The sequence below is a fragment of the Streptosporangium sp. NPDC023963 genome (assembly GCF_040639135.1).
GTDB lineage: Bacteria > Actinomycetota > Actinomycetes > Streptosporangiales > Streptosporangiaceae > Streptosporangium.
The window spans coordinates 169,747-227,417 of sequence record NZ_JBEZZK010000015.1; the positions used below are offsets into that span (position 1 = coordinate 169,747).

A 57,671-nucleotide genomic window follows, 5' to 3' on the forward strand; every position below is an offset into this window, starting at 1 on the left:
GTCAAGCCCCGGGCCTGCGCGCTCGCGGGAGTTCCGCTCTACCTGGTCATCGACACCTTCGCGAACCGGTTCAGGTTGCTCAGCCGACCGGGTCCGGAGGGTTACGCCGACGAGGTCACCGAGTCGCTGGGCAAGCCTCTTGAGCTCCCCGCGCCCTGGAACCTCACGATCGACACCGGCAAGCTCATCGAGGGATAGATTCGCCCGCCGGGAGGCCGGGCCGGGTGGGAGACCGGGCCTCCCGCGCGGGACCGGCGGACACCTCTGCCGACCGGTCCCCGCGGATCTCCTTCGTACGGGACTAGCAGATCTTGTGGACCCAGCTGTGCGGGTCGGGACGGGATCCGTACTGGATGCCCACGAGCTCCTCGCGGATCTTCGAGGTGACGGGCCCCTGGGTGCCGTCGCCGACCGTCCAGGCGCGGTCGGCGCCCTTGACCGAGCCGACCGGGGTGACCACCGCGGCGGTGCCGCAGGCGAAGACCTCGGTGAGCTCGCCCGTCTCGCAGCCTCGCTGCCACTCCTCGACCGACAGGCGCCCCTCCTCGGCGTGGAGGCCGAGGTCGGAGGCGAAGGAGAGGATCGAGTCGCGGGTGATGCCGGGCAGGAGCGTTCCGGTGAGCGCCGGGGTGAGCAGGCGGTCGCCGTAGACGAAGAACAGGTTCATCCCGCCCATCTCCTCGACGTAGCGGTGCTCGCTCGCGTCGAGCCAGACCACCTGGTCACAGCCCTGCTCGACGGCCTGGCGCTGGGCCACGAAGGCCGCCGCGTAATTGCCGCCGCACTTGGCGAAGCCGGTGCCGCCGGGGGCCGCACGGGTGTACTCGGTGGAGAGCCAGACCGTGACGGCCTTGCCCCCGCCGAAGTAGGCCGCCGCCGGGGAGGCGATGACCATGTACTTGTAGGTCCTGGACGGGTAGTTGACTCCGAGCGCCGGCTGCGTCGCGATCATGAAGGGGCGCAGGTAGAGGCTGTGGCCCGGCGTGGTCGGAACCCACTCGCGGTCGGTCTGGACGAGCAGCTCCAGCGACTCGACGAACGCCTCCTCGGGCAGCTCGGGCATCGCCATCCGCGCCGCGGAGGTGTTGAAGCGCGCGGCGTTGGCCTCGGGCCGGAAGGTCACGATCGAGCCGTTCTCCTGGCGGTAGGCCTTGAGCCCCTCGAAAAGCTCCTGCGCGTAGTGGAAGACCGACGTCGCGGGGTCGAGGCTGAGCGGGCCGTACGGCATGAGCCTGGCGTCGTGCCAGCCCCGCCCCTCGGTGTAGTCGATCGAGATCATGTGGTCGGTGAAGACCTGACCGAACCCCGGGCTCGCCAGTACCTGCTCGCGCTCTGCCGCGGTGCGAGCGTGGTCGGAGAGCTGCACGTCGAAGCTGAGCTTCTGAGCGGTGGTCATCGCACGGATCCTTCTCTTGGTGTCTGGCTTACCCTTGGGTCCATTCTGCGTCGGACCGGGTAACGGGAAACTACTCCATCCATGCCGAAAACCGGCAGTGCTGGAGAAACAAAAACGCACCTGGCGGCTCGGGTGAGCCGCCAGGCGCGTCGGGGTCGAGGAGGGCGGCTTCCTCAGCCGGCTACTCGGGCGGTGATGTCGTCGCCGATCTCGCGGGTGGTCCGGCCCGCCTTGCCGGCCGGCCGCTCGGCCAGGTCGCCGGCGACGGCCTGCTCGACCCTGGCGGCCTCGGCGGCCAGGCCCAGGTGGTCGAGGAGCATGGCGACCGACAGGATCGTGGCGGTCGGGTCGGCCTTGCCCTGGCCCGCGATGTCGGGGGCGCTGCCGTGGACCGGCTCGAACATGCTCGGCGCGGTGCGGTCGGGGTTGACGTTGCCGCTGGCCGCCAGGCCGATGCCACCGGCGATCGCCGCGCCGATGTCGGTGAGGATGTCGCCGAAGAGGTTGTCGGTGACGATCACGTCGAAGCGCTCGGGCTGGCTGACGAAGAACATCGAGGCCGCGTCGACGTGGCAGTAGTCGGTCTGGACGTCGGGATACTCCAGGCCGACGCGGTCGAAGGTGCGGGCCCAGAGGTCGCCGGCGTAGGTGAGCACGTTGGTCTTGTGGACCAGCGTCAGCTTCCTGCGGGGGCGGCCCAGCGCCTTGTCGAAGGCGTAGCGCACGACGCGCTCGACGCCGTGGGCGGTGTTCAGCGACTCCTGGGTGGCGATCTCGTGCGGCGTGCCCCGGCGCATGACGCCGCCCGCCCCGGCGTACGGGCCCTCGGTGCCCTCGCGGACGACGACCATGTCGATGTCCTCGGGGCGGGCCCCGCCCAGCGGCGTCTCGACGCCGGGGAAGAGCTTGACCGGGCGGAGGTTCACGTAGTGGTCGAGCCGGAAGCGGAGCTTGAGCAGCAGGTCGCGCTCCAGGACGCCCGGGGGCACGCTGGGGTCGCCGACCGCGCCGAGCAGGATCGCGTCGTATCCGCGCAGCTCGTCGAGGACCGGGTCGGGCAGGGTCTCGCCGGTCTCGTGGTAGCGCTTGGCGCCGAGGTCGTAGGTGGTGGGCTCCACCTTCGTGCCGACCGCTTCGAGGACCTTCAGCCCCTCGGTGACGACCTCGACTCCGATTCCGTCCCCGGGGATGACCGCCAGGCGAATGTTACGCGAATCCATGCAGGCACCTTACCGGTCCGTCTCGGTGATCGAACACCGGTCTCATTCTCCGGACACATCCGCCCGGCGAGACGTTTGATCGTTTTGTCCGTCTTTGCTTGGTATTGACCGTTTCGTGAGGTTTCGTTATGGTCCTCCCAATCACGTCAATGCCTAATCCGTACGGGCCATCCCCTTACCGGGCCCGCACGGAGCCGGGGAACCACTCTTTACGGGATCTACCGGACACCGGGCGCCCCGCTCCTCCCCCGGAGCGCGTTCCCGGCCGTCATCAGGTGGATTCCTTGGGGCGAATCAGCGCGTTCTCGCGCCGTAGGGCGGCCTCCACGCCCGAGCCCGACAGCTCACCCGGCCGGCCTTATGGAAGGAATCACCCTGTCCGGCACAGTTCTCCCCCGCGTCCTGTCCATCTCCGCCTCCATGATCGTCGCCGGCGCCGCGGTGTGCGCGAGCTCGACCGCCGCCCTGGCCGCGTCCCCGCCCCCCGCCCCCGGGCCCGCCGCGCTCAACACCCCCGCGCTGAAGGACGCGCTGAAGGCCGCGGCCGTCAAGCCCGCCTGGCAGAAAGCCGTGAAGTGGGCCATGTCCAAGCGCGGAACGCCCTACGTCTGGGGCGGCACCGGCAACGGCGGCTTCGACTGCTCCGGCCTGGTGCTCCGCGCCTACGGCGCCGCCGGCATCAAGCTCCCCCGCGTCACCAACGACCAGTACGCCGCCTTCTCCAAGAAGATCGCCTGGAAGAATCTCAAGCCCGGTGACCTGGTCTTCTTCAGCGGTCTCGGCCACGTCGGCATGATCACAAAGCCCGGCTACATGGTTCACGCCCCGCAGACCGGCGACGTGGTCAAGGAGGAGAAACTCGACTCCTGGCGCCGCGACTCCTTCGCCGGCGCGGTGCGCCCCGACCCGCAGGGGGTTCAGCTGACCAAGCGGGTCGAGCTCGCGACCGAAACCGTACCCGGCGGATGAGACACGCCGGCGGATCACCGCCGGGAGGCCGTGGAGACCCCGGCGGCGGCGAGAACGGGTTCAGCGGGTGGGAGCACCGCCGTTGTCCCTGCGGTCCAGAGCGGTCTGGAGCGCGTCGATGGCCTCGTCCTCGGTCTCCTCGGGACGGTTCCAGGGATACATGTCGTACATGGCGAATCTCGTCTCGGTCGCATGCCTGCAAGGAAGGTGGTCGAGACTCCGGTCGGGACTCCGACCAGGCCTGATGTCGCGGGTCCGGATCACGGACCGGCGGCGGGGGGCTGGGAGCCGGCACGCGCCACGACACCGCGGCGAGTCGCCGGCCTGCCCCTGTCAGGCCTCGCCGCGGCAGGTAGGAATTACGAGAACCTGGCGCATTTCACTTCAGGCTACCTGGCCGCGGGAAAGCCGTCTCGCCCGGTGTACACACTTCTCACATGCTGAGACGAGAAGTGGCCGCCGTCCCGGTCTCCGGGGCGGCGGCCACATCGGCGGTACGGCTGGGTACGGCTAGTCGGCCAGGTCGACCGAGCGGCCGCTGTCGGCGCCGATCTCCGAGCCGATCTGGTCGATCACCTCGGCCGGGATGGCGGTGTCGACGGTGAGCGCGATGAGCGCCTTGCCGCCCTTGGCGTCGCGGGCCACCTGCATCGAGGCGATGTTGATCGAGTGGTCGCCGAGGATGCGGCCGACCACGCCGACGATGCCGGGGCGGTCGGTGTAGGTGAAGAACGACAGGTGGTCGGTCGGCTCGATCTCCATCTGGTAGCCGTTGACCTCGACGATCTTCGTGATCTGCCTCGGCCCGGACAGGGTGCCGGAGACCGAGACCGCGCGGCCGTCGGCGAGGACGCCCCGGACCGTCACGACGTTGCGCCAGTCGGGGCTGTCGGAGCTGGTGATCAGCTCGACCGACACGCCGCGGTCCTTGGCCAGCAGCGGGGCGTTGACGTAGGTGACCGAGTCCTCGACCACGTCGGTGAAGACGCCCTTGAGCGCGGCCAGCTCCAGCACGCGGACGTCGTGGGAGGCGATCTCGCCGCGCACCTCGACGTCGAGCTTGGTGGCGACCTCGCCCGCGAGGGCGGTGAACACCCGGCCGAGCTTCTCGGCCAGCGGCAGGCCCGGCTTGACGTCCTCGGCGACGGCGCCGCCCTGGACGTTGACCGCGTCCGGCACGAACTCCCCGGCGAGCGCGAGCTTCACGCTGCGCGCGACCTGGGTGCCGGCCTTCTCCTGGGCCTCGTGGGTGGAGGCGCCCAGGTGCGGGGTGACGACGACCTGGTCGAGCTCGAAGAGCGGGCTGTCGGTGACCGGCTCCTTCGGGAACACGTCGATGCCGGCGCCGGCGACGCGGCCCTCCTTGATCGCGGAGTAGAGGGCGTTCTCGTCGATGATGCCGCCGCGGGCGACGTTGATGAGGCGGACGTTCGGCTTGACCGTGTGGAGCTCCCTGTCGCCGATGAGGCCGATGGTCTCCTTGGACTTGGGCAGGTGCACCGTGATGAAGTCGGCCTCGCTCAGGGCCTCCTCCAGCGAGACCAGCCGGACGCCCATCTGCGCGGCGCGGGCCGGCTGCAGGTAGGGGTCGTAGGCGATCAGCTCGACGCCGAACGGCTGGAGTCGCTGAGCGACCAGCTGGCCGATCTTGCCGAGGCCGAGGATCGCGACGACCTTCTCGTCGAGCTCCACGCCGGTGTACTTCGAGCGCTTCCACTCGCCGCCCTTGAGCGCGGAGTGCGCCTGGGCGACGTTGCGGGCGGAGGCGAGGATCAGGGCGACGGTGTGCTCGGCGGCGCTGGTGATGTTGGAGGTGGGCGCGTTGACGACCATGACACCGGCCTTGGTGGCGGCCTCCACGTCGACGTTGTCCAGACCGACGCCCGCGCGGGCGACGACGCGGAGCCGGGGCGCGTTGGCGATCGCCTCGGCGTCGACCTGCGTGGCGCTGCGCACGATGAGCGCGTCCACGTCGGCGAGGGCGGGCAGGAACTGGGCACGGTCGGCGCCGTCGGTGTGGCGGACTTCGAAGTCCGCGCCCAGAACCGCGAGACCGGCCTCGGAAAGTTCCTCAGCGACCAGTACGACAGGCTTGTTCACAGGCTGGATCCTTACTAGACGGTGAGGGGTGCACGGACCTCACGTAGTCTATCGGCGCTTGTGAACGCGTTCACGAGTGTCCCGCGATCCGAGACGCCCCACGCCGGCCAGGACGCTCCCGGAGACACCGGAGACACCCTCGAGGCGCGAGGGGGCTTCGGGACCCAGGAGGCGGTTACCCGTCCTTGACAGATCTCATGCACCCAAAATTCAAGTTGGTATTGATCCCAGGAAAACTTCGCGATTACCCTGATAAGCCGTGGTCCACTACCTATCGTTCCTCATATGAGCATCGGGAACCCCGCTCTCGGCAACGTGCTCGCGCAGCACGGCGATCCGCACCGGCTGCTTGCGGCGCTGGCCGAATGGGGACTCCTGGTTGCCGTGCGACCCGACCGCTCCGTCGTGCTCGGCACGACCCAGGCCGGTGATCGTGTCCTGCTCGGGTACACCTCGGCGGACACCTACGCGCGGCACCGTGGCAGCCACTCGCTGTCGGCGTGCGACGCCGACACCATCCTCGACATCCAGCGGGTCACCGGCGTGCGGGAGATCGTGATCGACGCGGCGGGCCCGGCGGCCGCGGCCGTGCCGATCGAGGATCTCCAGCGCTACCTGCTCTCGACACGCAGCGGCCCCACGCCCGCGCTGTCGAGCGCGGCGCCGACGGCGTACGCGACCGGGGCGATGGCCACGGTCTCGCGTCCCGCGCCCGCGCGCCCGCCGAGAGCGCCGGTGCCCGCCGCACCCTCCCAGCCGTGGATCCCGGCGCCCCGGCCGCACCTGTCGGGCCCGATGCAGATGGTGGACCCGGGATACCGCCGGTGCGACCATCCGATCCTGCCCGCGCTGCGCGCCGCGATCTCGCAGCTGCTCGTCGACTACCCGCTCGTCCACCACGTGTGGATCTCCGAGGCCAGCACCTCCTCGGGCGCGCCGGGAATCATGCTGCACGTGAAGGTGCACATGTCGGCGGCCGAGGACGTGGTCAGGGACATCCATCGCGGGGTGCGCGCCCGGCTGCCGCAGCTCGCCGCGAGCGAGGCGCCGATCCTGATGGCCAGGGTCGCCGACGCGCGCAGCGAGCAGCGGATGGTCGAGCTGGGTGCCCACGTGGTCTGCGCCGACGTCACCGACTGAGCGCTCCGACCGGCCGGGCAGGGCGAGCCGGGGTTGACCCCCGCGCCGATGCCCGGCCGCCCCCGGAGCTCCGGGGGCGGCCGGGCACGGCCCGGAACGGCGGGTCAGGTCAGGCGGCGGGTGAGCACCACCCTCGTCCGGACGCACAGCCCGGCCAGCAGCGCGGTCAGCAGGGGCAGGCCGACCAGCACGCCCGCCACCAGGAGCCAGGGCACGTCGACCACGAGGGTGACCAGGCCGGACGGCATGTCGTTCACCGTTCCGACCCCGGAGGCCCGGGCGCGGTAGAACCCGCTGAAGACGCTCGCCACCCCGGCGACCAGCCCGACCAACATCCCCGCCCCCACCCCCAGGCCGGAGACGAACGCGGCCTGTCCGGCGACGAGAAGGCGCTGGACGCGGCCCGCCGCCCCCACCGCCGCCAGCGTGGCGCGGTCGGGACGGCCCTCCGCCACGGCCAGGCCGGTCGCCGCGAACGTGCCCCCGAGAACGAGGACCGACGCGCCGGCGGCGAAGGCGAGGAGCGTCGCCATGTCGTCGTCGCGGAAACCCCGCTCGACCCGGGCGAAGGTGGTGGAGTCGACCTCCCGGACGGCGGCGTTCAGCCGCTCCTCCTGCCGCGGCGTCGTGCTCACCGCGGCCGGATCGGCGATGAGGGCGTCGTGGCGGACGGCGAGGCCCAGCTCGGCCGCCGACGAGACGGGTAGTACCGCGGTCACCAGCGGCTCGCCCGGGGGCCGCCGGACGACGGCGGGCACCGAGCGCGTGACGCGTTTCGTGATCTCCGTCGTGAAGACCAGCTTCCCGTCGCGCAACACCCTCGGGTCGAACACCACCGCCTTGCCCGCGGCGAGAGCGGCCTCGGCGGCGGGATCGGGACCACGCAGGAAATAGCGGACCAGGTCGGCGCCGCCTATCGGCGGGGGGCGGAACAGCGCGCGGGAGAGGAACGCCCCGCAATCCCTCGCGCAGCCGGGCTGGACCACGACGTTGACAGGTCGCGAGCCGGGCCCGACGAACTTTCCCACCTCGATCAACGGCACTCCGGGCAGGGCGGAGGCGACGACTTTCCTGATCTCCCGCCAGATCGCGGGGGCGGGCGCGTCGGAGGACACGACGGTGCTTCCCCCCACGTACTGGGGCGTGTAGCGCTCCCGGTCCCGGGCGGTCTGGCTGGAGACCATCACCGCCACGGTGGCGAAGACGGCGGTCGCGACGAGCACCGCGGCCACGGCGGGGGCCGTGCGGCCACGGTTGCGCGCGGCGTCCCTGGCGGCCATCCGGAACGGCAGCGGCAGCCGCGCGGCCAGGCGCGCGGCGACGCCGACCAGCCACGGCGTCAGCAGGATCAGCCCGAGCTGCCCGAGCACCGCGCCCAGCAGCATGCTGATCGGCTGCCACGGCACGCGCTGATCCCACCGTTGCAGGAAGACGGCGCCGAGAAGGATGACCGCCATCGCCACCGCCAGGAGCACCGCTCCCAGCACCGGCAGGCCACGGCGTTCCCTCACCCGGCTCCGGCGACCGGCCAGCACCTCCGCCACGTCGGCCCGTGACGCCTGGACGGCGGGGACGACCGCCGCGAGCAGCGCGCTCACCACCCCCAGAAGCACGGCGAGCGCGACCAGGCCGGCGGGCACCTCCAGGGGGCCGCGGTGGACGAACGGCGCGGCGGCCGCACCGACCCCGATCCCGCCCGCGGCTCCGAGCAGGGAGGCCGCGAGCCCGAGGGTGAGCCCGTCCGCGAGGACGACGCCGCGCAGGTGGCGGGGCGAGCCGCCCTGCGCGGCGATCAGCGCGAGTTCGCGCCGGCGTCGCCGGATGCCGACGGCGAACGCCGGTCCGGCCAGGAAGACGACCTCCAGCACGACGATGACCGCGCCCAGGACGACCATCACGACGTCCGACGTCCGCATCGGCACGTGGGGGACCGGATCCTCCGGGCCGTTCCCCGCGGGAGGCGGATCGTTGACCACCGCTCGCGAGAGGACCTTGACACCGTGCTGGTTGATCTCGCGAACCCGCTGCCAGGAGACCGGGGCGGAGGTGTCGACGAGCCAGCTCGTAGCGGCGTCCCGGGTGTCGTCGGGCGCGGTTCCCGGGGGCGCGACGATCTCGAGGCTTTCGGGCTCGCTCTGGGACTCGACGACGCCGACCACGGTGACGACGGTGCTCGTACCGGTCAGGGTCAGGGTTCTCCCCTCCCGCAGTCCCAGCCCGGCGCTTGCCGCGACCTCCCCCGCCACCCGCGGCAGGCGCCCCGACCGGAGCGTGTACATGCCCGTGGTGATCGGGTCGTGCAGGTCGATCTCCCGGAGTTCGGCCTCCCGGTAGGCGCCGGCCGCCTCGTAGCCGGTCCAGAGGCCGCGCAGAAGGATCGCGCGACTGCCCGGCCCGAAGAGGGTGAGGACCTCCTGTTCGGTGAGGGTCCGCTGCCTGGCGCCGCGGCCCGCCGGGTGGGAGATCTCGGCGCCGACGCTCTGCCGCACCGGACTGTCGAAGGCGATATCCCGCACGTGCGCGTCGGCCCTGCCGATGTTCCAGTCCAGCCCTTCCCTGAGCGTGACGTCCCCGGTGGCCTGCCAGGTCAGGCCCGCCGCGAGCAGCAGGACCGGCAGGCCGATCATGACCATGATGAGCGCGCTGCGCCCCCTGGCCCGGCCGATTTCCCTGCGGGAGAGGCGCAGGGCGGCGATGATCGCGCTCACGCGGCCACCCCCGCCCGCCGCCGGAGATCTACTCGTCGGAGATCCGCTTGCTGGAGATCCGCTTGCTGGAGATCCGCTTGCTGGAGATCCGTGAACGCGCCCCGCGCGTCCGGTCGCCCGCTCATCGGGCGCTCTCCAGAGGCGTGGCGGTGGAGTCGGCGATCTCGCCGTCGCGCAGGAAGACCACCCGGTCGGCCCAGGCGGCGTAGCGGGGTTCGTGGGTGACGAGCAGCACGGCGGCTCCCGCGTCGCAGCGGGTGCGCAGGAGCCGGAGGATGTCGTCGCCGGTCGGGGTGTCGAGCGCGCCGGTGGGCTCGTCGGCCAGGATCAGCCGCCGCTCCCCCACCAGCGCGCGGGCGATGGCGACCCGCTGCCGCTGGCCACCGGAGATCTCGTCGGGGAAGCGGCCGGCGACCTCGCCGAGGCCGACCTCGGCGAGCACCTCCATCGCCTCGCCGCGGGCGTTTTTGAAGGCGATCCCGTCCAGCTCGCGCGGGAGGGTCACGTTCTCCAGCGCGGTGAGCGACGGGATCAGGTTGAGGTCCTGGAAGACGTAGCCCACGCGCCTGCGCCGGAGCCCGGCCAGTTCCCCGGCCGGCAGGCTCGCCAGCGGCGTGCCCTCCACGACCACGGAGCCCGAGGTGGGCAGGTCGAGGCCTCCGGCGAGGTTGAGCAGGGTGGACTTGCCGGACCCCGAGGGGCCCATCACCGCGACGAGCTCTCCGGCGCCGACGTCGAGGCTCACCCCGCGCAGCGCCGCCACGGTCCGTGGCCCGTCACCGTGCGTGCGGGTCACGTCCGCGAGCCGGACGACCGGGTCGAAGGTCATCTGCCCCCCTCCGGTGCGCGGACCCCTGATCTGAGTTTCGGGAAGGATGTCAACTGTCTGCTCTCCTGCGTCTGAGGATCCCGCGCCTGGGGATCTTGTCTTCGGAGGCCCTCTGCCCGGGACTTCCGTCCCCGGGGTCCTCCATCTAGGGATCTTGTCTTCGGAGGCTCTCCGCCCGGGGCTCCCGTCCCTGGGAGCCCTCTGCCCGGGGATCCTGTCCGCGCGGATCCCGAGCCTGGGGATCCCGGATCCGGGGGGAGGCCGTGAGCACCGCCTCGCAGTGGTCGAGCCAGCGTTGCTCGGCCTCGGCCTGGAAGATCATCGAGTCGAGCACCAGCCGCTGGGCGGGGTTCTCGGAGCTCGCGCGCCTGGCCTGGACGAACGCCTGCAGCGTGCGCATGGTCGCGGTGCGCTGGGCCTGGATGATCGGCCGTACGTCCGCGGCGGCGGTGACCGCCAGGGCGAGCTTGATGACCAGCTCGTCCCGGGGCCGGTCCGACTGGGCGACGGGGGTGCCGAACCATCGCCCCATCTCGGCCAGACCGGCCTCGGTGATCGAGTAGACGACCCGGCCCTGCTCGTCCTGCTCGCCGGGGCTCACCAGACCGTCGCGTTCCAGGCGGGAGAGCGTCGTGTAGACCTGGCCGATGTTGAGCGGCCAGGTCGCCCCCGTCGACGCCTCGAACTCGGCACGCAACTGGTAGCCGTAGCGGGGCCCCTGACTCAGCAGGGCCAGGAGCCCCTGTCGGATCGCCATGGATACTGAGTATGCATACGCAGTATCCATGGGGCAAGAGATCTGCATATTCTGGACAGGTTCCGCCCTTGGGGCCGATACTCGGAGGATGAGCTCGACGCATCCCCCGGCCCGCGCCTCCGACGGGGACCGCGATCGCGCGATCAACGAGCTGCGTGACCGTGCCGTCGAGGGGCGCCTGTCGCACGACACCTTCCTCGGCCGTGTCGACATGGCCCTGCGTGCGCGCAACCAGGGCGAGCTCGACAACCTGGTCGCCGACCTGCCGCAACGTGGCCGGTTTCGCCGCATGGTCACCGAGGCCGTCGCCTCCGCCTCCGACTTCACCAAGCGCGTGGAGTCGGCCTGGCGACGCCCCAGGCTGCCCCGGCTCGCGCTGCCGGGCGACGGCAGGACCCGCTACGTGGTGGGCCGGGGCTCCGCCTGTGACCTGGTGCTCGCCGACCTGACCGTCTCCCGGGTGCACGCCGAGCTGCGCCGCGACGAGGAGGGCTGGGTCCTGGTCGATCTCGGCTCGCTGAACGGCACCCGGCTGAACGACTGGCGCCTGGTCGGCCCGGCCAAGGTCCGGCCGGGCGACGTCGTCTCCTTCGGGGACTGCGGCTTCCTGATGATCACGCCTCAGATGCTCTGACCGGCCGCGCCCACGTCATCCCGGACCGCGCCCAGGCCGTTCCGAGCCGCACACCGGTGTTCCCAGGGCCGCGCCACGGTCACCTCGGACCGTGGCGCGGGCTCCGTACGGGAGCGGCCTCAGCCCTCCTTGCCCTCGACGGTGCCGGCCGAGGTCTCGGTGGCGGCGTCCTGGGCCTCCTTGATCTTCGCGGCCGTCAGGGTGTAGCGCGTGGTCAGCAGGATGCCGACCCCCATCAGGATCGCGGGCAGCAGCGTCGAGCCGTACAGGGCCGCCGTGGTCGCCGACTCGGGCTGCGCGACCGGCGTCGAGGGGTCGGACTCGACGAACCCGGTCGCGGCCAGCAGCCAGCCGAGCACGAGCGCGCCGAACGCGAAGACCACGGTCTCCGCGGCCGTCCAGAGCCCGGTGAACACCCCGGCCCGGCGCTTGCCGGTGACCAGGGCGTCATGGACGATCACGTCGGAGAGCATCGAGAACTGCAGCAGCTGGAACCCCGCGTAGCCGATGCCGACGAGGAGCACGCACGCGTGCGCGTACGCCGAACCGAGCGGGCCGGAGACGGCCATCCCGGCGGCGCCCACCATGAACAGCGACGACGACAGGATCATCGCGCCGCGCTTGTCGTAGCGCTTGGACAGCCAGACCCAGAGCGGCATGGTGATCAGCAGCGGGCCGACGATGCCCAGGAAGAGCGTGGTGGTCGCCCCCGGGTCGCCCAGCGTGTAGGTGGCGAAGTACGGGGCGCCGGCCAGCATGACACCGGCCGAGAACATCTGGGCGCAGCTGAAACCGAGCAGCACCATGAACGTCTTGTTCGAGCGGGCGGCGGCGAACTGGGCGGCGATCGACGGCTCCGCCTCGGCCCGCCCGATCACCGGGGCGCGGGCCGTGCCGAAGAAGGCGGCGAGCATCGACAGCAGCAGCACGGCGCCGATGAGCAGCCCCATGGTCCGGTGACCGGAGACGTCGGTGCCCGCGATCGCCGGCGCGACGGCCCCGGAGAGCAGGATCCCCAGGCCGACGAACACCATCTTCCACTGCAGGAGCGAGGAGCGCTCGTGGTAGTCGTCGGTCATCTCCGCCGGCATCGCCTTGTACGGGACCTCGTAGAAGGCGTAGGCCGTCGCGGTGAGGAAGTAGAAGAGGGCGACGTACAGGGCGGCGGAGACACCGGTGAGCGGGGGGCCCGCGAAGGTGAGGGCGAACGTCACCGGCAGGGTGACCGCGCCCAGGAGCATCCAGGGGCGGCGGGCCCCGAAGCGGGAGACCGTCCGGTCGGAGCGCTGGCCCACCCAGGGGTTGATGAACATGTCCCAGAGCTTGGGCAGGAAGACCACGACGCCGGCGATCCAGGCGGGAACCGCGAGCACGTTCGTCATGTAGAACAGCAGCAGCAGTCCGGGGACCGTGGAGAAGGTGGCGGTGCAGACTGAGCCGACACCGTAGCCGACGCGCACGCCGCGCGACACGGTGACGACGGCGGGGGAGGGCGCCGGGGAGACCATGCCACATTCAATCGCAGCGCGTGGGCGCCCGGTAGGTCCCGGAGCGGGGCGGTCCGGCAAAGGCGAGAATATTTCGGCTCCGCCCGGCCGGAGGGCGCCGGGCGGCGAGACCGCCGCCCGTCCCGCGCGATCCGGCGGCACGACCCCCACCCCTGCGGCATACGTCCAGCTCAGACTGCCCATATAGGGAAATATCGGGATTAAGAGGGCTGTAATGCGACCTGAGCACCGCCGGCCCCCGACGTCTCTGCCACCACTCTGGTTTACCTGGGACCCACAGTTAATGTCCGTAATTTGCTGACAAGAGCGATCCGTCCCCGACAGAATGCGGAGTCCATCCAGCGTCTAACCAACTGGAGGAACCGACATGCGCAGACCGCTAGGGGCACTTCTCTGCCTCGGGAGCCTGGCGGCCCTCAGCACGCCGATCGCCACGGCTCACGCCGCGGCCGCTCCCCAGGCCGAGTGCCGTGTGTACGCCGCCAAGCCGTACGTCAACGCCGCCGGACGGATCCAGGCCTCCGCCGCGCGGCTGGGCTGCGACGACACCGCCCTGGTCCGCATCCGCATCAAGCGCGCCGTCCCCGGGGCCGACCCGATCGTCAAGAGCGCGTCGCGGCAGGGGACCAACGGGCGGGTGACGGTGAAGCTGCGCTGTGCCCCCGGCGTCTACTACGCCGTCGTCACCGACTACCGGGGCAACAGCGGCCGCTCCAAGCCCGTCAGGCTCAGCTGCTCCCCCACCGGTACCCCCACCCCCACCCCGACCGGCACCACCAAGCCGACTCCGGCGCCGACCCCCTCGGCCAGCACCACCCCCACCACGGCCCCCAGCTCCGCGCCGGGCTCCTCCGTGTCCGAGGAAGTGGTGCGCCTGACCAACGCCGAGCGGCAGAAGAACGGTTGCGGCCCGCTCGTCTCCGACCCGCAGCTGCGCTCGGCCGCGCAGGGCCACTCGGACGACATGGCGGCCAAGAACTACTTCAGCCACACCTCGCAGGACGGCCGCGACATGACCGACCGGATCAAGGCGAGCGGGTTCAGCCCGATGCGGGCCTGGGCCGAGAACATCGCGATGGGCCAGCGCACCCCGGCCGAGGTGGTCACCGCCTGGATGAACAGCTCCGGCCACCGGGCCAACATCGTGAACTGCGCCTACACCCACCTCGGGGTGGGCGTGGCCAACAGCTCCCGGGGCATCTACTGGACCCAGAACTTCGCCAGGCACTAGGCACCCCGGGCCGCCGCCCCCACCGGCACCCGGAAGGCGCCCGGAGCGCACCTGACGGAAAACGGCCCGTGCCCCCCGCGACGTGAACTCGTCGCGGGGGGCACGGGCCGTTGCTCTTCCCGAGCGCTCTTCCCGAGCGCGGCCACCTGACCGCGGTGACCTGAGCGCTGCGGATCGAGCCCGCGAACCGGGCGCTGTGAACCCGGGCGCGGTGAACCCGGGCGCTGTGAATCCGAGCGCTGTGAACCCGGGCGCGGTGAGACCGGGCGCTGTGAATCCGAGCGCTGTGAACCCGGGCGCGGTGAGACCGGGTGCCGCTACTTGAGCCAGCTCATCATCGGGCGGAGCTTGGCGCCGGTCTTCTCGATCGGGTGCTCGGCGATCTCCTCGCGGTAGGCGGTGAACTTCTTCTGCCCGCCGTCGAACTCCTCCACCAGCTCCTTGGCGAACTCGCCGGACTGGATCTCGGCGAGGATGCGCTGCATCTCCTTCTTCGTCTCCGGCGTCACGATGCGCGGGCCGCGGGAGTAGCCGCCGTACTCGGCGGTGTCGGAGACCGACCAGTACATCTTCGAGATGCCGCCCTCGTACATCAGGTCGACGATCAGCTTCATCTCGTGCAGGCACTCGAAGTAGGCGACCTCGGGCTGGTAGCCCGCCTCGATCAGGGTCTCGAAACCGACCTTGATCAGCTCGGACACGCCGCCGCACAGCACGGCCTGCTCACCGAACAGGTCGGTCTCGGTCTCCTCCTTGAAGGTCGTCTTCAGCGCGCCGGCGCGGGTGCCGCCGATGCCCTTGGCGTACGACAGCGCGAGCTCCAGGGCGTTTCCGCTGGCGTCCTTCTCCACCGCGACGAGACACGGCACGCCGCGACCCGCCGTGTACTGGCGGCGCACGAGGTGACCGGGGCCCTTGGGAGCGACCATGGCCACGTCCACGCCCTCGGGCGCCTCGATGAGGCCGTAGCGGATGTTGAGGCCGTGCCCGAAGAAGAGCGCGTCGCCCTCGACCAGGTTCGGGGCCACGTGGTCGGCGTACAGGTGGCGCTGGATGTGGTCCGGCGCGAGGATCATGGTCAGGTCGGCCTCTTCGACGGCCTCCGAGGGGGTGAGCACGCGCAGGCCGTCGGCCTCCGCCTTCTCCCGGCTCTTGGAACCCTCGGGCAGGCCCACCCGGACGTCCACGCCGGAGTCGCGCAGCGAGAGCGCGTGGGCGTGGCCCTGGCTGCCGTATCCCAGAACGGCGACATGCCGGCCCTGGATGATCGACAGGTCGGCCTGGTCGTCGTAGAAGATCTCAGTCACTTGCTTAACCTTTCGGGTTTCTCGTACGCGTTACGCGGTCCGGTCCAGGGCCCGGAGAGAACGGTCGGTGATGGAACGGGCTCCGCGGCCGATGGCCACCATGCCCGACTGGACAAGCTCCTTGATGCCGAACGGCTCCAGGACCTTGATGAAGGCCTGCAGCTTGTCCGGCGTGCCGGTGACCTCGATGGTCACCGCGTCCGAGGAGACGTCGACGCAACGTGCCCGGAACAGGTTGACCAGCTCCAGCACGCTGGACCGGTTCTCCGCGTCGGCCCGCACCTTGATCAGGGTGAGCTCGCGCTGCACCGACTGCGCCGGGTCGAGCTCCACGATCTTCAGCACGTTGACGAGCTTGTTGAGCTGCTTGGTGACCTGCTCCAGCGGCAGGTCGGCGACGTTGACCACGATGGTCATCCTGGAGATGTCCGCGTGCTCGGTCGGCCCGACCGCCAGCGAGTCGATGTTGAACCCTCTGCGGCTGAACAGCGACGCGACGCGCGCGAGCACGCCCGGCTTGTTCTCCACCAGCACGGAGAGCGTGTGCCTGCTCATGCCTAGTCCTCGCTGTCCCAGACGGGCGCCATGTCGCGCGCGAACTTGATCTCGTCGTTGCTGGTCCCGGCGGCGACCATCGGCCACACCATGGCGTCCTGGTGCACCACGAAGTCGATGACCACCGGCACATCGTTGATCTCCATGGCCTTCTTGATCGTCGCGTCCACGTCCTCCGGGCGCTCGCACCGCAACCCCACGCAACCGTACGCCTCGGCGAGCTTGACGAAGTCGGGGATCCGGCGGACCGTCTGCAGGTCGGTGTTGGAGTAACGCTGGTTGTAGAACAGCGTCTGCCACTGCCTGACCATGCCCAGGTTACCGTTGTTGATGATCGCGACCTTGATCGGCACGCCCTCGATGGTGCAGGTGGCGAGCTCCTGGTTGGTCATCTGGAAGCAGCCGTCGCCGTCGATGGCCCAGACCGTGGTGTCGGGGCGGCCCATCTTGGCGCCCATCGCCGCCGGCAGGGCGAAACCCATCGTGCCCGCGCCGCCGGAGTTGATGAACGTGCCGGGGTTCTCGTAGCCGATGAACTGCGCGGCCCACATCTGGTGCTGGCCGACGCCCGCGGTGTAGATCGCGTCCGGGCCGACGAGCGCGCCCAGCCGCTCCATGACGTACTGCGGGGCGAGGGAGCCGTCCTCGAACTCGGTGTAGCCCAGCGGGTAGGTCGCCCTGTAGGCGTTGAGCGCCGTCCACCAGTCGGCGTAGTCGCCCTTGCGCTCCTCGTTGCGCACCACGTTGATCAGGTCGGAGAGGACCTCCTTGCAGTCACCCACGATCGGGACGTCCGCGTGCCGGTTCTTGGAGATCTCCGCCGGGTCGATGTCCGCGTGGACGACCTTCGCGTGCGGCGCGAAGCTGGACAGCTGGCCGGTGACGCGGTCGTCGAAGCGGACGCCGAGCCCGATGATCAGGTCGGATCTCTGCAGCGCGCCGACCGCCGACACCGAGCCGTGCATGCCGGGCATGCCCATGTGCTGCGGGTGGCTGTCGGGGAAGGTGCCCCGGGCCATCAGGGTGGTGACCACCGGGATGCCGGTCAGCTCGGCGAACTCCAGCAGCTGCGCCGACGCCCCCGCCCGGTGCACGCCGCCGCCGACGTAGAGGACCGGCCGCCTGGCCTCGACGATCAGCTTCGCCGCCTCGCGGATCTGCTTGGAGTGCGGCCGGGTCACCGGACGGTAACCGGGCAGCTGCATGACGACCGGCCACTGGAACGTCGTCATCGCCTGGAGCGTGTCCTTGGCGATGTCGACCAGCACCGGCCCCGGCCGACCGGTCGAGGCGATGTGGAAGGCCTCGACGATCGTCCTGGGGATGTCGTCCGGGTCGGTGACCAGGAAGTTGTGTTTCGTGATCGGCATGGTGATGCCGGAGATGTCGGCTTCCTGGAAGGCGTCCGTGCCGATGGCGCCGCTCGGCACCTGGCCGGTGATCGCGACCATCGGGACCGAGTCCATGTACGCGTCGGCGATCGGGGTGACCAGGTTGGTCGCGCCGGGACCGCTGGTGGCCATGCAGACGCCGACCCTGCCGGTGGCCTGCGCGTAGCCCTGGGCCGCGTGACCCGCGCCCTGCTCGTGCCGTACAAGCACGTGCCGGACCTTGACCGAGTCGTAGAGCGGATCGTAGGCGGGGAGAATCGCGCCGCCCGGGATCCCGAACACAGTGTCGACCCCGACGTGCTCCAGCGCCCTCACGAGGGCCTGGGCTCCTGTCATCTGTTCGGTCATCGGCTCGTTCCTTGTGGCTGAGCATGCGTAATGGCATAAAAAATGCCCCATTCCGCCTGGTCGGCGGAGCTGGGGCGGCGCGCAGGTCGTAGTGCTTCGCTATCGGCCCGCGCGCCGGCGAAGTACTACGAGAATCCCACGGTGAAGCTGCATGGCTCCACCATGGCCGACGCGGCACCCCCGCGTCAAATTCATGGGACACATATCTCAGAGTCCGAGATGCGAGGTCACGCGGGAGTGCCGAGGCTGGAGAGGCTCGTGCGCATCAGCGAATCGACGCCGCGCGCGGCCATCGGGCGCGCCACCAGGAATCCCTGGCCGCGGGTGCAGCCCATCTCGCGCAGCAGTTCCAGCTGTTCGGGCCGCTCGATGCCCTCGGCGACGACGATCAGTCCCAGGTCGTGACCGAGCCGCACGATCGTGCGGGTCAGCAGGGTCAGCGTCTCGTCACGGCCGAGCCCGGACACGAAGGACGGGTCGATCTTGATCATGTCGACCGGAAGCTGCCGCAGGAACGCCAGCGAGGCGTAGCCGGTGCCGAAGTCGTCGATGGCGAGCCGGACCCCGAGGGTGCGCAGCTCGGAGAGCCGGGTGATGGTCTCCTCCGCGTCCTCGACCAGCATCTCCTCGATGACCTCCAGGGTCAGCGCGCTGGGCGGCAGCCCGCTCTCGACCAGGGCCGCCTCGACGGTCTCCACGAAGCGCGGCGCCATGATCTGCCGGGCCGACAGGTTGAGCGAGAGCCCGATCTCCCAGGCGGAGGCGCGCCAGGCGGCCACCTCCCGGCAGGACTCGCGCAGGATCCACTCGCTCAGCGGGACGATCAGGCCCGTGTCCTCGGCCGGGCCGAGGAACTGCTCCGGAGGGACGAACTCGCCGCTCCGGCACCAGCGCACCAGCGCCTCGACGGCGGTGACGCGCGAGGTGGCCAGGTCGACCACCGGCTGGTACTCGATCGCGAACTGGTTCTCCAGCAGGGCCCGCTGCAGGTCGGCGGCGAGCTCCAGGCGCCGCACCACGTCGGCGTGCATGTGCGCGGCGAACACCTCGACCCGGCGCCCGCCCAGCTCCTTCGCCCTGGCCATCGCCACGTCGGCGTTGCGGATCAGGTCGGCGGAGGAGACGTCGTCGTCGGCGAAGGCCACCCCGACGCTCGCGGTCAGCGCGACGTCGCGGTCGGCCACCCGGAACGGCTCGGACGAGACCGTGCGGACCAGCCGCTCGGCCAGGTCGACCGCCGTCTGGGCGTCGACCGGCGCCTCCAGCAGCACCGCGAACTCGTCGCCGCCCCAGCGCGCCAGGGTGTCGTCGGCCCGTACGGCGGCGCGCAGCCTGCGGGCCGCCTGGCCGAGCAGGTAGTCGCCGCTGGCGTGACCCACCGAGTCGTTCACCGCGGTGAAGCCGTCCAGGTCCAGGAAGACCACCGCGACGTTGCTCGCGCCCGGACGGGCCAGCACCTCCCGGGTGCGCTCCTCGAAGTAGGCCCGGTTGGGCAGGCCGGTGATGCCGTCGTGGAAGGTGAGGTGGGCGACCTGGCTGCGCAGGGCCTCCTGGTCGCTGATGTCGCGGGTGGTGACGAGCAGCAGGTCCTCGCCGCGCACGTGCCGGGTGGCCACCGACTCGGCCGGCCGCCAGGTCCCGTCGGAGGCCCGGACCCGGCAGGCGACCATGCACGCGCCCGGCCCCTCCTCGGCCTCCTCCTCCAGGCTCATCGCGCTCAGCGCCGCCTGGATTCCCGGCACGTCCTCGGGGTGGATGTAGTCGAAGATCCTCCCGCCGACCAGGTCGTCGGGGCGGTAGCCGTACGTGATCTCGACGCCCTCGCCGATCTGCCGCACCACACCGTCGTAGTCGCACAGCATGACCACGTCCCCGGCGCTCTCGGCGAGGTCGTGCAGCTGCCGCTCGCCGAGGTGGAGCAGGCTCCGCAGCCGCCCGGTCTCCAGCAGCGTCACGAACAGGCGTACCAGCAGGACGGCGACGATCGACGCGCACACCGAGGCCAGGACCGCCGGCGGGCCGTGCACCCCGCCGCTGATCACGCGCAGGAGCACCACGACGGTGGCCACGCCGACGAGGAACAGCGGCACGGCCGCGATCAGCGACGACGTGCTCTCGCGGACGGACGGTTCGTCGGCCTCGGGTTCGGGCGGCCGGGTCGCGGGCCCGCTCCACGGGACCGCGGCGAGCACCAGGAACGCGGCGGGGGCGAGCCACACCCAGGTCAGGGACGGCGTGTCACCGTTCACCCGGGCGAGCGCGGTGATCGTCTCAGAGGTCGTGACGGCGGCGAGCACGGCCAGCGCGGCCAGGCCGACCGGCCAGGCCGACCGCCGGATCGGCACCACCGCGGGGCCCACGACGCAGGCGAGGATCAGGCAGAACAGCGGCGAGGCGAAGCTGACCGCGGCGTCGCCCGCGTCACCGGCGTCGCCGTAGACCGGGCCCACCAGCGACACCCAGAGGATCACCAGGATGGCGGCGGCGCACACGTAGGAGTCGGCGAGGTCGCGCAGCAGGGCGTGCCCGCGCGCGGGCCGGGCCGCCGACAGCGCGGTGCCGACCGCGATCATGGCCGTACCGGCCAGGAGCACCAGGTCGGCGAAGGTCACCACGAAGGGCGCGCCGTCCGCGATCGGCCGCACCCCCACCCCGGCCAGCCAGGTGACCGAGCCTCCGGCCAGCCAGCGCCAGGCCAGCGCCCTGCGCCTGTCGATCACCTTGGAGGCGGCGGCGAACAGCGAGCCCGCGGCGGCCGCGGCGGTGACGACGCCCGCCACCGCCTCGACGACCACGGCGGGAGCGCCGCTGACCAGAGCGGCAACGAGCCCCACCACGCCTACGGCGGCGGCGGTCAGCGGTACCCGGGGGTCACGCCAGCGGATCAATGTCGTCTGCCCATCAGTGTCGTTTGGTGTGTCTCGTCGATGTGTTTCGCTTTCGCAGCATCCCTTGCTCGCCGCACTCGCGCTGCCGGCGTGAGCGCGTCGTCCTTCGTCCTCGGCGCTCGCACCGGCACAGGGCCAGTGTGTGCCGTCCGGTCCGCGCGAGGGGCGACAACGCCGTAGTCGTCACCGATCTGATAACCGCGAGAACCCCGGAGATCACTTTTAACCGACGGTACGCACCGCAGGTCACGAGGCAGCCACGGTCCGGATTCCTTTGCCGGTCAGTACGAACCCGTGATCACATTTTTGAGCGGCTCGCCCGCGAGGTAACGCAGCAGCTGGGAGCGGAGCAGCTTCAGCGTGCGCCGTACCGAGGCCGGATTGCTGCCCGCGACGTGCGGGGTGATGAGAACTCCCGGCGCCGTCCACAGCGGGTGGCCCGCGGGCAGGGGCTCGGGGGCCGTGACGTCGAGCGCGGCGAGGATTCGGCCCTTCCGCAACTCGGCGACGAGCGCGTCCGTGTCGACCACCGTGCCCCTGGCCGCGTTCACCAGGAGGGCGCCGTCCTTCATCGCGGCCAGGAACCCGGCGTCCACCATGCCGGTCGTCTCGGGCGTCGAGGGGACGAGCAGCACCACCACGTCCGCGCCGGGCAGCAGGGCGGGCAGCTCGTCCAGGCCGTGCACGCCGGGCCTGGCGGTCCTGGCCACCCGGACGACGCCGACCTCGAAACCGTCGAGCCGCCGCTCCAGCGCCTCGCCGATCGAGCCGTAGCCGACGACCAGGACCGTGGAGTCGGCCAGCACCCCGGTGTGGTGATAGGTCCACTCGCCCTCGAGCTGGGCACGGACGAACCCGGGGAACCCGCGGAGCACGGAGATCATCGCTCCCACCACCCACTCGGCGGTGCCCGCGTCGTGCACGCCCCTGGCGTTGCACAACGTCACCCCCTCCCGCAGGTGCGGCCGGTAGGCGTCGACTCCCGCCGTGACGGTCTGCAGCAGCCGCAGGCCGGTCATCCGGGCGAGCAGCCCGGGAAGGTCCGCCACCGGCATCAGCGGCGGGATCCAGACCTCGGCCTCGTGCGCGTCCTCGGGCACCGGCTCCGTGCCGTCGTAGACGACGCACTCCACTTCCGGAAGGTCGCACAGGACATCGGCCGCGGCTTTGGAAGGGACCCAGATCTTCATGGACGCATTATCCAGCCGCGCACCCGTGCCGCCGCACCGCCGATCGCCCCGGGGACGCCGCCGCCCGGCCACGTGGACACGCCGGCGGCCGGGCGGAGGAGAGGAGCGGGCGCGACCTCGCTATTCGGGCACGCACTTCAGGTTGAGCTCGGGGCGGTAGACCGTGGTCTTCTTGACGCGCTTGATCTCCTTGCCGTCCTGCTTGAAGACGCGCCAGACGTCGATCGTGAAACCGTTCTGGCCGACCATCTCGATGCAGTCGGGACCGCTGTCGGTCTCGCTCTTGAACGGGGTGACGTCGTATCTCTCGGACGAGATCGACTCGACCTCGTAGCGCTTGGTGCTCCAGAACGCGACGGTGACCCCGGTGTCGCTGGTGGAGGTCTTCACCAGCACGCCGTACGGCGAGTCGTTCTTCCAGCGGAAGTCGGGCTCGGGCCAGGAGACCGTGGACTCGCGCCCGGCCGGGTAGCGGGAGATGTAGAACTCGTGCGCCACGTGCTGGACGTCCTCGAGACCGCCGAAGAACACCGCGTTGTACATGGTGGTGACGAACTGGGAGATGCCACCGCCGACCGAGTCGACCAGCCTGCCGCCCTGGATCATGGGGGCGGGGACGAAGCCGCGGGCCGTGTCGCGCTGGCCGATGACGCCGTTGAGCGAGAAGGTCTCGCCCGGTTTCACCAGGTAGCCGTCCAGGAGCCTGGCGATCGTCTTGATGTTGGTGACCCTGGGCACGCAGCACGCGTAGGGCGTGGTGAACTGGCTGATCCGCTCCTTGATGCCGAGCTTGCGCGCCTCGGCGTCGGACATCCGCGGCTTGACGGTGGTCAGGAGCACCGGGATCGTCCGGTCACCGTCACCGGCGATCATCTTGGCCACGTCGGCGGCGAGCCGCTCGTCGTTGACGCCCTTCCCCCTGCGGCCGGGCACCAGCTTCGGCTTCCCCCCGACGATCTGGAACGTGGGGTCGCGCGGGGCCAGGACCGGGTCGACGAGGTCGCCCTCCACGGAGGCGACCGCGCTCCTGGCGTCGAACTCCGGCTCCATGCCGCCGGAACCGTCCGGCTTGAAGGACAGGTGGGCGGCGAGGGTCTCCACCGGCAGCTGGGCCTGCTTGCCGGCGAAGGTCAGGGTGACCGGCCCGGACAGGGCGTCGCCGGCCTCGGCCGCGGCCTTTTCGACCGCGTCCCGCCCGGCCATCGGCTTGATCACCGAGACCGGCAGGCGGACCTCCTTCGACGGGCCGAGGAAGGCCTTCGTGATCGCGGCGACCGCGGCCTCCCGCTCCAGCTCCCTGCCGTCGCGGGGCGTCACGACGACGGGCTTGACACCCTCGAACGTGACCGAGCCCTCGCGGACCTTGAGGTCGATCTTCCTGGCCAGGCCCGCGACCGCGGTCCGCATGCTCTCGGAGTCGGCGGAGACCTTGGGCTCCAGCTCGGTGGTGCCGGTGAAGGCCCGCCAGACCTGGGAGGGGCTGGGGAAGTCGCTGGGCGCCTGGTTGATGGTGGCGACCACGTCGAACTCCAGCCCCGCCTTGCCGGGGTCGAAGTCGTGGCGCTTGCCCGCGGCCAGGAGGGTCATCTTCCCGGAGGCCTCGCCCACCAGGCGGTCCCTGAGCTTGTCGGCCGCCTCGGTCGCGGTCAGGCCGCCGATGTCGATGCCCCGCACCGTGGTGCCCGGCAGCATCCTGCCGGACATGATGACCGCGGGCACCGCGTAGGCGAGCCCGACGACGAACAGCACGGTGAGGACGATCAGGAGGAACCTGCGGGCCCCGCGGCGGCGCGGGGGCGGCTCCTCGTAGCGGAGCCCGCCGGGTTGCGGGAACCCTCCGTCGCCACCGGGGACGAGCGTGGGCTCGTCACGCTGGAAGGGGCGTTCCGGCGGGGAGGCCATCTGCCAGGGCTGCGGGGGCCGGGCTGCGGGCGGGAGCGTCATCCCGCGGGCCGGCGCGGGGGGGCCTCCGGGACCGGGAGGACCACCGGGACCGGGGGGGCCGCCGAGACCGGGAGATCCCGCGCCCCCGGTGGGGCCGAAGATGTCGGGCGAGACTCCCGGCGGGAGGCCGGGGCCGCCCTGGGAACGGGCTCCCTGCACGCCGGGAGGGAAGCGCGGGTCGCGGGCGCCCGGCGGGACGGGGCCCGAGGGGAGGGGCGTTGCCTCAAATGGGTCCGGTGGCGGGTTCACAGACGCTCCGGCGTTCCGCACGGCCTCCGCATCCTCCTGCTTCGCAGCTTCCACCTCCGGCAACCTTAAACCACATTGGTCAACCGCCGTCCCAAAAGGAGTAACAAATCAGCCTGTCCAGCGGTAACGGTGCTCCGGCCTTCCCGCGGTGCCGTACTTCGGGCGGAGCTCCGCCTGGCCCGCCGCGCACAGGTGTTCCAGGTATCGGCGGGCGCTGACCCTGGAGAGACCGGTGATCGTCGCCGCCTCGGCGGCGGACAGGTCGCCGCTCTCCCTGAGCGCCGCGGCGACCAGGGAACAGGTGGTGCCGGACAGCCCTTTGGGCAGCGGCGGCGGCACTCCCTTGACCGCGCCGAAGAGCCGGTCGATCTCGTCCTGGCGGGCCTCGTCCCCGATGGTGGCGAGTTGCCTGCGGATCTCGGCGTACTGCTCGAGGCGCTCGGCCAGGGCGCGGGCGGTGAAGGGTTTGATCAGGTAGTTGACCGCGCCGCCGCGCATCGCCGCCCGGACCGTGGCCACGTCCCGCGCGGCGGTGATCACCAGGATGTCCACCGGGTGCACGGCCTCCCTGAGCTTCGCGAGGACGTCGAGTCCTGACATGTCCGGCAGGTAGATGTCGAGCAGGACCAGGTCGGGCCGGCGCACCGCGGCCGACGCGATCGCGGCGCCCCCGGTGTGGACGACGTCGGCGACCGTGAAGCCGGGCGTCCTGGCGACGTAGCCGCCGTGGATCCTGGCCACCATGAAGTCGTCGTCCACGACCAGGACGCGGATCTCCCCCATGTGCCCGTTCCCGGTCAACTCGGCACCTTCCGTTCGGCGGATCCCCCCGCGGGGGGCGGCGCAGGTTCACCGGGTTCACCGGTACGGGACGGGGGAGGCTCCCCGGCGGACGGAAGTACGGGCTCGACGGCGGACGGAGGCGCGGGCTCACCGGCCGGCGGAAGCGTGGGCTCGCCGGCGGACGGAGGCGCGGGCTCCCCTGCGGACGGAAGCGAGAGCTCACCGGCCGGCGGAAGCGCGGGCTCGCCGGTGGGCAGCAGCGCGGTGAAGACGGCTCCGCCCGCGTTGTGCACCCGCACCCAGCCGCCCCGGCGCGCGCACGCCTGGCGGGTGAGGGCCAGGCCCAGACCGCGCGGCCCGGCGTGGGCGGCCTTGGTGGTGAAGCCCTCCCTGAACACCTCGTGGACCAGGCCCGGGGTGATCCCCGGACCGGAGTCACCGACCCGGACGCGCAGTCCGTCCGCCTCGGTACGGACCGAGACCTCCACCGTTCCCCCGGTCTCCTGCAGCGCGTCGAGGGCGTTGGCGACCAGGTTGCCGACGACCAGGACCGCGTCGTGCGGATCGCCGAGCATGCCCGCCTCCACCCGGGAGTCGTCGGACAGCACCAGGGTCGCGCCCCGCTCGGCCGCCTCGGCCGACTTGGCCAGCAGCAGCGCGGCCAGCGTCGGGTCGGCGACCTTCTCCCTGATGCCCGAGGCGTGCCTGCTGTAGGCCTCGGTGGTCTGGGTGATGTAGCTGACGGCCGTCTCGTGCTCGCCGAGTTCCAGCAGGCCGACCACCGTGTGCATCCGGTTGGCGAACTCGTGGGCCTGCGCGCGCAGCGCGCCGGTCGTGGTGCTGGCCTGGTCGAGCTCGCGCGCCAGCCGCACCAGCTCGGTACGGTCCCGCAGCGTGACCACCCAGCCGCTCTGCCGCTCCCGTACCGCCACCGGGGTCCGGTTGAGCACCAGCACCCGGTCGCGGTGGAGGACCACCCGGTCGTCGCCGGCGTCCACGCCGTCCAGCACGTCCCGCATCCGGTCGGACAGCGGCATCTCCCGCAGGCTCCGGCCGACGTCGTGCTGGGAGAGTCCGAGCAGGTCGCGCGCCGCGTCGTTGACCAGCGTCACCCGTCCCTGGAGGTCGAGGGCGAGCACCCCCTCCTTGACGCCGTGCAGCACGCCCTCGCGCTGTTCGAGCAGGGCCGCGATCTCCGCGGGTTCCAGGCCGAACGTCTGGCGGCGTACCCGCCGGGCGATCAGCGCGGCGGCGGCCGACCCGGCGACGAGGACCGCGAGGACCGTCCACAGCAGCGGCGGGAGCGCCTCGCCGAGCTGGTCGGCGACGGTCCCCTCCAGGATCCCGACCGAGGCCAGGCCGATGACCTGCCCCGAGGAGTCGAAGATCGGTGCCTTGCCGCGTACCGAACGGCCGAGGGTGCCCGTCTGGATGCCGGTCCAGTGCCGCCCGTTCGTCATGACCTCGGAGCCGTCGGTGGACAGCCTCTTGCCGATCAGGGCCGCGTTGGGGTGGGCGTAGCGGATCTGGTCGCGATTCGCGATCACCACGTAGTCGGCGCCGGTGGCCGCCTGCACCCCGAGCGCGATCGGCTGCAGGCTCAGCTCGGGCCGGGGCCGGCCGAACGCCTCACGCACCTGGGGAAGCCCCGCCACCGACTCGGCGATCGCCAGGGCGCGCTGCTGGTACTGGCGGTCCAGCAGGACGCGGGTGTGCTCCATCCAGACGCCCGCCGTGCCGCCGACCGCGAGGAACACGATCACGGTCTGCAACACGAAAAGCTGGGTGCCGAGCGAGGCGTTGAGTAAGCGTCGCACGAGTCAACTCCCTGGTCAGGGCCTCGATGAAAGCAGCCGGAGATAACGGCGAGGTCGCGAGGAGGTGTGACCAATATGACCGATACGACGGAAACCACGCAAAGGATCGACAGGGCCGCCTGGTGAGGTCACGATCCTCACCACGCTTTCTTCACGTTTGTTTGGAGCTGACCATGCGTCTTCGGAGACTGGCCGCCCTCGCGGTGCTGTCCCTCGCCGCCCTCACCGCCTGCGGTTCCGGCGGCGGCTCAGGTACGAGCGCGCTGAGAATCATGGCGCCGGCCTCGCCGGGAGGCGGCTGGGACCAGACCTCCCGCGTCGCCGGGGAGGCGCTCAAGGCCGCCGAGCCGTCCCGCAAGGTCGAGGTCTACAACGTGCCCGGCGCGGGCGGCACCATCGGCCTGGCCCAGCTCGCGGGCGAGAAGGGCAACGGCGACCTGTTGATGACCATGGGCCTGGTCATGGTCGGCGCGGTCGAGCAGAACAAGTCGAAGGTCACCCTGGCCGACACCACGCCGATCGCGAAGCTCACCGAGGAGTACGAGATCGTCGTGGTTCCCGCGGGATCGCCGTACCGGACGCTGGGCGACCTGGTGACGGCGTGGAAGGCGGACCCGACGAAGATCGCCATCGCGGGCGGTTCCGCCGGGGGCACCGACCACATCGTGGCGGGCCTGATGGCCAAGGCCGCGGGCATCGATCCCAAGCAGGTCAACTACATCGCCCACTCCGGCGGCGGCGAGGCGCTCAACGCGCTGCTCGGCGAGAAGGTCGCGATGGGGATCTCCGGCATCGGCGAGTTCGCCGAGCACGTGAAGTCCGGCAAGCTGCGCGCCCTCGGCGTCAGCTCTCCCGAGCGGCTCGGCAACGTGGACGCCCCCACCATCAAGGAGGCGGGCCTGGATGTGGAGCTGGCCAACTGGCGGGGGTTCGTCGCGCCCGGCGGGCTGGACGACGAGGCGAAGAAGGCCCTCACCGACCTGGTCACCAAGATGCACGACTCCCCGGCGTGGAAGGAGGCGGTGATGAAGAACGGCTGGACCGACGTCTTCCAGACCGGCCAGCCGTTCGCCGACTTCCTCGCGGCGGAGCAGACCAAGGTCAAGGCCGTCATCGCGGAGATGGGCCTCGTCTCCTGATGTCTCCCGCAGAAGACCCGTCAGGCCCCGCCGGCACCGGCGCCATCGGTGCCGGTACCGGTGACCACGGCACCGGATCAGAACCCGCCGCCGCCCGCGCGGGCGACGGCGGTACCGGCCGGGACCCCGGTACCGCGTCCGAGGCCGGGACCGGGTGGTCGTGGCGGCGGCCGGAGCTGGGGCTGGCGGTGCCGGTCCTCGCGCTGGGCGCGTTCGTGATCGCCGGCACCGCCGACGTGACCGCCGCGGGCTCCGCCCTCGGTCTCGGGCCCCGTTTCTTCCCGGCCCTGGTCGGGGGCGCGATGCTGCTGATCGGGCTGTTCTACGTGGTCGACGTGCTCAGGGGAGGCCACGGCGACCCCGAGGAGGCCGAGGACGCCGACTCCGGCGCGCGGGCCGACTGGCGGACGGTCGCGCTGGTCAGCGTGATCTTCCTCGCCTTCGCCGGGCTGCTCGACCTGCTCGGCTGGGTCATCGCGGGCGCGCTGCTCTTCTTCGGCCTGTCCGTGACGCTCGGGGCGGCCCACCGGCTGCGCGCGGGCGTCATCGCGATCGTGCTGTCCACTCTCACCTACCTGGTGTTCGTCAGGGGCCTCGGCGTGACGCTGCCGGCCGGGCTGCTGTCCGGGGTGATCTGAGTGGAGTCCTTCCAGCTGTTGATGGACGGCTTCGCGACCGCCCTCACCCCGGTCAACCTGCTCTACGCGCTGGTGGGCGTCACGCTGGGCACGCTGGTGGGCGTGCTGCCCGGCATCGGCCCGGCCATGACCGTGGCGCTGCTGCTGCCGATCACGTTCACCGTCCCCCCGGCGAGCGCGTTCATCATGTTCGCGGGCATCTACTACGGCGGCATGTACGGCGGGTCGACCACCTCGATCCTGCTCAACACGCCCGGCGAGAGCTCCTCGATGATCACCGCGCTCGAGGGCAACAAGATGGCCAAACGCGGCCGGGCGGCCCAGGCGCTGGCGACGGCCGCGATCGGCTCGTTCGTCGCGGGCACCATCGCCACCGGGCTCCTGGTCGTCGCGGCGCCCCTGGTGGTGGACTTCGCGATCTCCTTCGGCCCCGAGGACTACTTCGCGCTGGCCGTCCTGGCCTTCACCGCGGTGTCGTCGGTGCTGTCCCGCTCCGTCGTACGAGGGCTGGCCTCGCTGGGTCTCGGCCTGGTCATCGGGCTCGTCGGCATCGACCAGCAGACCGGGCAGGCCAGGCTGACCCTGGGCATCCCGCAGCTGCTCGACGGCATCGACGTGGTGATCGTCGCGGTCGGGCTGTTCGCCCTGGGCGAGGTGCTCTACGTCGCCTCGCGGCTGCGGCACGGCCGGCCGGAGGTGGTCCCGGTCGGCCGGGCGTTCCTCGGCCGCTCCGACTGGTCGCGTTCCTGGCGGCCGTGGCTGCGCGGCACCGCGCTCGGCTTCCCGTTCGGCGCGCTGCCCGGCGGCGGAGCGGAGATCCCCACGTTCCTGTCGTACTCGATCGAGAAGCGCCTGGCGCGCGGGATCGCCCGCGAGGAGTACGGCAAGGGCGCCATCGAGGGGGTCGCCGGTCCCGAGGCCGCCAACAACGCCTCGGCGGCGGGCACGCTCGTCCCGCTGCTCACGCTGGGCCTGCCCACCTCGGCGACGGCCGCGATCCTGCTGGCGGCCTTCCAGCAGTACGGGCTGCAGCCGGGCCCGCAGCTGTTCGACCACAACCCGGCGCTGGTCTGGGGCATGATCGCCTCGCTGTTCGTGGGCAACGCCATGCTGCTGGTGCTCAACCTGCCGCTGGCCCCGCTCTGGGCCCGGGTGCTGCGGATCCCCCGGCCCTACCTCTACTCGGGGATCGTGCTGTTCGCGGCGCTCGGCGTCTACGCGCTGAACTCCTCCTGGGTGGAGCTGGTCATCCTCTACATCCTGGGCCTGCTCGGTTTCGCGATGCGCCGCTTCGGCCTGCCGGTGGCCCCGGCGGTGATCGGCCTGATCCTGGGCCCGATGGCCGAGATCCAGCTCCGCCGGGCCCTGGCCATCGGCGCGGGCGACGTGACGGTGCTGGTCAAGAGCCCGATCGCGGCGACGCTGCTGGTCGTCTCGCTGCTGGCGCTGTGCACGCCCCTCATCAGGAAGGCGGCCGCCCGCCGTCGCGGCGCCTGAACGGAAGAACCGGCCGCGCCCGGACGCGGCCCCGACGGGCACGGACCTCGGTCCGTGCCCGTTTTCCGGTTCCGTGCCCTCGTGCGGGCGTGCGCTCAGGGCGTGAACACGGCCAGCAGGTCGTCCAGGCCCGCCTTGACGCGCTCGACCGTCACCCCGCACTCGCGCAGGCGGTGGGCGAGCAGCGGCGCGGCCAGCGGGGCGAGAAGGGCGTCGGCGAGGACGTAGGCGTCGGCGCCGGGTCTGGCCTGGGTGACGAGCATCGACAGGTGGGCGTGGTAGGCCTCGTAGGCACCGCCGAAGCGGGCGAACGGTGTCGCCGTCTCGGCCATCACCAGCAGGTCCAGCTGTTCCACGGTCCTGTCAGCCAGGGCGTGCAGGAAGCCGCGGATGCGGGCGGGCGCGTCGGCACCGGGCCCCAGGGGCGGCGGCCCCTCGATGAAGGCCTCCTGGAACTCGCGTTCCCGCTCGTCGATGAGCGCGTACGCCAGCCCCGAGCGATCGCCGAACCGGCGGTACAGCGTGCCGACGCCCACCCCCGCGGCGGCGGCCACCTCCGCCATCGCGAGCCCCTCGACGCCGTGAGCGGCGACGATGTCGGCGGCGGCGGCGAGGATCTTCATCCGGTTGCGCGCCGCGTCGACCCGCTCCCTGCGCGGGTTCATGACGACGTCCACGATCACAGGCTACTGGAGACTTGTAAACGGAATCGGTTCCGCTTTATGGTTAAGTGGAATTGATTCCGCTTAAGGAGCACACCATGACACGCAGGGTCGCGCTGGTCACCGGGGGAAGTCGTGGGATCGGCGCCGCCGTCGCCGTGCGCCTGGCCGCCGAGGGCGCCGACGTGGTGATCACGTATGCGCGCGCGGCGGACCGGGCGGCGGCGGTCGTCAAGGAGATCGAGGCCGCCGGCGCCCGCGGGCTGGCCGTGGCGGCGGAGGCCGCCGACGCCGGCGCGCTGGTCGCCGCGGTCGAGCGGACGGTCGCCGAGTTCGGCCGGATCGACATCGCGGTCAGCAACGCCGGCGTCGCCTCGTTCGGGCCGCTGGAGGAGGTGACCCTCGCCGAGGTCGACAGTGTCCTCGCGATCCACTCCCGCGCCTCGTTCGTGCTGGCCCAGGCGGCCGCCCGGCACATGGGCGGGGGCGGCCGGATCATCTGCGTCGGCAGCAGCCTCGCCGAGCGCGTGCCGTACCCGGGATGGACGCTCTACGCGATGAGCAAGTCCGCGCTGATCGGCCTGACCAAGGGGCTCGCCAGGGATCTGGGCCCGCGGGGCATCACGGCCAACCTCGTCCAACCCGGTTCGACCGATACCGAGATGAACCCTGCCGACGGCCCCGGAGCGGAGGAGGAGCGGCGCTTCACCGCCCTGAACCGTTACTGCAGCCCGGCCGACATCGCCGCCACCGTCGCGCATCTGGCGGGAGAGGGCGGCGGGAACATCACCGGCGCCACCGTCACCGTCGACGCGGGCGCCACGGCCTGACCGCCATGGCCTGGGTTCTGCTTCTCGTGGCGGCCGCGCTGGAGATCGTCTGGGCCACCGCGCTCGAACGTTCGGACGGGTTCACCCGGTTCTGGCCGGCGTTCGTCGGGGTGACGGCCGCGGTCCTGAGCTTCGTCATGCTCACCTTCGCGCTCAGGACCCTGACCATGGGCACCGCGTACGCGGTCTGGGTCGGGCTCGGCACCCTCGGGGTCGCCGCCGTGGGCATCGCCGCCCTGGGCGAGAGCGCGGCCCCCGCCCGGCTGGCCTGCCTGGCGCTCATCCTGATCGGCGTCATCGGCCTCAAGCTCCTGGACGGGTGACGTGACGCCGGAGCCTCGCGACGCGGAACACGACGCCGGGACCCCGGGACGGGTGTTGCGACGCCGGAACCTCGGGACAGGTGATGCGACGCAGGGACCCCGCGACGCGGAACGGCCGCCCGGCCGTGGGGAGCCGGGCGGCCGGGCTCATCCCGGGAAGGAGGCTATTCCTGCAGGGTGTCGACGGCCGGGCCGTTGAATTTCCGGCCGTCCTCCGTGGCCAGATAGCTGCAAGAAACCCATCCCGTGGTGCCCGAGGGCAGCCCCGAGGCCGACCTGCCGCCCAGCCGGAACCTGCACCAACCGCCCGACCAGCTGAGAAGCTGCCCGTAGTCGCCGTAGTAGAGGTAGCCGATGACCGTCGATCCTCCGGCACTCGACCGCAGGCGCACCCCGTCGGCGATGATCACCGCGTCCACGGCGGAGGCCGCCGACAGGGCGGAAGCGCCCTTCACCGGAGCCGCCTGAGCGGGGACGGCCGCGACGGCCGTTCCCGCGGCGGCCGTCAACGTCACGGCGGCAAGTGTCAGAAACCTTTTCATTGGACGTTCTTCCGATCGTGAGGTCAGGTCATGTCGGAGTGAAAGGCGGGACTGCAGTGATTACTGTGCAAGGCACCAAGAATTCCGTCAATACCTGTTCATATTCAGAAATATGAATTACCACATAAAAAAGGCCGCTCCGATCACCGGAATCCATGCGACCGATAAGGACTTCCGGCCTCCGCCACCCGCCCGGCGGCGCCCGGATCTCCCGGCGAACCCGCGACGCGACCGGCGCGACCCCCGTCCCGATCCCGAACCCGCCGGCGGTCGCGACAAATTCTTCGAGGAGGTCATCGCGATACACCGGGAGAATTTCGCGACACTGTCCGCGTTGAGAGAACTGGCCACCTACGACCCGACCGTGCGTGACTTCTACTCCGCCGATCTCGAGGAATTCGACGAGACCGTTCACAAAACACTCGTCGACGAACAGGAGTCGGGCTCGACGCCTGCCGACCTGGACGCCGTGGCGGCGAGCCGGGTGATCGTCTGGGGGGCGCGCAGGCGATCGCCCGGCACATCAGTGTGGACGACGGAAGTGGTGACGCGGCCTTCGCACGCGAACTCGGCAAGATCTGGTGGCACGGCGCCTATCGCCGCCCCGGCGAACAGCCCGCCGCGAACTGACCGTGCGGGAGGCGGACGCGCTCCGGCCGCCGGCACGTACCCCGCACCACGGCACACTCACCAGGCGGCCCGAGCCTCACCGTCCGCCTGCCCTCCGGTGGCCACGACGCCCGATCCCGCGCGTCACGAGCAGGGCACAAGTGATCATTCCTGGACTCCTCCCCATGACCGGGGATCGAAGGCGGGAACCCGTGGCCGGCTCTCGGCACCGAGGCCGGGAGGCCGCGGGAGCCTCCACACGCTCACACGCCGGCCATACCGGCTCAGGCACACGCTCATTCCGCTGACCGTGCGATCCTCCGATCCCTACCGTTGAATCATGGCCACCCCCCGCCCGGCGCACCGAGTCACTCGCACGTTCACCCACTTGTCCCGCCGCTCCACGCGCCCCGCCAAGGACGACCCCGTCACCGCACCGACCACCGCAGAGCGCCGGCCGAAGGCCGTGTCGCTGGTCAGCCGCTTCCTTCGCCGCCACCCGCCCGTCGACCGGCCCCACCGGGCCGAACTCGAAACCCTTTCCGCCAAAGAACGCCAGGAACTGTGGGACGCCTACCGGCAACGCCCCTTCCAGGCGATCACCGCCGTGATCACCTCATCCGCCGTCATCCTCGGCATCCTCTTCACCGCCCGCACTCTCGACTACACCGCAGGCACCCTGGACTACACCGCCCGTGCCCTCGGAGCCAACCAGGAAGCACAGATCACCGACCGCTACACCAAAGCCGTCGAACAACTCGCCTCACCCGCCGTAGACGTCCGGCTCGGAGCCATCTACGCCCTCCAGCGCCTCGCCGCCGACTCTCCCCGCGACCGCCCCACCGTCAGAAACGTGCTCGCCGCGTTCGTGCGCAACCACGACCTGTGCGTTTCCGAACCTCCACCCAAACCCTGCGACCCCGAGTGGAAGGAAACCGTTGTCGTCGAACCCATACGACCACCGGCCGACGTCCTTGCCGCCCTCACCATCGCCCCGGCCCTCACCACTCCATCACCCCTGAGCGCCACGTCGGCCGGCCACGACCGCGCCGATTTCTCCAAAGCCCGATTCCCGCACGCAGATCTCATCGACAGGTTCCTCGGCGGCTCCGATCTGAGCGGCGGGAATCTGCGCGGCGCGTTCCTGAGCGGTGCGAACCTCACCGGCACGAACCTGAGCCGCGCGATCCTGAGCGGCACGAACCTCAGCGGCACGGACCTGCGCAACGCGGACCTGAACCGCACGGACATGTTCCGTGCGATCCTGATCGGCACGAAACTGAACGGTTCAAGCCTGACCAACGCTTATCTGGAGCGTGCGAACTTGAGTGGCGCGGACCTGCGCGGTGCGGACCTGCGCGGCGCGGACCTGATCAACGCGGAACTGCGCGGTGCGAACCTGACCGGCGCGAACCTGAGAGGCACGGAACTGACCGATGCGAACCTGACCGGCGCGAACCTGATGGGTGCGGACCTGAGAGGCGCGTTCGGCAGAACACCGGCCGAGATCCGGGCGGAGGCGCTCACCGACGCACGTACCCGGTTCGGAGAAAGCTCCTGATCACACTGTCTGGTCCCGACAGACCCTTCGCGCGAGCGCGAGCTTCCGGGGGACCCTTCACACGGACGCGCGGGAAGCTCTTCGCGCGAGGCGCGAGCTCCCGGGAGACCTTTCGCTCGGGCTCCCGGGACACCTCGGGCCGAACTACCCGGAGACGCCGAGGCGCTCCAGGATGAGCTCGCGGGCGCGGCCCGCGTCGGCCTTGCCCCTGCTGGCCTTCATGACGCCGCCGACCAGGGCGCCGACGGCGGCGACCTTGCCGTTGCGGACCTTGTCGGCCGCGTCGGCGTTGCCCGCCAGGACCTGGTCGATGATCTCCATCAGCTCGCCCTCGTCGTTGACGATCTGCAGGCCGCGGGCGGCCACCACCTCGTCGGGGGAGCCCTCGCCGTTCAGCACGCCCTCCAGCACCTGGCGGGCCAGCTTGTCGTTCAGCGCTCCCCCGGCGACCATCGCGCACACCCTGGCGATCTGGTCGGGGGTGATGCTCAGCGCGCTCAGCGGGAGCCCCGCCTCGTTGGCGCGGCGGGCCAGCTCGCCCATCCACCACTTGCGGGCGTCCGCGGGCGGGGCGCCCGCGGCGACCGTCGCCTCGACCAGGGAGATGGCGTCGGCGTTGTGCATGGCCGCCATGTCCAGGTCGGACACGCCCCACTCCTGCTGGAGCCGCTTGCGCCGCGTGCCCGGCAGCTCGGGCAGGGCGGCCTTGAGCTCGGCGACCCACGCCGGGTCGGGGGCGATCGGCACCAGGTCGGGCTCGGGGAAGTAGCGGTAGTCCTGCGCCTCCTCCTTGGACCGTCCCGAGGTGGTGGTGCCGGTGTTCTCGTGGAAGTGGCGGGTCTCCTGGATGATCCGGCCGCCGCCGGCCAGGATCGCCGCCTGGCGCTCGATCTCACCCCGCACCGAGCGCTCGACGCTGCGCAGCGAGTTGACGTTCTTGGTCTCGGTGCGGGTGCCCCACTCCGAGGAGCCGCGCGGCATGAGGGAGACGTTCACGTCGAAGCGCATGGAACCCTCCTCCATGCGCACGTCCGAGACGCCGAGGCCGCGCACCAGCTCGCGCAGCTCGATGCCGTACGCGCGGGCGACCTCGGGGGCGAGCCTGTCGGTCCCCGGGATCGGCTTGGTGACGATCTCCACCAGCGGGATGCCCGCCCGGTTGTAGTCGACGATCGAGTAGTCGGCGCCGTGGATGCGGCCGGTCGCGCCGCCCACGTGGGTGGACTTGCCGGTGTCCTCCTCCAGGTGGACGCGCTCGATCTCGATCCTGACGGTCTTGCCGTCGACCTCGACGTCGAGGTAGCCGTCGAAGCAGAGCGGCTCGTCGTACTGGCTGATCTGGTAGTTCTTCGGCATGTCCGGATAGAAGTAGTTCTTCCGGGCGAAGCGGCACCACTCGGCGATGGAGCAGTTGAGCGCCAGGCCGATGCGGATGGTCGCCTCGATCGCGGCGGCGTTCGCCGTCGGCAGCGAGCCGGGCAGCGCCAGGCAGACCGGGCAGACGTGCGTGTTCGGCGGGGCGCCGAACGTGGTCGGGCAGCCGCAGAACATCTTCGACGCCGTGCCCAGCTCGACGTGCGTCTCCAGGCCCAGCACCGGCTCGAAGCGCTCCAGCGCCTCGTCGTACGGCATCAACGTCTCAGCGCTCATTGTCGTTCACCACTTCCTGCTCCATAGAAAACGTCATAGATAACCGAGTCCCTTCAACGCGTTCCTCGTCTCGGCCACCCAGTTCGCGTAGGCGGGCACCTGGGCCAGAACGGCGAGATCGATGTTGCGTCCTATGTACTCGAAGTAGTCGCGGGCCGGCTTGCCGCGCCGGGGGACGGTCGTGGCCAGCACCCCTGCGGGGTCGGAGATCCGCTCGACGTCGCGGGGCCGCGCGGGCAGCCTGCTGAGGTCGCTGCCCTCCAGTTTCGCCCACGCGGCGGGGTCGGCGAGCAGCCAGCCCTCCGTCTCTCCCAGCCCGATCACCGGCACCAGGTAGTGCGAGTGGTAGCGGACGCCGTCCCTGCGGCGGCGCTCCCGCTCGTCGTCGTGCGTGAAGAGCAGGTGGCAGTCGGCCGCGAGCTCCTGCAGCGCGGTGACCATGTGCTCCCGGTCGCAGGAGACGACCTCCGTCGCCTCGACGTCGACGGCGTACGGCGACATCCAGGTGAGCTCGCGCAGCTGCCTGGAGATCACGATGCCGAGGAAGCCCTCGTCGGCCTCCCCCTCCGCGATGAGTCCCGGAACCAGCGGGCGGCTGCTCATGCCGCCGCGCCCAGGTATTTGCGGACCTGCCGGGGCGAGACGAACGTGCCCGGCTCGCCGTCCGGCTGGATCGGCTTGGCCACGGTCACCCGCGACACCCGGTCGTTGTCGGGGTCGACGCGGACCGCGGTGTCGAGGAACGTCAGCGCGTCCGGCTCGGTCCGGTAGACCTCCGCGACGACGATCGGGGACTGGCTGGTGAGGATCAGCTGCCGCAGCGGCTCGGGACCCCCCGGCGCGGTGATCCGGCGGCGCACCCGCCGGAGCAGCTCGCCGAGACGGGCCGGATGGACGCCGTTCTCGATCTCCTCCACCAGCAGCGTGCCCGGATGGTCGGGGTCGTGCAGGGCGGCGAGCAGGCCGAGGATCCGCAGGGTGCCGTCGGACAGCAGCGCCGCCGGGACCGTCCCCTGGCCGTCGAGGAGCAGGTCGAAGGAGCACTCGCCGCGCTCGACGCGCGGCACCAGCCCGACGACGTCGGGGACCACCCCCGCGAGGTCGGCCGCGAGGTCGGCCAGCGCCTCCGTACCGGCCATCCGCCCGAGCACCGCGGCCAGGTTCGAGCCGTCGGCCACGAGCGGCCCCCGGTTCGCCGAGGGACAGCGGCGGCGCATCGCCGCCGGCGACGGCGAGTAGCGGCGCCACGACTGGACCGTACGGCGGGGCGTGCCCTCCGGGTCGGGGTCCTCGACCATGAGCTCCAGCAGTTCCTCGGGGATCCGCTGGGCGACATGGCTGACGACGGCACCGCTGGATCTGGGGATCTTCAGCACCATCTCCGCGCCCACGTCGAACCTGATCGGCACCACGGAGCCGGGCTCCGGGGTGACGAGCGCCTCCACCGAGACGACGAACCCCGGCACCGCCGAGCCGTGGGCGACCCGGTGGAACTGCTCGCCCGGCAGCCCGCGGGCCGCCCCGAGCAGCCCGCCGGAACCTTCGATCTCGGCCGCCACGAACCCCACGGCGTCGAAGAGGTTCGACTTGCCGCTCGCGTTGGGGCCGACCAGCGCGAGGAAGGGCGGCACATCGAGATCGAAGCTCAAGAAGGACTTGAACCCGTCGATCTCGATCCGAGTGATCATGCCGCCGTACTCCCTGTCACCTGTCGCCCCCTCGCCCTCGCCCCACGATCCCGGAAAAGCCCTACAGCTCCGGGGCTCTGGACAGCAGAGCGCCGCCCCACCGGCTCTCGAGGGCCTTCTCGACCGCGGCGCCGACCCGGTAGCAGCGGTCGTCGCCGAGCACCGGGGCCATGATCTGCAGACCGACCGGCAGGCCGTCCTCGTCGGCCAGGCCGCACGGCACGGAGATGGCCGCGTTGCCCGCCAGGTTGCTCGGGATGGTGCACAGGTCGGCCAGGTACATCGCCATGGGGTCGTCGGCGCGCTCGCCGATCGGGAACGCCGTGGTGGGCGTCGTCGGCGAGATGAGCACGTCCACCTGCTGGAAGGCGGCCTCGAAGTCGCGCGCGATGAGCGTGCGGACCTTCTGCGCCTGCCCGTAGTAGGCGTCGTAGTAACCGCTGGACAGCGCGTACGTGCCCAGGATGATGCGGCGCTTGACCTCGGGGCCAAAGCCCTGCGCCCGGGTCAGCGCCATGACCTCCTCGGCGCTGCGGGTGCCGTCGTCGCCGACGCGCAGGCCGTAGCGCATGGCGTCGAAGCGGGCCAGGTTGGAGGAGCACTCCGAGGGGGCGATGAGGTAGTACGCCGGGAGGGCGGTGGTGAACGACGGGCAGGAGACCTCGAAGACCTTCGCGCCCAGCGACTCCAGCAGCTCCACGGTCTCGTGGAAGCGCGCGAGCACGCCCGCCTGGTAGCCGTCGCCGCCGAACTCCTTGACCACGCCGATGCGCAGCCCCGCCACGTCGCCGTTGCGGGCCGCCTCGACGACCGAGGGCACCGGGGCGTCGACGGAGGTGGAGTCCATGACGTCGTGCCCGGAGAACGCCTCGTGCAGCAGCGCCGCGTCGAGCACGTTGCGGGCGAAGGGCCCGGGGGTGTCGAGCGAGCTGGCGAAGGCGATCAGGCCGTAGCGGGACGAGCCGCCGTAGGTCGGCTTCATGCCCACGATGCCGGTGACCGCGGCGGGCTGGCGGATCGAGCCGCCGGTGTCGGTGCCGGTGGACAGCGGGGCCTCGTACGCGGCGACCGCGGCCGAGGAGCCGCCGGAGGAGCCGCCGGGGATGCGCGACAGGTCCCACGGGTTGTGGGTGGGGCCGTACGCCGAGTTCTCGGTGGAGGAGCCCATCGCGAACTCGTCGAGGTTGGTCTTGCCGAGGATCACCAGCCCGGACTCGCGCAGGCGGCGGGTCACGGTCGCGTCGTACGGCGGCTTCCACCCTTCGAGGATCTTCGATCCGGCCGTGGTCGGCATGTCCCTGGTGGTGAAGACGTCCTTGTGCGCGATCGGCACCCCGGCCAGCGGGCCGAGCTCCTCGCCGGCGGCCCTGCGGGCGTCGACGGCGCGCGCCTGCTCCAGGGTCGTCTCGGCGTCGACGTGCAGGAAGGCGTTGACCTTGGGCTCGACGGCGGCCATCCGGTCGAGATGGGCCTGGGCGACCTCGACGGCGGAGACCTCGCCGCTCGCGATCAGCGCGCCCAGGTCCGCGGCGGACTTGCGGATGAGGCTCATGCTTCCTCCCCGAGGATGCGCGGGACGCGGAAGCGGCCGTCCTCGACCGCGGGGGCGCCCGACAGCGCCTCCTCCGGCGTCAGACTGGGCCGTACCTCGTCGGGGCGGTAGACGTTGGTGAGCGGGAGCGCGTGCGAGGACGGCGGGATGTCGTCGGCCGCCACCTCGGCGACGCGGGCGACCGCACCGATGATCACATCGAGCTGGGCGGCGAAGTGGTCGAGCTCCTCGTCGGCCAGCGCCAGCCGGGACAGCCGGGCGAGGTGAGCGACCTCGTCGCGGGTTATGGCGGACATGAGTCGTTGAACCCGTTTCGTGGAATGGCAATTGGACACTGTCATCCTATGGCTCGCGACCTGAGGGTCCCGACTCATTAACACTGCCGCAACCAAGCGAAGATCTCTCACTCCCGGCGATCGGATCGCCCCCGGCCCTCCGGACCCGGAGGAAGCGGCTCCGGACCTTCCCGACCCCGGAGCCTGAAGGAGATCGAGGACTTCACTGCGACCGCCGAGCGCATAGGAGCGTACTTCTTAGAAGTACGCTCCTATGTTCACTGGAGATACTATCGCTGGCGATAGTATCTCCAGCAGTAGTATCGCCAGTGGAAGTATTGGGGCGCGCGTGGGCGAGTTCATCGGCAGGGAGCACGAGCTGACGGCCCTCGGTTCCCTGCTCGACCGCGTCCGGGCGGAGGCGACGACCGGACGTCCCGGGCAGTGCGTGCTGATCCGGGGACGCAGGCGAATCGGCAAATCGGCCCTGGCCGAGGAGTTCATCGGCCGCAGCGGCCTGCCATCGCTCTTCTACACCTCGGCGCGGGCGGACGCCCGGAGCGAGCTCCACCAGTTCACGGCCGATGTCGCGATGTCGGACCTGCCGGGCCGGGACGCGTTCTCCGAGGCGGCGCCCGGCACCTGGAACGGCGCGCTGCAGCTGCTGGCGGACGCGCTTCCCGATGACAGCCCGTCCATCGTCGTGATCGACGAGGTCCCCTATCTCATGGACCGCGTCGACGCCTTCGAGGGACTGCTCCAGCGCGCCTGGGACCGGTTCCTCAGCCGCAAGCCCGTTCTGCTGATCCTCATCGGATCCGACCTGTCCATGATGGAGGCGCTGAACAGCTACGAGCGACCCTTCCACCAGCGCGGTACCGAAATGATCGTCGGACCGCTCAACCCTCATGAGATCCAGCGGATGCTCCGCCTCACGGCCGCCGACGCGTTCGACGCGGCCCTCGTCACCGGCGGGCTCCCGCTCGTCTGCGGGGAGTGGTCTCGCGGGGCGTCACTCTGGGAATACCTGCACGCCGCGCTGACGAACCCGGTCTCGGCCCTCCTGGTGTCCGCCGAACGCTCCCTCGCGGCCGAGTTCCCCTCCGGCGCCCAGGCGAGCGAGGTGCTACGGGCCATCGGCAGCGGCGAGCGCACGTTCACCAACATCGCCAGAAGCGCGGGCGGGATCTCGCACAGCACCCTTTCCAGGGCGGCCGAGCTTCTAACCTCCAAAGGGATCGTGACCGGTGAGCTGCCGCTGTCCACCCGCCCCTCCAAGGAACGCCGATACCGCGTGACCGACGCCTACCTGCGTTTCTGGCTCCACTTCATCCGGCCGCACATGCCCGAGATCGAGCGCCGCAGGGGTGACCTGACCATGCGGCGGGTCGCCGCGCAATGGAGCACCTGGCGGGGCCGGGCCGTGGAACCCCTCGTCCGCGAATCGCTGGCCCGGCTGCTCCCCGACGACAGGTTGCCGGCGGCGCCCGCGATCGGCTCCTACTGGACCAGGAGCAACGACGTGGAGATCGACATCGTGGGCGCGGACAGGGGGCCGATCGCCCGGCGGCTGTGCTTCCTGGGGTCGATCAAGTGGCTGGAGAACGCCTCGTTCGACGACCGCGACCTCGCCGCGCTGGCCAGACACAGGGCGGCCCTGACGGACGAGCTGGTCCCGCTCGTCGCGGTATCGCGCGGCGGGGTCTCCTGCTCCGGCCTCACCGCCACGTACGGCCCCGACGATCTCATCCGGGCATGGAACTAGCCGGCGCCGCGATCCATGCCGCCGACAAGGACCGCGACGGTCGCGGGCGGATCAATCCCTCGGCTACCCGCGCGGGCCGTCCGAGGACGTGGACGTCTCCGACGCCGGGCGGCCGGAACCCGGGGCAGGGCTAAGCCCGCTGAGGGTCGAGGATCTCGGTGCGGCGCAGGAAGCCCAGGTCGTGCGTGGCGAGGGCCCGGTGTTTGCGCAACCACACGGTCGCGTCGGCGGCGGACATGGGCTCGGCGAACAGCCAGCCCTGGCCGAGGTCGCAGCCCATGTCGGCCAGGCGTTCGGCCACCTCCGCCGACTCGACGCCCTCGGCGACCGAGCGCAGGCCGAGGGAGCGGACCAGGTCGACGATGGAGCGGACGATCCGCTCGTCGTCCTTGGACTCGCCCATGCGACGGACGAACGAGGAGTCGATCTTGACCTCGGCGACCGGAAGGCGCTGCAGGCGGACCAGCGAGGAGTAGCCGGTGCCGAAGTCGTCCAGCGCGAGCGGCACCCCCAGCGCGGTCAGGGCCCGGACGGCGGCGTCGGTGTAGGCCTGGTCGGTCATCAGGATGCGCTCGGTGACCTCCAGCTGGATCGCCTTGGGCGGCAGCCGGTAGCGCGCCAGCCCCTCTCCCAGCTGGTCGGAGAGGGCGCAGTCGAGAAGGTCGCGGGCCGAGACGTTGACGGAGATCTGCTCGTGCAGGCCGGTGTGCCACCAGTGGGCGGCCTGCTCCAGCGCGGCGTCGATGACGTATCCGGTGAGGTGGCGCATCAGGTACGACTGCTCGGCCATCGGCACGAACTCGCCGGGGGAGATCATTCCCCGCTCCGGGTGGCGCCACCGCAGCAGCGCCTCCACCCCCCGCACCTGCCCTCCGGCCAGGTCGAGCTTGGGCTGGTAGTGCAGCCGCAGCTCGGAGCGGTCGATGGCCCTGCGCAGGTCGCCGAGGAGGTTGATCCGCTCGGGACTGTTCCGGTCCTTGTCGGCGGCGTAGATCTCGACCCCGGTCCTGCCCTCCTTCGCGAGGTACATCGCCACGTCCGAGCGCTGCAGGAGCATCTCGAAGTCGGGCGCGTGGTCGGGGTAGATCGCGATGCCGAACGAGGCGTCCAGGTCGAAGCTCATGCCCTCCAGCCGGACCGGCTCGGTGATCGCCACCCGCAGGCGCGCCGCCACCTCCCTGGCCGCCGCGGCGTCCCGGACCGAGGGCAGCAGGACGGCGAACTCGTCGCCGCCGAGCCTGGCCACCACGTCGCCGGGACGGACGCTGTGGGTGAGCCGGTGCGCGACCAGTTGCAGGAGCCGGTCGCCGACCGGGTGCCCGAGGGTGTCGTTGATCTCCTTGAACCGGTCGAGGTCGAGCAGGAACAGGCCGACCCGCTCACCGTCCCGCGCCTCGGCGAGCGCCTCCTCCGTGCTGAGCACGAGCATCTTGCGGTTGGGCAGCCCGGTCAGCACGTCGTGCATCGCCTGGTGGTCGCGGCGGACCGACATGGTGGCGGTGAAGTAGACCGCCAGCATCGGCGCCAGGAACAGCGGCACCAGGGCCGGCGAGTGGTTCATCACCACCACGACGAGCGGGGCCAGGCCGAGCAGCCCGGCGTAGACGAGGCTCTGGTGGCCGATCGTGGTCTTGATCACCCGGTGGATCGACCTGCGCTCGTGCAGCGCCACCGCGCCGGAGACCAGCAGGGCCCGGACCACGAAGTAGGTGAGCCCGGCCAGCCCGATCGCCAGCAGGTCCGAGCCGTCCGGCACCCAGGAGGCCCCCGTGACGGACCGGTCGCCGAACAGCCCGAGCACCAGCCCGGCCGCGGTGCAGGCCAGCGTCACCTGCGCGATGTTGAACATGACCCGATGGCTCGCCTTGCGGGTGACGGCCCCGTTGACGACCATGGCGACCGCCTGCAGCAGCACGGCGACCGGCAGGCCGTAGTGGAGCAGCGCGGCGAAGGTGAACATGGTCGACGGGTAGGTGCCGCCCACCGTCATCGACGACGACAGGACCACCGGCCGTAGCTCGCCCAGCACGACCAGGGCCGCGAGCATCCAGAACAGCGGGCTGCGGACGAGCTCCGCGGCCTCGGCCACGTCTATGCGCAGCAGGGACACGACGAGGGCGATGAACCCGATCGTGATGACGGCGGCGAGGTAGGCCCACAGGGGCGTTCCCGGTCGCGGTCCGGTGTCGCGAGTGTCGGTTGGGTCGGCCATGAGTAACAAAACCCCCATTAGTTCATTATGGGAGAGTACGGCCTGCGGGCCACTTCGCGAAACCGATTGCGCACGTTCCGTCACGAGCAATTCGCACGTTTTTAAGACACAGCACTGCGAGACACCGGCGGGACGGCCCCTACTCCTCGGGTCTCACCGTCACCTTCGACGCCGCCTCGGGCCCCTCGACCAGCAGAATCCGCAGGCCGTCCTCGTCGAGGATCGGCACGCCGAGCTTGACCGCCTTGTCGAACTTGGAACCGGCGTTCTCCCCCACCACCACGAAGGAGGTCTTCTTCGACACCGACGCCGCGACCTTGCCGCCCCGGCCGGCGAGGGCCTCGCCCGCCTCGTCGCGGGTGAAGTCGGCGAGCGTGCCGGTCACCACGAAGGTCAGGCCGGCCAGGGTCTGCGGGAGCTGGTCGGCCGGGGGATCGTCGACCATCCGGACCCCGGCGGCCGCCCAGCGGTCGACGATCTCCCGATGCCAGTCGACCGTGAACCAGTCGTGGATCGCCGCGGCCACCCTCGGGCCGACGCCCTCGACGGCGGCGAGCTCCTCCTCCGAGGCCTTCGCGATCGCGGGGATCGAGCGGAACTCGTCGGCGATCGCCTGGGCCGTCGGGGGGCCGACGTGCCGGATCGAGAGCGCGACGAGCACCCGCCAGACCGGCTGATCCTTCGCCTTCTCCAGCTGCTCCAGCATCTTCTCGGCGTTCTTGCTCGGCTCGCCGCTCTGGTTGGCGAAGAAGGTGACGACCTTCCGCTCGCCGCTCTCCGGATCGGTCTTCGGCAGGCCGGTGTCGGGGTCGCGGACCACCGACCTGATCGGCAGCAGCTGCTCCATCGTCAGGTCGAACAGGTCCGCCTCGGTGCGGACCGGCGGCTCCTGCGGCGGCAGCGGCTGGGTCAGCGCGGTGGCCGCCACGTAACCCAGCCCCTCGATGTCGAACGCCCTGCGCCCGGCCGCGAAGAAGATGCGCTCGCGGAGCTGGGCGGGGCACGCCCGGGTGTTGGGGCAGCGCAGGTCGGCGTCGCCCTCCTTCTCGTACGCCAGCTCGGTGTCGCACTCCGGGCAGCGCCGCGGCATCACGAACTCGCGCTCGGTGCCGTCGCGCAGGTCGGCGACCGGGCCGACGATCTCGGGGATGACGTCGCCCGCCTTGCGCAGCACCACGGTGTCGCCGATCAGCACGCCCTTGCGCGCCACCTCCGAGGCGTTGTGCAGGGTGGCCCGCTCGACCGTCGAGCCCGCCACGACGATCGGCTCCATGACGCCGTACGGCGTGACCCGGCCGGTGCGGCCCACCGCGACCTGGATGTCGTGGAGCTTGGTGTTGACCTCCTCCGGCGGGTATTTGTAGGCGATCGCCCAGCGCGGGGCCCGGCTGGTGGAGCCCAGGTTGTTCTGCAGCTCGATGCGGTCGACCTTGACCACGACACCGTCGATCTCGTAGGCCGGGTCGTGGCGGTGCTCGCGGTAGAACTCGATGAAGGCGTTGATGCCGTCGAGGTCGTCGACGACCTTGTAGAGATCGCTGACCGGCAGGCCGAACCCCTTCAGCCGCTCGTAGACCTCCGACTGGGCGCGGGGCGCGGTGGCGCCCTCCCACCTGCCGATCCCGTGAACGATCATGTACAGCGGCCGCTGCGCGGTGACGCGCGGGTCCTTCTGCCGCAGGGAGCCCGCGGCGGAGTTGCGCGGGTTGGCGAACGGAGCCTTGCCCGCCTCGACCAGCTGCTCGTTGAGCTTCTCGAACTCCTCGACGGGGATGTAGACCTCGCCCCTGACCTCCACCACGTCGGGCACGTCGTCGCCGGTCAGGCGGTGCGGGATGTTGGCGATCGTGCGGACGTTGGCCGTCACGTCGTCGCCGACGCGGCCGTCGCCCCTGGTCGCTCCCCTGGTCAGGCGGCCCTTCTCGTAGAGCAGCGCGATCGCCAGGCCGTCGATCTTCAGCTCGCACAGGTAGGGCGCGGGGTCGCGCTCGGCCAGCCGCTCGGCCCTCGCCTGCCAGGAGGCGAGGTCGTCGGCGTTGAAGGCGTTGTCGAGGCTCTCCATCCGCTGCAGGTGCTTGACCGGGGTGAACTCGCTGGAGATCGGCGCGCCGATCTTCTGGGTGGGCGAGTCGGGCGTGCGGAGGGTCGGGCTCTCCTCCTCCAGCTCGCGCAGCTCGCGCATCCACCCGTCGTACTGGGCGTCGCTCACGGTGGGCGAGTCGAGCACGTGGTAACGCCAGTTGGCCTCCTCGACCAGCTCGGTCAGCTCCGCGTGCCGCTCCAGCGCCGCCACCGGCACACCCTCGACCTCAGCGCCCATCGCCCGTCTCTCCCATCGTCGTCGCCCAGGACAAACGTATCTTCGAGCACCGACAACGCGATCCCGCCATTGCCCCGAGTTGGACAAGCCCTCGCCGCTCCCGTACGGCACCCGCCGGGCGCGGTCGCGAGCGGCGCGGGAGCCGTGCGGATCACTCGCCGGGGTCGTCCTGCAGCACGCGGGCGGCCTTGCGGCAGGCGGCCAGGGCCGCCCTGGCGTAGGCGGGCGAGGCCCCGGCCAGGCCGCAGGCGGGGGTGAGCACGACCTGCGAGGCCAGGGTCGAGGCGGGGAAGCCGAGGCGGTTCCAGAGCCCGACGGCGGGCTCGGCGACCACGTCGACGTCCGGGAGCCTGGCGTCCACACCCGGCACGACCCCGAGGAACAGGGCGGTACCGGCCTCGACGGCCTCGCCGATCGCGTCCTCGTCGCGCCTCCTCATGAGGTGGGCGTCCAGCGAGACGCCCCCCACGCCCGCCGTGCGCAGCACCCCGAAGGGCACGCCGGGGGCGCAGCAGTGCACGACCGTGAACGTTCCCGCGGGGAGCACCGCCGCGAGCCGGTCGGCGACGATCTGGCGGTCGACGGCGGCGAGCCGCCCGAAGCCCGAGGCGGTCGGCACCGTGCCCATGAGGACGCCGGGCAGCCCCGGCTCGTCGATCTGGACCACGATCTGCGAGGCGCCGGGCACCCTGCGGCGCACGTCGGCGACGTGCGCGGCGAGCCCCTCGGTCAGGGAGTCCACCAGGTCGCGCACCGCGCCCGGATCGGCGAGCGTCTTGTCGCCGTACCGGAGCTCGATCGCCCCCGCCAGCGTCCACGGCCCGCACACCTGGATCTTGAACGGCCCCTCGTACCCCTGGGCCACCTCCTCCAGCCCGTCGAGGTCGCGTACGAGATGGTCGCGGGCGCGCTTGAAGTCGCGGCCCGGCCTGTCGGCGAACCGCCAGCCCGACGGCTGCACCTCGACGGGCAGCTCCAGCAGGAGTGACGCGGTGCGCCCGATCATGTCGGCGCCGACGCCGCGGGAGGGCAGCTCGGGCAGGTACGGCAGCGCGGGCGACTCGCCGAAGGCGACCCTGACCGCCTCCGCGTGGTCCTCCCCCGGATGCGACCCGATGCCGGTCGCGGTCGCCTCGCCCCATGGGTACTGGCTCAAGCCTGCTCCTGGTCTCGCATCGGTTCGCGTCGGTTCGCGTCGGGACGTGGGCGGGACCCGCCGGCGCCCGGCCGGCTCGCCCGCCCACGCAAGCTTATGACCGCCGGGTCGCGCCTCCGGCCGGGAGAATCCCGCCGCGCCGTGACGGCACGCGATCAAGCTGAGTAGGGTGCTGCCCGGTATTCACCCGTTTCTGGAGTCTTCTCGTTCCGGAGGCGTCTCGGCGTGGGGGCCGTTTCGCTCGGGGCCGTTCGTTCTGGGTCGTTCTGGGGGCGTTTCGTGATCGGTCGGATGCTCGTCACGGTGCTGGTGCTGGCGGCGGTCGCGGCACCGCCGGCCGTGGCCGGGGTGGAGGCGCGGGCAGGGACGGGGCCGGGGGCCGCCCCGACGGTGAAGGCGGGCACACCGGGCACACCGGGCACGGCGGGCACGGCCGCCGCGCCGGTCAGGTGCAATCCCGGGCGCGGCACGACCAGCATCGGGGAGTCCTGGGCCCAGCGGCGGCTCAGCCTCCCCGAGGTGTGGGAGCTGACCAAGGGGGCCGGGGTGACCGTCGCGGTCGTCGACAGCGGGGTGGACACCACGCACCCCCAGCTGAGAAGGACCCGGTCGATCGACCTGACCGCCACCGGGGCCCGCGACTGCCTCGGCCACGGTACGGCGGTGGCGGGCATCATCGCGGCGGCCGAGATGAAGGGGGTGCCCTTCACCGGGGTCGCGCCGCAGGCGAAGCTGATCTCCATCAAGCAGACCTCGGACGGCACCGGCGACGTGGGCCGGCTGGCCCTGGCCATCGTGCGGGCCGCCGAGCTGGGCGCCGACGTGATCAACGTGTCGGTCGAGGCGCGTGACCATGCCGACCTGCGCAACGCGGTCACCTACGCCCTCGCCATGGACGCGGTCGTGGTGGCCGCGGCCGGCAACGTGCAGAAGGAGGACGGCACCCCCGGGCCCGCCTACCCGGCCGCCTACGAGGGGGTCCTCTCGGTCGGGGCCGCCGGTCCCGACGGGGCGAGGGCCGACTCCTCCAACGCCGTCACCCCCGTCTCCGTCCTGGCCCCCGGCCGGGGCGTCACGAGCACCTGGGCCGGGCGGGCCTACCGGGAGAACCTGGAGGGCACCAGCTTCGCCGCCCCGTACGTGGCCGGGGTGGTCGCGCTGGTCCGCGCCCGCCACCCGGGGCTGGACAACGTGCGGGTACGGCGGCGCGTCGAGCTGACCGCCAACGGCGGCGCGGGGGCGGGTACCGGGGCGGGAATGGTCAACCCGTTGCTGGCGGTCTCGGCGATCCTGCCGTCCGAGCAGGTGGCGCTCGCGCCGCGCCAGGCGGCCCCGCTGCCGGGGAACGCGGTGCGGCCGCAGCCCCCCGAGGATTCCCGGGCCATCTCGATCTCGCTCTGGGTCGCGCTGGGAGCGCTCGCCGTGGGCGTCCTGGTCACCGTGGCGGGCATCGCCGTCCCGATGGGGCGCCGGAGGGGCTGGCGACCCGGCTCCGCTGAGAACCAAACATGACAAACGTATTAAAAACACGATCTAGTGCGTCAAATTTGGTTGGATGGTGCTCGATTAGCTTAAAGCGGCTTTATTGACAGCTGTGCTGGAAGGAATGCAATGGGGTATTTGCACCCATTACTGCCTGAAGATCCCAAGCGCATCGGTGTGTACATCCTGGTCGGCCGGCTCGACCCGGATCCGGAACACGCCGTCTACCTGGGACATCTTCCCGACGACGACACCATCCGCGTCATCCGCCTCCTGGCCGCCGAGCCGGAGGCCCCCGACCCCCGGGTGCGGGAGCGGATCACGAACGAGCTGCACGCCGCCAAGCGCGCCTCCGGGGCGCACACCGCCAGGCTGCTGGAGGTCGGCTGGTTCGACGACCGTCCGTACGTGGTCCGCGAGCACGTCGAGGGACCCACGCTGCGGCAGGCGGTGGCCGGGGACGGGCCGCTCACGGGTGACGCGCTGGAGCGGTTCGCCGTCGGCACGCTCACCGCGCTGACCGCCCTCCACCTGTCCGGCCTCGCCCACGGGTCGCTCACCCCGGACACCGTACTGCTCGGCCCGGACGGTCCCCGCGTCTTCGACATCGGGCTCGACCCCGTCGCGGGCGAGCGGGAGCCGGACTACCGCGCTCCCGAGCACATCCGCGAGGAGACCGCCTCCTCCACTCCCTCGGCGCCGGAGGCGAGCAGGCCCGCGGACCTCTTCGCCTGGGCGGCCACGGTCGTCTACGCCGCGACCGGGCGGCCGCCCTTCGGCGGCCGGCCGGAGAGGGTCCTGGAGGGCCCCGCGGACCTGACCGGCCTGCCCGCGGAGCTCCGGCCCGTCCTCGTCGCCTGCCTGGACAAGCGATCGCAGGAGCGCCCGGACGCCAAGGCCGCCATGCTGCGCCTGCTCGGTGAGCCCGAGGCGCCGGACGCGCCGGCTCCCCTCCCCGGCGCCGCCGCCGATCCCGCGCTCCTCCCTCTCCCCGGCCTCGTCTCCGGCACCGTCTCGGGTACCGGAACGGACATCGGCGCGGGTGGCGGCGTGGAGGCGCGGCCGGGTGCGGACGTCACGGGGGCCACGCGCGGGGACGGCTCCCCGCCGGACGAGAACATCCCCGGCGACATTCCCGGCGCGGCCGTGCCGCGGCAGGCGGAGCCCGCGACGTCGGTCTGGGGAGCTCCGCAGCTTCCCCGGGGCGCGTCCCCCGCTCCCGGTGCTCCGGCCCCGGCGCCCGCGAACGCCGCCGGGAACCGTCCGAGGACGGGCAACTTCTCGATGGCGCTGGCCGCCTGCGTCGGCGTGATCGTCCTGCTCTCCGGCCTGGGGCTGTGGGCCGCCGGGCGGTACACCGCCCTGAGCGAGCTGGAGCGGGCCTCCGCCGACGGCGCGATGCCCGAGGTGTCGCTCGGGCTGGCGGACCAGTCACGGGACGAGCCGCAGGGGCAGGACCCGGTGCAGAACACCGGTGACGACCCCGCGGGCAAGGTGACCGTGCCCTGGGGGACGACGCCCGACCCCCAGGTCGCGGAGGTGGGGCCGCTGCGGCTGCCCAGCGACGCCCCCACCGCCCTGCCCCAGGTCCCGACCATCGGCGCGTACACCGATCCTCCGGTGCCGGTGCCGACGGCGCCGCTCACCACGGCTCCGACCGTGCCCGCGGTGCCGACGCCCACGGCCGGGGTGCCCTCCGCCGCGGCGTCGTCCACGTCGGCGGTCCAGCCGACGCCGACGCCGACCCCGTCCCTGACCGTCGAGCCGGAGCAGCCTCCGACCGGGACGCCGACCCCGGTCCCGAGCCCGACCCCCACCCCGGCCCCGCCGGGCACTCCGGGGCCGACTCCCACCCCGACGCCGGCCCTGCCCCAGGGAACTCCCGGCCTGACTCCCACCCCGACGCCGACTCCGGCGCCGGCCAGACCGTCCGTCAAGCCCTCGCAGTCCGCCAGGCCCTCACAGACGGCGAAGCCCTCACAAACCGCCAAGCCCTCACAGACGGCGAGGCCCTCACAGACGGCGAAGCCCTCGCAGACGAGCAAGCCGACGGTGCGGCCCACCTCGCCCACGCCCACACCCCCGGCCGTGCGACCGTCGTCCCCGCCGCCGGTACAGCGCACCAACCCCTACACCCCGGAGAAGGTCTGCGGGCTGAACTACTCGGTGCAGCGGCAGGCCCCGTTCAAGGGCGGGACCGTCTACCAGCTCTTCAACAGCGTCACGAAGAACACCTGCGTGGTCACCCTGAAGAGCATGGACGTGGGCATCGCCTCCCCGCTCTGGGTCACCCTTGAGGTCATGGGCGGCCCGGCCAAGAGCGACCGCGGCAGTTACGAGTACTACGCGGGCCCGGTCGTCCTGCCGGCCCAGGGCAAGTGCGTGCGCCTCAACGGCGGCAGCCCCTCCGGCTCCTCCGCTCTCGACTGGGGGAGCTGCAAGTGATGCGCGGCGAGCGGGAGAGCGTGCCCGGTATGTCCGGCGGGCCGTACTCACCGACCGGTGATCCGGAGACGGACCGGCTTCTCGCGATGATCGAGGGGCAGACGACCCGGATGGAGGAGGTCGGCCAGAGCCTGGCCGAGGCCAGGGGGCGCGGCGAGGCGGCCGGCGGCCAAGTGTCGGTGGAGGTGCTGGCCAGCGGCGCGCTGGCGGCCCTCCACATCGACCCGCGTGCCCTCCGCCTGGGCTCCGAAGCTCTCGCGGAGGCAATCCTGGCGGCCTCGGGCGAGGCCGTCGGTGACGCCACCGAGCAGGCCGGCGCGCTGCTGAACTCGCTCCTGGAAGACCCCTTCGGGGATTGACCCCGAGCACGGTGTCCGGCCCCGGGCGAAGGCCCGGGGCCGGACGTCCAGGGCCGGACGTCCAGGGAGCCGGCCGTCTGGAGGCGCCGGAAACGGCGGCCCCGCTCAAGGCAGGTGACTCCCGGCCGTACGAGAGCCCCGCGCTCGAAGCAGGCGACCTGACGGCGCCGGCGCCCCGCGTTCGAAGCAGGTGGCCCGGCCGCACGGAGCCTCGCGCTCAGGCGGGCGGCTTGGCCGTGCGGGAGCCGTGCACGATGAGCTTGGAGATCCACTGATCCCAGCTGGGCATACCGGGATTCCCCTGGAGCGTGTTGTCCGTCACGGTGTACATCCCCGAACCGACCAGCCGGGACAGCAGGTTGTTCACCGCCTGGTTGGAGGTCGGTATGTTGAGCGAAGAGCCGAGCTTGCTCAAAGGCGCGCTCACAGAGTTGAGCTTGGTCAGGTCGTAGGCGCCGTTGAAGGCCATGTTGCTGGCGAAGCCCCGGGCGAACTGCTTGAAGTTCTCGCCCGCGCCGGTGACGTCGTTGCCGGTGAGATCCTTCTCGACCCCCGCGGCCTTGAAGATGGTCCACTGGAGCGCCTGCTGGCCGCCCGCGTAGCCCAGGCTGTCGCCCAGGTAGTAGAACGAGTTATAGATGATCTTCTCGACGCTGATCTTGAAGAGCTTCATCTGCAGGATCGCGCGGCCCTTGAAGAACCTGTCCATGATCTGCTTCTGCACGGCCGCCCCGATGCCCGCGGTGCCCCAGCCCCAGGCCACCGTGAAGACCATGTTCACCCAGGCCTGGATCGCGAGCACGATCAGCACGTACCGGGTGACCTCCACGGCGTGGGCGTAGTCGCGGCAGGCCTGGGCGATCGCCCGGCAGAATTTGGCGACCTCACCGGGGTAGGGAAAGAACTTGCCCGTCCACAGCGCTCTGAACTCCTGCACGGACGCGCCGCCGTTGTTCTTCCAGACCTGCTCGGCGACGCCGTTCGCGTCGTTGCCGGTGCGTTCGATGGTGTCGGCCAGGCCCTCCCAGATGTCCGCCGCCGCGCGCAACTTGTCCGGGTCGCCCTCCGGCCAGCTCACGCCGAGCATGGACGTGACGAACGCGGCGCCGCCGATGGAGCCGGCCCCCATCGCGGTCTTGACGGGGTTGGCCTTGATGAACGCTCCCAGGCCGCTCATTTGAGCTCGGCCTTGTTGGTGACGTCGATCTCGGGGCCGACGACCGCCTTGATCATCCCCTCGACCGTGGCCCAGTTGGCCCCGGTGACGTTGTCGCCGGCCAGGCCCAGGTTGTCGCCGATCTTGCGGTAACCGTCCCTGATGCCCTGGACGTGGCTTTTGGCCTCGCCCGTGGCGGCGAAGTAGCCCTTGCCGTGCGAGGTGCCCGCGAACTTCTGGCCGGCCTCGTCGTTGCCCCAGAAGTTGCCGAGGGCCTCGAGGTCGTTCATGGCCTTGGTGAAGGCCCTGCCGAGCTCGTCGCTCTCGGCGTGAAAGTCTTCCTTGCGTTTTTTCAGGTCGCTCGGACTGACGTCCGTCGGCTCCGGAGAGTATGCCAAGAGATCCCCCTGAACGTGACACACGTTTAGAGAGTGATGCTAGTCATCTTTTGTTGCGAAAAAACACCCTTTATCGTCGATTGCCGTTCACTTCTCGGGGTCGGGTTGGGCGACGAACGCGGTCTGGACGAGGCGCACGCCGTTCCTCCGGTCGGAGAGATAGGCGCGGCCCGGCGGCAGCGCGTGCGGGCGCACCCCGAACAGCACGCCCTCGTCCTTGTGGCCCGACATCATGACGGCCGGGGTGGCCATGTCCTTGAGCCGCTGGAGCACCGGGTCGAACATCGCCCGTCCCGCGCCGCCCATCGCGCGGGCCAGCACCAGGTGCAGGCCGATGTCGCGGGCCTGGGGCAGCAGATCGAGCAGCGGGCCGAGCGGGTTGGCGCCCGAGGCCACCACGTCGTAGTCGTCGACCACGATGTAGATGTCCGCCCCCTTCCACCAGCCGCGCGACCGCAGCTCCTCGGGCGAGAGGTTCGCCGGGGGGAGCCGCTTGATCAGTGACTCCCTGATCTCGCCGATGAACTCGGTGGCGGCGGTCGAGGAGGCCGCGTACCCGATGCGGTGCTCGGTGTAGGCGGCGTCCAGCAGCGAGCGGCGGTAGTCGATGACGACGAGGCGGGCCTGCGACGGCTCGTGGCGGGCCACGACGCCCTCGGCCACCAGGCGCAGCAGGTTGGACTTGCCGCTCTCGTTGTCGCCGAAGACGACCAGGTGGGGGTCGGCGTCGAAGTCGGCGAGCACCGGCGAGAGGGTGCTCTCGTCGATGCCCAGCGGGATGCGCGCGCCGGTCTCCTCGGGGCCCGGCAGGCTCTCCGGCGCGAGGACGGCGGGCAGCAGCCGCACCCTGGGGGCTGGCGGGCCCTGCCAGGCGGTGGCGACGGACTCGACCATCGCCCGGGTGGCGACGGGCAGGTCGTCGCTCTGGTCGCCGCCGTCGACGCGAGGCAGGGCGCTCAGGAAATGCAGGCCGTCGCGGGTCAGGCCGCGCCCCGGCACGCCCTCGGGAACCGCCATCGCGGTCCTGCGGTTCACCTCGGACTCGTAGGCGTCGCCCAGCCTCAGCTCCACCCGGGAGCCGAACAGGTCGCGGATGGACGGCCGGAACTCCGACCACTTGTTGGTCGCCGCGACCACGTGGATGCCGTAGCTGAGGCCGCGGGCGGCCAGCTCGGTGATCGTGGGCTCCAGCGACTCGAACTCCTGGCGGACCGTGAGCCAGCCGTCGACCACGAGGAAGACGTCCCCGAAGCCGCCGGGGTCCACGGTCCCCGCGGCGATCTGGCGCCGGTAGGTGGAGATCGAGTCGATGCCCAGCTCGGCGAACTCGCGCTCTCGCCGCGCGAGCAGCGTGGTGACCTCGGCGACGGTACGGCGGACCCGGTCGGTGTCCAGCCGGTTGGCCACCCCGCCGACGTGCGGCAGGCCCTCCAGCGAGGCGAGGGCGCCGCCGCCGAAGTCCAGGCAGTAGAACTGCACCTCGGCGGGGGTGTGGGTGAGGGCGAGACCGGCGATCAGTGTGCGCAGCACGGTGCTCTTGCCGCTCTGCGGGCCGCCGGCCACGGCCAGGTGCCCGGCGGCGCCCGACAGGTCGAGCCAGTACGGGTCGCGCCGCTGCTCGAAGGGACGGTCGACGACGCCGAGCAGCGCGTGCAGCCCCCCGCGTCCCTGCCAGTGCGCGGTCGTCAGCCCGTGCTGCGGGGTGACGGACAGGGGCGGCAGGAGCTGGTCCAGCGAGGGCGGCTCGGCCAGCGGCGGCAGCCAGATCCGGTGCGCGGGCGGGCCCTGCCCGCCCAGCCTGCGGACCACGACGTCGAGCAGCGTGTCGCGCCCCGCGCTGACGGCCTCCGGTTCCTCCTCGGGCTCCGCCTGGACGGGAGGCGCGATGTAGGCGGGACCGTACGGGACGATCTGCCGCCCCTCGGCCCGCTCGCGCCGCACGACCCGCCGCTCGGGGGTGTAGGGCCCGGAGACGTACGCGGCCTTGAAGCGGACCATCCCGGTGGTGTCGAACTTCAGGAAGGCGTTGCCCGGCGCCGAGGGCAGCTCGTAGGCGTCGGTCACGCCGAGCACCACCCGGCTCTCCATCGCCGAGAAGGTCCGCAGGCCGATCCGGTACGACAGGTGGGTGTCCAGGCCGCGCAGCCTGCCCTCCTCCAGCCGCTGCGAGGCCAGCAGCAGGTGCACCCCCAGGGACCTGCCGAGACGGCCGATCATCACGAAGAGCTCGATGAACTCGGGCTTGGCCGACAGCAGCTCGCTGAACTCGTCCAGCACCACGAAGAGGGTGGGCATCGGGCGCAGGTCGGCCCCCTGCTCCCTGGCCTGCTCGTAGTCGCGCAGCGAGGCGTAGTTCCCGGCGGCGCGGAGCAGCTCCTGGCGCCGTACCATCTCGCCGTGCAGGGCGGCGTGCATGCGGTCGACCAGCGGCAGCTCGTCGGCGAGGTTGGTGATGACGGCCGAGACGTGCGGCAGGGAGTCCATGCCCAGGAAGGTCGCGCCGCCCTTGAAGTCGACGAGCACGAAGTTCAGGACCTCCGACGAGTGCGCGACGGCGAGGCCGAGCACCAGCGTGCGCAGCAGCTCGCTCTTGCCGGAGCCGGTGGCGCCGATGACCAGGCCGTGCGGGCCCATGCCGCCCTGAGCCGACTCCTTGATGTCCAGCTCGACCGGGCGTCCGTCGGTCCCGACGCCGATCGGCACCCGCAGCCGGTTGCGCGGCGCCCTGGGACGCCAGAGCAGCGCCGGGTCCAGCCCCGCGGCGTCGCCGAGCCCCAGCAGCTCGGCCAGCGTGGTGTCGGCGGCGAGCGCGTCACCGCCCCCGGCTCCGGCCGGGGAGCCGCGCAGCGGGGCCAGCCGCCTGGCGAGCCCGTCGGCCTGCAGGTACGAGAACCGGTCGGGCCTGCCGAGCGGCGTGACGACCTCCTTGCCCGCCTGGTCGGTGGTGACCCGGCTGAACAGGTCGTCGGTGAGGCGCAGCCTGAGCATGGTCTTCTCGCCCGCCGGGGTGGTGGTCCCGTCGAGGTCGATGAGGGTGACCCCCTCGATCGCGTCGGCGCCCAGCGGGGAGTCCTGCGGGACGTGCCCGCCGTCGATGATCACGATGTGGTACGGGAGCGCCTCGGCGGAGACGCCCGGCTTGAACCGGGCCCGGTTCTTGAAGTCGGCGCCCAGCAGCCGGTCGAGCTCGCCCAGGTCGTCGGTCATGAGGCGGACGGGTCCCGCGGCGTCGGCCTCGTGCGGGTGCAGGGCGTGCGGGAGCCACTTGATCCACTCCCAGTGGGCCATCCACTCCTTGGACGCGCACACCGCGATCCTGAGCTCGTCCGGCGAGTGGAAGACCGCCAGCTGGCCGACGAGCGCCCTGACCATGTCGCGGACGGCCGCCTCCGGGCCGGTGGGCCTGACCCTGGCGAAGGAGTGCAGGGAGATGGCGATGGGCAGGTCCGCCACCGTCGAGTGGGCGCGGACGAAGCGGCGCAGCGCCCCGGCGGCCATGGCGTCCAGGTCCTCGACCGGCTTGGACTCCGGCGGTATGAGCTGGACGGCCAGGCGCTGGGAGCCGGTGCCCACCCGGACGGCGCCGAAGTCGGCGTCCGAGGGCCGCCGCTCCCACAGGCGGGCGCTCAGCGCGATCGTCCAGAGGATGTCGGGGTCGGGGCCGTTCCAGTTGAGCGCCTCGCGCTGCCTGGCCGCCGCGCGCCTGACCTTGGCGCGGGTCTGGGACAGGTAGCGGAAGTAGTCGCGGCGCAGGCCGTTGAGCCGCTGCTTGCGCTCCCCGCCCGCCCGGCCCATCTGGCCGATGGTCATGCCGACCATGGAGAGCGCGAACATGCCGCTGGCCACGTACATGATCGGGTTCCCGCCGCCGCCCCCGGCGAACATCAGCCCCATCGCGGCGCCGCCGGCCACCATCGGCAGGTACATGAGCACCTGTGTGAACCCCGCCGAGGTGGTCTCCGGGATCTCGGGTGGCGACTCCAGGAGGATCTCGCCGCGCGGCGCCGCCGGAGGTGGACGCCGCTCGGGACGCCGGACGACCACGATGCCCACTTCGCCCCCGATGTGAGTTAAGCAAATATTGTCCAGTCCGGAGTACCGTAGCGAAACCGCCCCCCGGGTTCGACGGAATCCTCGAGAACGCCTCGGGACCGATACCGGATGATCGCGGAGGTGTGTCCCCGCGCCCCGCGGACCGGGTGAGCCCCGGACGATCGCGGGGTGGACACCGTCCCGCGGACCGGATGAGCACCGGGTGATCGCGGGGTGAACACCGCGCACCTCGCGACCCCGGCGGGTGCCGGGCGATCGCGGAGGTGACTACCATGCGCCCTGTGAACCAGGTGACCGCAATCCCCCTGTGCCGCATCACCGTCGTCACCCCGCGCCGCCGGGTCGACCTCGCGGTGCCCGCGGACCTCCCCCTCTCCCACCTGCTGCCCGATCTG

At 71.5% G+C, this 57,671-nt stretch carries 45 protein-coding genes and 1 riboswitch (2 of these 46 only partly in view); of the genes, 16 read left to right on the forward strand and 29 right to left on the reverse strand.

Annotation, left to right across the window (positions count from 1 at the left end):
* Positions 1-198, forward strand: partial view of a Uma2 family endonuclease gene (locus AB0F88_RS34080; RefSeq protein WP_362693719.1) — the 3' portion only. 390 nt of this gene lie to the left of the window's left edge; the window shows 198 of its 588 coding nt (coding positions 391-588); its start codon lies off the left edge, out of view; it ends in the stop codon at positions 196-198.
* A 103-nt stretch (positions 199-301) separates the two neighbouring features.
* Here AB0F88_RS34080 and AB0F88_RS34085 read toward each other — a convergent pair whose 3' ends face one another.
* Positions 302-1,396 (reverse strand): branched-chain amino acid aminotransferase, encoded by a 1,095-nt coding sequence (locus AB0F88_RS34085; protein ID WP_362693722.1) that lies wholly within the window; start codon positions 1,394-1,396, stop codon positions 302-304.
* Between the two features lie 173 nt (positions 1,397-1,569).
* Positions 1,570-2,616: a 3-isopropylmalate dehydrogenase gene (locus tag AB0F88_RS34090; protein ID WP_362693726.1), complete on the reverse strand. Its 1,047-nt coding sequence runs from the start codon at positions 2,614-2,616 to the stop codon at positions 1,570-1,572.
* Positions 2,617-2,756: 140 nt separating this feature from the next.
* Positions 2,757-2,989: riboswitch (cyclic di-AMP (ydaO/yuaA leader) on the forward strand.
* Between AB0F88_RS34090 and AB0F88_RS34095 the strand changes: the two genes are divergently transcribed.
* On the forward strand, positions 2,977-3,585 hold the full coding sequence (locus AB0F88_RS34095; protein ID WP_362693729.1) for a C40 family peptidase: 609 nt from the start codon (positions 2,977-2,979) through the stop codon (positions 3,583-3,585). Its footprint overlaps the riboswitch before it by 13 nt.
* Positions 3,586-4,095: 510 nt before the next feature.
* On the opposite strand, the gene serA is transcribed toward AB0F88_RS34095, so the two are convergent.
* The gene (gene serA / locus AB0F88_RS34100; protein ID WP_362693732.1) at positions 4,096-5,685 is read right to left on the reverse strand and encodes a phosphoglycerate dehydrogenase; all 1,590 of its coding nucleotides are present in this window, start codon (positions 5,683-5,685) and stop codon (positions 4,096-4,098) included.
* Between the two features lie 285 nt (positions 5,686-5,970).
* Between serA and AB0F88_RS34105 the strand changes: the two genes are divergently transcribed.
* Positions 5,971-6,825, forward strand: coding sequence for a hypothetical protein (locus AB0F88_RS34105; RefSeq protein ID WP_362693735.1), 855 nt, complete (start codon positions 5,971-5,973; stop codon positions 6,823-6,825).
* Between the two features lie 104 nt (positions 6,826-6,929).
* Here the strand turns inward: AB0F88_RS34105 and AB0F88_RS34110 are convergent, their stop codons facing one another.
* The 4 genes from AB0F88_RS34110 to AB0F88_RS34125 all read right to left on the reverse strand — a co-directional run bounded on the left by AB0F88_RS34110 (position 6,930) and on the right by AB0F88_RS34125 (position 11,119).
* Positions 6,930-9,533, reverse strand: a complete 2,604-nt coding sequence (locus tag AB0F88_RS34110; protein ID WP_362693738.1) for an FtsX-like permease family protein — start codon at positions 9,531-9,533, stop codon at positions 6,930-6,932.
* On the reverse strand, positions 9,530-9,658 hold the full coding sequence (locus AB0F88_RS34115; RefSeq protein ID WP_362693741.1) for a pentapeptide repeat-containing protein: 129 nt from the start codon (positions 9,656-9,658) through the stop codon (positions 9,530-9,532). Before AB0F88_RS34115 ends, AB0F88_RS34110 begins: the two co-directional genes overlap by 4 nt.
* Positions 9,655-10,362, reverse strand: a complete 708-nt coding sequence (locus AB0F88_RS34120; protein ID WP_362693744.1) for an ABC transporter ATP-binding protein — start codon at positions 10,360-10,362, stop codon at positions 9,655-9,657. Before AB0F88_RS34120 ends, AB0F88_RS34115 begins: the two co-directional genes overlap by 4 nt.
* A gap of 145 nt (positions 10,363-10,507) precedes the next feature.
* On the reverse strand, positions 10,508-11,119 hold the full coding sequence (locus tag AB0F88_RS34125; protein WP_362693747.1) for a PadR family transcriptional regulator: 612 nt from the start codon (positions 11,117-11,119) through the stop codon (positions 10,508-10,510).
* A gap of 88 nt (positions 11,120-11,207) precedes the next feature.
* On the opposite strand from AB0F88_RS34125, the gene AB0F88_RS34130 reads away from it, so the two are divergent.
* A complete protein-coding gene (locus AB0F88_RS34130) occupies positions 11,208-11,753 on the forward strand; it encodes a DUF1707 and FHA domain-containing protein (protein WP_362693750.1) in 546 nt (181 codons plus the stop codon).
* 119 nt (positions 11,754-11,872) lie between these two features.
* Here AB0F88_RS34130 and AB0F88_RS34135 read toward each other — a convergent pair whose 3' ends face one another.
* Positions 11,873-13,261, reverse strand: coding sequence for an MFS transporter (locus tag AB0F88_RS34135; RefSeq protein WP_362693753.1), 1,389 nt, complete (start codon positions 13,259-13,261; stop codon positions 11,873-11,875).
* A gap of 367 nt (positions 13,262-13,628) precedes the next feature.
* On the opposite strand from AB0F88_RS34135, the gene AB0F88_RS34140 reads away from it, so the two are divergent.
* Positions 13,629-14,492 (forward strand): CAP domain-containing protein, encoded by an 864-nt coding sequence (locus tag AB0F88_RS34140; protein ID WP_362693756.1) that lies wholly within the window; start codon positions 13,629-13,631, stop codon positions 14,490-14,492.
* Between the two features lie 317 nt (positions 14,493-14,809).
* Here the strand turns inward: AB0F88_RS34140 and ilvC are convergent, their stop codons facing one another.
* From ilvC to AB0F88_RS34180, 8 genes are all read right to left on the reverse strand, one after another.
* Positions 14,810-15,790 (reverse strand): ketol-acid reductoisomerase, encoded by a 981-nt coding sequence (gene ilvC, locus AB0F88_RS34145; protein WP_362693893.1) that lies wholly within the window; start codon positions 15,788-15,790, stop codon positions 14,810-14,812.
* Positions 15,791-15,829: 39 nt separating this feature from the next.
* Entirely contained in the window at positions 15,830-16,354 is a 525-nt protein-coding gene (gene ilvN, locus AB0F88_RS34150) for an acetolactate synthase small subunit (protein ID WP_362693759.1), read from the reverse strand.
* A 2-nt stretch (positions 16,355-16,356) separates the two neighbouring features.
* Positions 16,357-18,144 (reverse strand): acetolactate synthase large subunit, encoded by a 1,788-nt coding sequence (locus tag AB0F88_RS34155; RefSeq protein ID WP_362693762.1) that lies wholly within the window; start codon positions 18,142-18,144, stop codon positions 16,357-16,359.
* 176 nt (positions 18,145-18,320) lie between these two features.
* Positions 18,321-20,927 (reverse strand): GGDEF domain-containing protein, encoded by a 2,607-nt coding sequence (locus tag AB0F88_RS34160; RefSeq protein WP_362693765.1) that lies wholly within the window; start codon positions 20,925-20,927, stop codon positions 18,321-18,323.
* Between the two features lie 335 nt (positions 20,928-21,262).
* Positions 21,263-22,171 carry a 2-hydroxyacid dehydrogenase gene (locus tag AB0F88_RS34165; RefSeq protein ID WP_362693768.1) on the reverse strand — a complete coding sequence of 303 codons (909 nt, stop codon included), beginning with the start codon at positions 22,169-22,171 and terminating at the stop codon, positions 21,263-21,265.
* Between the two features lie 120 nt (positions 22,172-22,291).
* Positions 22,292-24,073 carry a VanW family protein gene (locus AB0F88_RS34170; RefSeq protein WP_362693771.1) on the reverse strand — a complete coding sequence of 594 codons (1,782 nt, stop codon included), beginning with the start codon at positions 24,071-24,073 and terminating at the stop codon, positions 22,292-22,294.
* Between the two features lie 399 nt (positions 24,074-24,472).
* Positions 24,473-25,147, reverse strand: coding sequence for a response regulator (locus AB0F88_RS34175; protein ID WP_362693896.1), 675 nt, complete (start codon positions 25,145-25,147; stop codon positions 24,473-24,475).
* 14 nt (positions 25,148-25,161) lie between these two features.
* Positions 25,162-26,964, reverse strand: a complete 1,803-nt coding sequence (locus tag AB0F88_RS34180) for an ATP-binding protein (protein WP_362693774.1) — start codon at positions 26,962-26,964, stop codon at positions 25,162-25,164.
* Between the two features lie 173 nt (positions 26,965-27,137).
* Between AB0F88_RS34180 and AB0F88_RS34185 the strand changes: the two genes are divergently transcribed.
* From AB0F88_RS34185 to AB0F88_RS34195, 3 genes are read left to right on the forward strand one after another with little or no spacing between them, the layout of a single operon-like run.
* The gene (locus tag AB0F88_RS34185) at positions 27,138-28,103 is read left to right on the forward strand and encodes a tripartite tricarboxylate transporter substrate binding protein (protein WP_362693777.1); all 966 of its coding nucleotides are present in this window, start codon (positions 27,138-27,140) and stop codon (positions 28,101-28,103) included.
* Positions 28,103-28,741, forward strand: a complete 639-nt coding sequence (locus AB0F88_RS34190; RefSeq protein ID WP_362693780.1) for a tripartite tricarboxylate transporter TctB family protein — start codon at positions 28,103-28,105, stop codon at positions 28,739-28,741. Before AB0F88_RS34185 ends, AB0F88_RS34190 begins: the two co-directional genes overlap by 1 nt.
* Entirely contained in the window at positions 28,742-30,238 is a 1,497-nt protein-coding gene (locus AB0F88_RS34195) for a tripartite tricarboxylate transporter permease (RefSeq protein ID WP_362693783.1), read from the forward strand.
* 95 nt (positions 30,239-30,333) lie between these two features.
* Here AB0F88_RS34195 and AB0F88_RS34200 read toward each other — a convergent pair whose 3' ends face one another.
* Positions 30,334-30,915 carry a TetR family transcriptional regulator gene (locus AB0F88_RS34200; RefSeq protein ID WP_362693786.1) on the reverse strand — a complete coding sequence of 194 codons (582 nt, stop codon included), beginning with the start codon at positions 30,913-30,915 and terminating at the stop codon, positions 30,334-30,336.
* An 83-nt stretch (positions 30,916-30,998) separates the two neighbouring features.
* On the opposite strand from AB0F88_RS34200, the gene AB0F88_RS34205 reads away from it, so the two are divergent.
* Positions 30,999-31,730 (forward strand): SDR family oxidoreductase, encoded by a 732-nt coding sequence (locus AB0F88_RS34205; protein WP_362693789.1) that lies wholly within the window; start codon positions 30,999-31,001, stop codon positions 31,728-31,730.
* A 5-nt stretch (positions 31,731-31,735) separates the two neighbouring features.
* A complete protein-coding gene (locus tag AB0F88_RS34210) occupies positions 31,736-32,053 on the forward strand; it encodes a multidrug efflux SMR transporter (RefSeq protein ID WP_362693792.1) in 318 nt (105 codons plus the stop codon).
* A gap of 164 nt (positions 32,054-32,217) precedes the next feature.
* On the opposite strand, the gene AB0F88_RS34215 is transcribed toward AB0F88_RS34210, so the two are convergent.
* Positions 32,218-32,568, reverse strand: a complete 351-nt coding sequence (locus AB0F88_RS34215; RefSeq protein WP_362693795.1) for an SH3 domain-containing protein — start codon at positions 32,566-32,568, stop codon at positions 32,218-32,220.
* A 976-nt stretch (positions 32,569-33,544) separates the two neighbouring features.
* Between AB0F88_RS34215 and AB0F88_RS34220 the strand changes: the two genes are divergently transcribed.
* Positions 33,545-34,765 carry a pentapeptide repeat-containing protein gene (locus AB0F88_RS34220; protein ID WP_362693798.1) on the forward strand — a complete coding sequence of 407 codons (1,221 nt, stop codon included), beginning with the start codon at positions 33,545-33,547 and terminating at the stop codon, positions 34,763-34,765.
* Positions 34,766-34,909: 144 nt separating this feature from the next.
* Here the strand turns inward: AB0F88_RS34220 and gatB are convergent, their stop codons facing one another.
* The 5 genes from gatB to gatC all read right to left on the reverse strand — a co-directional run bounded on the left by gatB (position 34,910) and on the right by gatC (position 39,951).
* Positions 34,910-36,415, reverse strand: coding sequence for an Asp-tRNA(Asn)/Glu-tRNA(Gln) amidotransferase subunit GatB (gatB, locus tag AB0F88_RS34225; protein ID WP_362693801.1), 1,506 nt, complete (start codon positions 36,413-36,415; stop codon positions 34,910-34,912).
* Between the two features lie 33 nt (positions 36,416-36,448).
* Positions 36,449-37,018 carry a hypothetical protein gene (locus tag AB0F88_RS34230; RefSeq protein ID WP_362693804.1) on the reverse strand — a complete coding sequence of 190 codons (570 nt, stop codon included), beginning with the start codon at positions 37,016-37,018 and terminating at the stop codon, positions 36,449-36,451.
* Positions 37,015-38,103, reverse strand: a complete 1,089-nt coding sequence (locus AB0F88_RS34235; protein WP_362693807.1) for an AAA family ATPase — start codon at positions 38,101-38,103, stop codon at positions 37,015-37,017. The genes AB0F88_RS34230 and AB0F88_RS34235 overlap by 4 nt, the downstream gene beginning before the upstream one ends.
* Before the next feature lie 61 nt (positions 38,104-38,164).
* Positions 38,165-39,655, reverse strand: coding sequence for an Asp-tRNA(Asn)/Glu-tRNA(Gln) amidotransferase subunit GatA (gene gatA / locus AB0F88_RS34240; protein WP_362693810.1), 1,491 nt, complete (start codon positions 39,653-39,655; stop codon positions 38,165-38,167).
* A complete protein-coding gene (gatC, locus tag AB0F88_RS34245; RefSeq protein WP_329085297.1) occupies positions 39,652-39,951 on the reverse strand; it encodes an Asp-tRNA(Asn)/Glu-tRNA(Gln) amidotransferase subunit GatC in 300 nt (99 codons plus the stop codon). The genes gatA and gatC overlap by 4 nt, the downstream gene beginning before the upstream one ends.
* A gap of 328 nt (positions 39,952-40,279) precedes the next feature.
* Between gatC and AB0F88_RS34250 the strand changes: the two genes are divergently transcribed.
* Positions 40,280-41,695 carry a DUF234 domain-containing protein gene (locus AB0F88_RS34250; protein ID WP_362693813.1) on the forward strand — a complete coding sequence of 472 codons (1,416 nt, stop codon included), beginning with the start codon at positions 40,280-40,282 and terminating at the stop codon, positions 41,693-41,695.
* A 130-nt stretch (positions 41,696-41,825) separates the two neighbouring features.
* On the opposite strand, the gene AB0F88_RS34255 is transcribed toward AB0F88_RS34250, so the two are convergent.
* From AB0F88_RS34255 to AB0F88_RS34265, 3 genes are all read right to left on the reverse strand, one after another.
* Positions 41,826-43,907 carry an EAL domain-containing protein gene (locus AB0F88_RS34255; RefSeq protein WP_362693816.1) on the reverse strand — a complete coding sequence of 694 codons (2,082 nt, stop codon included), beginning with the start codon at positions 43,905-43,907 and terminating at the stop codon, positions 41,826-41,828.
* Between the two features lie 139 nt (positions 43,908-44,046).
* Positions 44,047-46,227 carry an NAD-dependent DNA ligase LigA gene (ligA, locus tag AB0F88_RS34260; RefSeq protein WP_362693819.1) on the reverse strand — a complete coding sequence of 727 codons (2,181 nt, stop codon included), beginning with the start codon at positions 46,225-46,227 and terminating at the stop codon, positions 44,047-44,049.
* A 151-nt stretch (positions 46,228-46,378) separates the two neighbouring features.
* A complete protein-coding gene (locus AB0F88_RS34265; RefSeq protein ID WP_362693822.1) occupies positions 46,379-47,383 on the reverse strand; it encodes a methionine synthase in 1,005 nt (334 codons plus the stop codon).
* Positions 47,384-47,662: 279 nt separating this feature from the next.
* On the opposite strand from AB0F88_RS34265, the gene AB0F88_RS34270 reads away from it, so the two are divergent.
* The 3 genes from AB0F88_RS34270 (at position 47,663) to AB0F88_RS34280 (ending at position 51,669) form a co-directional block, all read left to right on the forward strand.
* On the forward strand, positions 47,663-48,895 hold the full coding sequence (locus AB0F88_RS34270; protein ID WP_362693825.1) for a S8 family serine peptidase: 1,233 nt from the start codon (positions 47,663-47,665) through the stop codon (positions 48,893-48,895).
* A gap of 99 nt (positions 48,896-48,994) precedes the next feature.
* The gene (locus AB0F88_RS34275) at positions 48,995-51,310 is read left to right on the forward strand and encodes a serine/threonine protein kinase (RefSeq protein ID WP_362693828.1); all 2,316 of its coding nucleotides are present in this window, start codon (positions 48,995-48,997) and stop codon (positions 51,308-51,310) included.
* Complete coding sequence (locus tag AB0F88_RS34280) at positions 51,310-51,669, forward strand: YbaB/EbfC family nucleoid-associated protein (RefSeq protein WP_362693831.1); 360 nt, start codon at positions 51,310-51,312, stop codon at positions 51,667-51,669. The genes AB0F88_RS34275 and AB0F88_RS34280 overlap by 1 nt, the downstream gene beginning before the upstream one ends.
* A gap of 217 nt (positions 51,670-51,886) precedes the next feature.
* Here the strand turns inward: AB0F88_RS34280 and AB0F88_RS34285 are convergent, their stop codons facing one another.
* The 3 genes from AB0F88_RS34285 to eccCa form a co-directional block, all read right to left on the reverse strand.
* The gene (locus AB0F88_RS34285) at positions 51,887-52,846 is read right to left on the reverse strand and encodes a hypothetical protein (protein WP_362693834.1); all 960 of its coding nucleotides are present in this window, start codon (positions 52,844-52,846) and stop codon (positions 51,887-51,889) included.
* Positions 52,843-53,223: a hypothetical protein gene (locus AB0F88_RS34290; protein ID WP_362693837.1), complete on the reverse strand. Its 381-nt coding sequence runs from the start codon at positions 53,221-53,223 to the stop codon at positions 52,843-52,845. The genes AB0F88_RS34285 and AB0F88_RS34290 overlap by 4 nt, the downstream gene beginning before the upstream one ends.
* An 87-nt stretch (positions 53,224-53,310) precedes the next feature.
* Positions 53,311-57,276, reverse strand: coding sequence for a type VII secretion protein EccCa (gene eccCa / locus AB0F88_RS34295; RefSeq protein WP_362693840.1), 3,966 nt, complete (start codon positions 57,274-57,276; stop codon positions 53,311-53,313).
* Positions 57,277-57,557: 281 nt separating this feature from the next.
* On the opposite strand from eccCa, the gene eccD reads away from it, so the two are divergent.
* A protein-coding gene (gene eccD / locus AB0F88_RS34300; protein WP_362693843.1) for a type VII secretion integral membrane protein EccD crosses the window boundary here: on the forward strand, positions 57,558-57,671 show its start. 1,272 nt of this gene lie beyond the right edge of the window; only the first 114 of its 1,386 coding nucleotides appear in the window; its start codon is at positions 57,558-57,560; its stop codon lies off the right edge, out of view.

Coding starts and splice junctions, on each gene's coding strand:
- AB0F88_RS34085 (WP_362693722.1), bottom strand. CDS start 1,396: ATGACCACCGCTCAGAAGCTCAGCTTCGACGTGCAGCTCTCCGACCAC.
- AB0F88_RS34090 (WP_362693726.1), bottom strand. CDS start 2,616: ATGGATTCGCGTAACATTCGCCTGGCGGTCATCCCCGGGGACGGAATC.
- AB0F88_RS34095 (WP_362693729.1), top strand. CDS start 2,977: ATGGAAGGAATCACCCTGTCCGGCACAGTTCTCCCCCGCGTCCTGTCC.
- AB0F88_RS34105 (WP_362693735.1), top strand. CDS start 5,971: ATGAGCATCGGGAACCCCGCTCTCGGCAACGTGCTCGCGCAGCACGGC.
- AB0F88_RS34115 (WP_362693741.1), bottom strand. CDS start 9,658: ATGAGCGGGCGACCGGACGCGCGGGGCGCGTTCACGGATCTCCAGCAA.
- AB0F88_RS34120 (WP_362693744.1), bottom strand. CDS start 10,362: ATGACCTTCGACCCGGTCGTCCGGCTCGCGGACGTGACCCGCACGCAC.
- AB0F88_RS34125 (WP_362693747.1), bottom strand. CDS start 11,119: ATGGCGATCCGACAGGGGCTCCTGGCCCTGCTGAGTCAGGGGCCCCGC.
- AB0F88_RS34130 (WP_362693750.1), top strand. CDS start 11,208: ATGAGCTCGACGCATCCCCCGGCCCGCGCCTCCGACGGGGACCGCGAT.
- AB0F88_RS34135 (WP_362693753.1), bottom strand. CDS start 13,261: ATGGTCTCCCCGGCGCCCTCCCCCGCCGTCGTCACCGTGTCGCGCGGC.
- AB0F88_RS34140 (WP_362693756.1), top strand. CDS start 13,629: ATGCGCAGACCGCTAGGGGCACTTCTCTGCCTCGGGAGCCTGGCGGCC.
- ilvN (WP_362693759.1), bottom strand. CDS start 16,354: ATGAGCAGGCACACGCTCTCCGTGCTGGTGGAGAACAAGCCGGGCGTG.
- AB0F88_RS34155 (WP_362693762.1), bottom strand. CDS start 18,144: ATGGGGCATTTTTTATGCCATTACGCATGCTCAGCCACAAGGAACGAG.
- AB0F88_RS34165 (WP_362693768.1), bottom strand. CDS start 22,171: ATGAAGATCTGGGTCCCTTCCAAAGCCGCGGCCGATGTCCTGTGCGAC.
- AB0F88_RS34170 (WP_362693771.1), bottom strand. CDS start 24,073: ATGGCCTCCCCGCCGGAACGCCCCTTCCAGCGTGACGAGCCCACGCTC.
- AB0F88_RS34175 (WP_362693896.1), bottom strand. CDS start 25,147: ATGGGGGAGATCCGCGTCCTGGTCGTGGACGACGACTTCATGGTGGCC.
- AB0F88_RS34185 (WP_362693777.1), top strand. CDS start 27,138: ATGCGTCTTCGGAGACTGGCCGCCCTCGCGGTGCTGTCCCTCGCCGCC.
- AB0F88_RS34190 (WP_362693780.1), top strand. CDS start 28,103: ATGTCTCCCGCAGAAGACCCGTCAGGCCCCGCCGGCACCGGCGCCATC.
- AB0F88_RS34205 (WP_362693789.1), top strand. CDS start 30,999: ATGACACGCAGGGTCGCGCTGGTCACCGGGGGAAGTCGTGGGATCGGC.
- AB0F88_RS34210 (WP_362693792.1), top strand. CDS start 31,736: ATGGCCTGGGTTCTGCTTCTCGTGGCGGCCGCGCTGGAGATCGTCTGG.
- AB0F88_RS34220 (WP_362693798.1), top strand. CDS start 33,545: ATGGCCACCCCCCGCCCGGCGCACCGAGTCACTCGCACGTTCACCCAC.
- gatB (WP_362693801.1), bottom strand. CDS start 36,415: ATGAGCGCTGAGACGTTGATGCCGTACGACGAGGCGCTGGAGCGCTTC.
- AB0F88_RS34230 (WP_362693804.1), bottom strand. CDS start 37,018: ATGAGCAGCCGCCCGCTGGTTCCGGGACTCATCGCGGAGGGGGAGGCC.
- AB0F88_RS34235 (WP_362693807.1), bottom strand. CDS start 38,103: ATGATCACTCGGATCGAGATCGACGGGTTCAAGTCCTTCTTGAGCTTC.
- gatA (WP_362693810.1), bottom strand. CDS start 39,655: ATGAGCCTCATCCGCAAGTCCGCCGCGGACCTGGGCGCGCTGATCGCG.
- gatC (WP_329085297.1), bottom strand. CDS start 39,951: ATGTCCGCCATAACCCGCGACGAGGTCGCTCACCTCGCCCGGCTGTCC.
- AB0F88_RS34255 (WP_362693816.1), bottom strand. CDS start 43,907: ATGGCCGACCCAACCGACACTCGCGACACCGGACCGCGACCGGGAACG.
- ligA (WP_362693819.1), bottom strand. CDS start 46,227: ATGGGCGCTGAGGTCGAGGGTGTGCCGGTGGCGGCGCTGGAGCGGCAC.
- AB0F88_RS34275 (WP_362693828.1), top strand. CDS start 48,995: ATGGGGTATTTGCACCCATTACTGCCTGAAGATCCCAAGCGCATCGGT.
- AB0F88_RS34280 (WP_362693831.1), top strand. CDS start 51,310: ATGCGCGGCGAGCGGGAGAGCGTGCCCGGTATGTCCGGCGGGCCGTAC.
- AB0F88_RS34285 (WP_362693834.1), bottom strand. CDS start 52,846: ATGAGCGGCCTGGGAGCGTTCATCAAGGCCAACCCCGTCAAGACCGCG.